At 46.7% G+C, this 57,671-nt stretch carries 44 protein-coding genes and 2 pseudogenes (1 of these 46 only partly in view); 23 read left to right on the forward strand and 23 right to left on the reverse strand.

Going from position 1 to position 57,671, the window contains the following annotated elements; genetic code table 11:
- The 16 genes from der to BFO_RS02235 form a co-directional block, all read right to left on the reverse strand.
- Positions 1-1,175 carry the 5' portion of a ribosome biogenesis GTPase Der gene (gene der / locus BFO_RS02165; RefSeq protein ID WP_014223937.1) on the reverse strand. The gene continues 139 nt to the left of window position 1, outside the view, so only the first 1,175 of its 1,314 coding nucleotides appear in the window; its start codon is at positions 1,173-1,175; its stop codon lies off the left edge, out of view.
- A gap of 77 nt (positions 1,176-1,252) precedes the next feature.
- Complete coding sequence (gene era, locus BFO_RS02170; protein WP_014223939.1) at positions 1,253-2,146, reverse strand: GTPase Era; 894 nt, start codon at positions 2,144-2,146, stop codon at positions 1,253-1,255.
- On the reverse strand, positions 2,127-3,131 hold the full coding sequence (locus BFO_RS02175) for a beta-ketoacyl-ACP synthase III (protein WP_041590587.1): 1,005 nt from the start codon (positions 3,129-3,131) through the stop codon (positions 2,127-2,129). The genes era and BFO_RS02175 overlap by 20 nt, the downstream gene beginning before the upstream one ends.
- Positions 3,132-3,218: 87 nt before the next feature.
- A complete protein-coding gene (gene rpmF / locus BFO_RS14745) occupies positions 3,219-3,404 on the reverse strand; it encodes a 50S ribosomal protein L32 (protein WP_074449431.1) in 186 nt (61 codons plus the stop codon).
- Between the two features lie 21 nt (positions 3,405-3,425).
- On the reverse strand, positions 3,426-4,010 hold the full coding sequence (locus tag BFO_RS02185; protein ID WP_014223942.1) for a YceD family protein: 585 nt from the start codon (positions 4,008-4,010) through the stop codon (positions 3,426-3,428).
- Positions 4,011-4,160: 150 nt separating this feature from the next.
- Entirely contained in the window at positions 4,161-6,503 is a 2,343-nt protein-coding gene (locus BFO_RS02190) for a GH92 family glycosyl hydrolase (protein WP_041591047.1), read from the reverse strand.
- 25 nt (positions 6,504-6,528) lie between these two features.
- Positions 6,529-8,010 (reverse strand): glycoside hydrolase family 28 protein, encoded by a 1,482-nt coding sequence (locus BFO_RS02195; RefSeq protein WP_014223945.1) that lies wholly within the window; start codon positions 8,008-8,010, stop codon positions 6,529-6,531.
- A 20-nt stretch (positions 8,011-8,030) separates the two neighbouring features.
- Positions 8,031-10,907: a glycosyl hydrolase gene (locus BFO_RS02200; protein WP_041591048.1), complete on the reverse strand. Its 2,877-nt coding sequence runs from the start codon at positions 10,905-10,907 to the stop codon at positions 8,031-8,033.
- 36 nt (positions 10,908-10,943) lie between these two features.
- The gene (locus BFO_RS02205; RefSeq protein ID WP_157755273.1) at positions 10,944-14,300 is read right to left on the reverse strand and encodes a glycosyl hydrolase; all 3,357 of its coding nucleotides are present in this window, start codon (positions 14,298-14,300) and stop codon (positions 10,944-10,946) included.
- 205 nt (positions 14,301-14,505) lie between these two features.
- Positions 14,506-16,119: a RagB/SusD family nutrient uptake outer membrane protein gene (locus BFO_RS02210; protein WP_014223948.1), complete on the reverse strand. Its 1,614-nt coding sequence runs from the start codon at positions 16,117-16,119 to the stop codon at positions 14,506-14,508.
- Between the two features lie 20 nt (positions 16,120-16,139).
- The gene (locus BFO_RS16355; protein ID WP_157755274.1) at positions 16,140-18,293 is read right to left on the reverse strand and encodes a SusC/RagA family TonB-linked outer membrane protein; all 2,154 of its coding nucleotides are present in this window, start codon (positions 18,291-18,293) and stop codon (positions 16,140-16,142) included.
- Positions 18,269-19,924, reverse strand: a complete 1,656-nt coding sequence (locus BFO_RS16360) for a SusC/RagA family TonB-linked outer membrane protein (RefSeq protein ID WP_014223949.1) — start codon at positions 19,922-19,924, stop codon at positions 18,269-18,271. The genes BFO_RS16355 and BFO_RS16360 overlap by 25 nt, the downstream gene beginning before the upstream one ends.
- A 153-nt stretch (positions 19,925-20,077) precedes the next feature.
- Complete coding sequence (locus BFO_RS02220) at positions 20,078-21,109, reverse strand: FecR family protein (RefSeq protein ID WP_014223950.1); 1,032 nt, start codon at positions 21,107-21,109, stop codon at positions 20,078-20,080.
- A gap of 161 nt (positions 21,110-21,270) precedes the next feature.
- Complete coding sequence (locus tag BFO_RS02225; protein WP_014223951.1) at positions 21,271-23,268, reverse strand: alpha/beta hydrolase family protein; 1,998 nt, start codon at positions 23,266-23,268, stop codon at positions 21,271-21,273.
- A 15-nt stretch (positions 23,269-23,283) separates the two neighbouring features.
- Positions 23,284-24,774, reverse strand: coding sequence for a RagB/SusD family nutrient uptake outer membrane protein (locus BFO_RS02230; RefSeq protein ID WP_014223952.1), 1,491 nt, complete (start codon positions 24,772-24,774; stop codon positions 23,284-23,286).
- Between the two features lie 27 nt (positions 24,775-24,801).
- Complete coding sequence (locus BFO_RS02235; RefSeq protein WP_244262938.1) at positions 24,802-28,101, reverse strand: SusC/RagA family TonB-linked outer membrane protein; 3,300 nt, start codon at positions 28,099-28,101, stop codon at positions 24,802-24,804.
- Positions 28,102-28,629: 528 nt separating this feature from the next.
- Between BFO_RS02235 and BFO_RS02240 the strand changes: the two genes are divergently transcribed.
- On the forward strand, positions 28,630-29,109 hold the full coding sequence (locus BFO_RS02240) for a hypothetical protein (protein WP_014223955.1): 480 nt from the start codon (positions 28,630-28,632) through the stop codon (positions 29,107-29,109).
- Positions 29,106-29,753 (forward strand): hypothetical protein, encoded by a 648-nt coding sequence (locus tag BFO_RS02245; RefSeq protein WP_014223956.1) that lies wholly within the window; start codon positions 29,106-29,108, stop codon positions 29,751-29,753. Before BFO_RS02240 ends, BFO_RS02245 begins: the two co-directional genes overlap by 4 nt.
- A gap of 497 nt (positions 29,754-30,250) precedes the next feature.
- Here BFO_RS02245 and BFO_RS16530 read toward each other — a convergent pair.
- Positions 30,251-30,507, reverse strand: a pseudogene (locus BFO_RS16530) (IS1380 family transposase); the annotation flags it as partial.
- On the opposite strand from BFO_RS16530, the gene BFO_RS16535 reads away from it, so the two are divergent.
- From BFO_RS16535 to BFO_RS02295, 10 genes are all read left to right on the forward strand, one after another.
- Positions 30,430-30,606 (forward strand): hypothetical protein, encoded by a 177-nt coding sequence (locus BFO_RS16535; protein WP_014223957.1) that lies wholly within the window; start codon positions 30,430-30,432, stop codon positions 30,604-30,606. The pseudogene BFO_RS16530 and the gene BFO_RS16535 overlap by 78 nt on opposite strands.
- Positions 30,607-30,771: 165 nt before the next feature.
- Positions 30,772-31,383 carry a peroxiredoxin-like family protein gene (locus tag BFO_RS02255; protein WP_014223958.1) on the forward strand — a complete coding sequence of 204 codons (612 nt, stop codon included), beginning with the start codon at positions 30,772-30,774 and terminating at the stop codon, positions 31,381-31,383.
- Between the two features lie 19 nt (positions 31,384-31,402).
- Positions 31,403-31,681: a hypothetical protein gene (locus tag BFO_RS02260; protein WP_014223959.1), complete on the forward strand. Its 279-nt coding sequence runs from the start codon at positions 31,403-31,405 to the stop codon at positions 31,679-31,681.
- A gap of 204 nt (positions 31,682-31,885) precedes the next feature.
- Positions 31,886-32,542: a fructose-6-phosphate aldolase gene (fsa, locus tag BFO_RS02265; protein ID WP_014223960.1), complete on the forward strand. Its 657-nt coding sequence runs from the start codon at positions 31,886-31,888 to the stop codon at positions 32,540-32,542.
- Positions 32,543-32,648: 106 nt separating this feature from the next.
- Positions 32,649-33,254: a ribosome biogenesis GTP-binding protein YihA/YsxC gene (gene yihA, locus BFO_RS02270; protein ID WP_041590590.1), complete on the forward strand. Its 606-nt coding sequence runs from the start codon at positions 32,649-32,651 to the stop codon at positions 33,252-33,254.
- A gap of 48 nt (positions 33,255-33,302) precedes the next feature.
- The gene (locus tag BFO_RS02275) at positions 33,303-33,977 is read left to right on the forward strand and encodes a hypothetical protein (protein WP_140230600.1); all 675 of its coding nucleotides are present in this window, start codon (positions 33,303-33,305) and stop codon (positions 33,975-33,977) included.
- Positions 33,978-34,008: 31 nt separating this feature from the next.
- Positions 34,009-34,677, forward strand: a complete 669-nt coding sequence (locus BFO_RS02280; RefSeq protein WP_041590591.1) for a hypothetical protein — start codon at positions 34,009-34,011, stop codon at positions 34,675-34,677.
- Between the two features lie 16 nt (positions 34,678-34,693).
- Positions 34,694-35,686, forward strand: coding sequence for a tryptophan--tRNA ligase (trpS, locus tag BFO_RS02285; RefSeq protein ID WP_014223965.1), 993 nt, complete (start codon positions 34,694-34,696; stop codon positions 35,684-35,686).
- 67 nt (positions 35,687-35,753) lie between these two features.
- Positions 35,754-36,191, forward strand: coding sequence for a putative quinol monooxygenase (locus BFO_RS02290; RefSeq protein ID WP_014223966.1), 438 nt, complete (start codon positions 35,754-35,756; stop codon positions 36,189-36,191).
- A gap of 143 nt (positions 36,192-36,334) precedes the next feature.
- Complete coding sequence (locus BFO_RS02295; protein WP_041590592.1) at positions 36,335-36,715, forward strand: hypothetical protein; 381 nt, start codon at positions 36,335-36,337, stop codon at positions 36,713-36,715.
- Positions 36,716-37,019: 304 nt separating this feature from the next.
- Here the strand turns inward: BFO_RS02295 and BFO_RS02300 are convergent, their stop codons facing one another.
- A complete protein-coding gene (locus BFO_RS02300; protein WP_014223968.1) occupies positions 37,020-38,018 on the reverse strand; it encodes a malate dehydrogenase in 999 nt (332 codons plus the stop codon).
- A gap of 326 nt (positions 38,019-38,344) precedes the next feature.
- Here BFO_RS02300 and dxs point away from each other — a divergent pair, with 326 nt between their 5' ends.
- The 3 genes from dxs to BFO_RS02315 are packed head-to-tail and all read left to right on the forward strand — an operon-like array spanning position 38,345 to position 43,074.
- Positions 38,345-40,273, forward strand: a complete 1,929-nt coding sequence (gene dxs / locus BFO_RS02305) for a 1-deoxy-D-xylulose-5-phosphate synthase (RefSeq protein WP_014223970.1) — start codon at positions 38,345-38,347, stop codon at positions 40,271-40,273.
- Entirely contained in the window at positions 40,270-41,610 is a 1,341-nt protein-coding gene (gene trkA / locus BFO_RS02310; RefSeq protein ID WP_014223971.1) for a Trk system potassium transporter TrkA, read from the forward strand. The genes dxs and trkA overlap by 4 nt, the downstream gene beginning before the upstream one ends.
- A 6-nt stretch (positions 41,611-41,616) precedes the next feature.
- Entirely contained in the window at positions 41,617-43,074 is a 1,458-nt protein-coding gene (locus BFO_RS02315; protein WP_014223972.1) for a TrkH family potassium uptake protein, read from the forward strand.
- A 143-nt stretch (positions 43,075-43,217) separates the two neighbouring features.
- Here BFO_RS02315 and BFO_RS02320 read toward each other — a convergent pair whose 3' ends face one another.
- From BFO_RS02320 to BFO_RS02330, 3 genes are all read right to left on the reverse strand, one after another.
- The gene (locus BFO_RS02320) at positions 43,218-43,706 is read right to left on the reverse strand and encodes a DUF4625 domain-containing protein (RefSeq protein WP_041590593.1); all 489 of its coding nucleotides are present in this window, start codon (positions 43,704-43,706) and stop codon (positions 43,218-43,220) included.
- On the reverse strand, positions 43,703-45,859 hold the full coding sequence (locus BFO_RS02325; protein WP_371706629.1) for a TonB-dependent receptor: 2,157 nt from the start codon (positions 45,857-45,859) through the stop codon (positions 43,703-43,705). Before BFO_RS02325 ends, BFO_RS02320 begins: the two co-directional genes overlap by 4 nt.
- A 779-nt stretch (positions 45,860-46,638) precedes the next feature.
- On the reverse strand, positions 46,639-46,965 hold the full coding sequence (locus BFO_RS02330) for a hypothetical protein (RefSeq protein WP_052449021.1): 327 nt from the start codon (positions 46,963-46,965) through the stop codon (positions 46,639-46,641).
- A gap of 307 nt (positions 46,966-47,272) precedes the next feature.
- On the opposite strand from BFO_RS02330, the gene BFO_RS02335 reads away from it, so the two are divergent.
- Both BFO_RS02335 and BFO_RS02340 read left to right on the forward strand, forming a co-directional pair.
- Positions 47,273-47,791 carry a L,D-transpeptidase family protein gene (locus tag BFO_RS02335; protein WP_014223976.1) on the forward strand — a complete coding sequence of 173 codons (519 nt, stop codon included), beginning with the start codon at positions 47,273-47,275 and terminating at the stop codon, positions 47,789-47,791.
- A 481-nt stretch (positions 47,792-48,272) separates the two neighbouring features.
- Positions 48,273-49,646, forward strand: a complete 1,374-nt coding sequence (locus BFO_RS02340) for an ATP-binding protein (RefSeq protein WP_014223978.1) — start codon at positions 48,273-48,275, stop codon at positions 49,644-49,646.
- 882 nt (positions 49,647-50,528) lie between these two features.
- On the opposite strand, the pseudogene BFO_RS14755 reads toward BFO_RS02340, so the two are convergent.
- Positions 50,529-50,912, reverse strand: a pseudogene (locus BFO_RS14755) (transposase); the annotation flags it as partial.
- 184 nt (positions 50,913-51,096) lie between these two features.
- On the opposite strand from BFO_RS14755, the gene BFO_RS02345 reads away from it, so the two are divergent.
- The 6 genes from BFO_RS02345 to BFO_RS02370 all read left to right on the forward strand — a co-directional run bounded on the left by BFO_RS02345 (position 51,097) and on the right by BFO_RS02370 (position 56,130).
- Positions 51,097-52,449 (forward strand): IS5 family transposase, encoded by a 1,353-nt coding sequence (locus tag BFO_RS02345; RefSeq protein ID WP_046472573.1) that lies wholly within the window; start codon positions 51,097-51,099, stop codon positions 52,447-52,449.
- Positions 52,450-52,840: 391 nt separating this feature from the next.
- Positions 52,841-53,161: a helix-turn-helix domain-containing protein gene (locus BFO_RS02350; RefSeq protein WP_041590594.1), complete on the forward strand. Its 321-nt coding sequence runs from the start codon at positions 52,841-52,843 to the stop codon at positions 53,159-53,161.
- A 3-nt stretch (positions 53,162-53,164) separates the two neighbouring features.
- Entirely contained in the window at positions 53,165-54,433 is a 1,269-nt protein-coding gene (locus BFO_RS02355) for a type II toxin-antitoxin system HipA family toxin (protein WP_014223982.1), read from the forward strand.
- Between the two features lie 215 nt (positions 54,434-54,648).
- Positions 54,649-54,873, forward strand: coding sequence for a helix-turn-helix transcriptional regulator (locus BFO_RS02360; protein WP_041591054.1), 225 nt, complete (start codon positions 54,649-54,651; stop codon positions 54,871-54,873).
- Positions 54,870-55,205 (forward strand): HipA N-terminal domain-containing protein, encoded by a 336-nt coding sequence (locus tag BFO_RS02365; RefSeq protein ID WP_014223985.1) that lies wholly within the window; start codon positions 54,870-54,872, stop codon positions 55,203-55,205. Before BFO_RS02360 ends, BFO_RS02365 begins: the two co-directional genes overlap by 4 nt.
- On the forward strand, positions 55,195-56,130 hold the full coding sequence (locus tag BFO_RS02370) for a HipA domain-containing protein (protein ID WP_014223986.1): 936 nt from the start codon (positions 55,195-55,197) through the stop codon (positions 56,128-56,130). The genes BFO_RS02365 and BFO_RS02370 overlap by 11 nt, the downstream gene beginning before the upstream one ends.
- 103 nt (positions 56,131-56,233) lie before the next feature.
- Here BFO_RS02370 and mnmE read toward each other — a convergent pair whose 3' ends face one another.
- The gene (gene mnmE, locus BFO_RS02375; protein WP_041591055.1) at positions 56,234-57,640 is read right to left on the reverse strand and encodes a tRNA uridine-5-carboxymethylaminomethyl(34) synthesis GTPase MnmE; all 1,407 of its coding nucleotides are present in this window, start codon (positions 57,638-57,640) and stop codon (positions 56,234-56,236) included.
- Positions 57,641-57,671 lie beyond the last annotated feature (31 nt).

Below are 57,671 nucleotides of genomic sequence, written 5' to 3' on the forward strand. Positions count from 1 at the left end.
CCTGCCGGCAGTTGGGTAACATATTTAATTTTGATGTATTTCCCTTTCCACGCGGGAGGAGGAGTCTTTTCAATAATCGGAAGCATCGTCTCGTTCAGCTTGCGGGTCGGTACACGCCGACGACGATTGTCATACACCGCCTTAGCTGTCTCGAGCACTTTCAAGATACGTTGTTTCGTCAGCGCAGAAATAAACAGAATGGGAAAATCGGTAAACGGCGCCATCCGCTCGCGAATCGCACGTTCATACGTCTTGATGACAGCCGTACTCTTATCCTCCACAAGATCCCACTTGTTTACACAAACAATCAACCCTTTCTTATTCTTCTGGATAATGGAGAAAATATTCAGGTCCTGACTCTCGACACCGCGTGTCGCATCAAGCATTAAAACACAGACGTCGGAATTTTCGATGGCACGGATGGAACGAATCACCGAATAATATTCAAGGTCTTCATTCACTTTTCCTCTCTTACGGATACCGGCCGTATCGACCAGATAGAAGTCGAGGCCAAACTTATTGTATCGCGTATAAATCGAATCGCGTGTCGTGCCCGCTATATCGGTGACGATATGACGCTCCTCGCCGATAAACGCATTGATCAGCGATGATTTTCCCGCATTCGGACGTCCCACGACGGCAATTCGAGGCAACGCCTCCTCGAGTATCTCCGGAGCTTCAGACGGTAGCAGCTCAATGATACGATCCAACAAATCGCCCGTGTACGAGCCGTTCATCGCCGAAATACAATACGGGTCGCCCAGTCCGAAACGGTAAAACTCGGCTGCCACCGCATGCCAGTCGTAAGTGTCGGCCTTATTGGGCACAAGCACCACCGGCTTCTTGCTGCGACGCAGGATATGAGCGACCTCATCGTCGAGATCGGTCACGCCGTTTTGCACATCGACCACGAAAAGAATCACATCCGCCTCTTCGATCGCGATCTGCACCTGCTTGTTAATCTCTCCTTCAAAGACGTCTTCGGAATTGACAACCCAGCCCCCCGTGTCGATAATCGAAAATTCGCGCCCTGTCCATTCTACTTTCCCGTACTGACGGTCACGTGTCGTTCCCGCCTCTTCATTGACGATGGCCTGACGCGACTGCGTCAAGCGGTTAAACAGGGTGGACTTGCCGACATTCGGCCGTCCGACGATTGCTACCACATTTCCCATATCCTTTTTTGATTTACATGTTTCATCTTACGAACCGGAAGAAACAAAGGAACGCATCTGCTGCGCCTCATAAAAAGTTAATCCAGCTTATAGCCAAATGATTTCAGCAAATTGTCGCGGTTGCGCCAGTCCGATACCACCTTGACAAACAACTCGAGAAAAATCTTCTTCTCGAAAAATCGCTCCATATCCTTGCGCGCCATCATACCGACCTTCTTCAACGCCTGCCCGCCATGTCCGATGATGATGCCTTTCTGCGTTTCACGCTCGACAATGATCAGCGCCTTGATATGCACGCACGTCGGCTCTTCGATAAACTGCTCTACAACGACCTCCGTAGCATACGGAATCTCTTTCTGATAGTAAAGCAAGATCTTTTCACGAATAATCTCCGTGACAAAAAAACGCGCCGGACGGTCGGTCAACGCATCTTTCTCAAAATAAGGCGGCGAGTCGGGAATCAACTCCCGGATACGCTTCTTCAATGGCTCGATATTGAATTTCGACGTAGCCGATATCGGGATAATCTCCGCCTCGGGCAATAACGCATGCCATTCCTCCACCAAGGTCTCCAGCTTCGGCTGGTCGGCCAAATCAATTTTATTAATCAGGAGCAGGACAGGACATTTCGCCTGTCGTACCCGTTGCAGGAAATCGTCGTTCTTATCTGTCTTCTCGATTACATCAGTCACATAAAGCAAAACATCCGCATCGCCCAAGGCTGATTCCGACGATTCCCGCATCGTCTCCTGCAATTTATAGTTAGGACGCAATACTCCGGGTGTATCCGAATAGACAATCTGCATATTATCGGTATTGACGATCCCCAAAATACGATGACGCGTTGTTTGCGCCTTCGATGTGATGATCGATATGCGTTCACCCACCAACTGATTCATCAGGGTGGATTTGCCAACATTCGGATTTCCGATGATATTGACAAAGCCGGACTTATGCTTCCGATCCGTCATAGGCCCACTTCACATAGTTGGCGCCCCATGTCCAACCGGCTCCAAAAGCAGCCATGACGATGTTGTCCCCCTTTTTCAGTTTCTTCTCCCATTCCCAGAGGCATAACGGGATCGTTGCCGAACTGGTATTTCCATATTTCCGAATGTTCACCATCACCTTCGAGTCGTCGACTCCCAAACGGCGAGCCGCCGCATCAATGATGCGAAGATTGGCCTGATGCGGAACAATCCAGTCGATTTCATCTTTTGTCAGTCCGTTGCGTCGCACGATCTCTTCTGCTGCATCGGCCATATCAATGACGGCTCGTTTGAATACGGCCTGTCCCTCCTGATACACAAAATGCTCACGCTTATCAATCGTCTCGTACGAAGGCATTCGAACAGCCCCGCCGGCCTTCATGATTAAATGAGATTTTCCGGTACCTTCAGCACGAAGAATCGTGTCCATAACCCCATAATCTTCACAGGTTGGCTCTAAAAGAGCAACCCCGCAGCCATCGCCGAAAAGGGGACACGTCGACCGATCCTGATAGTCGGTGATCGCCGACATTTTCTCACTCGAGACAACGAGCATCCGCTTATAACGTCCCGAACGAATAAAATTAGACGCAGTTTCCAATGCATAAATAAATCCTGCGCAGGCAGCCTGTATATCAAAGGCAAATGCGTTCTTGCAACCTGCTTCATACGCAATCATAGAGGCTGTACTCGGAAAATGATAGTCGGCCGTAGAGGTCGAACATATAATCCCGTCTATCGTTTCCGGATCGATTCCCTTCTTGCGGACGAGCCGGCCGACAGCTTGGACCCCCATATAAGCAGTGCCTAATTGAGGGTCTTTCAAGATACGTCTCTCCTTGATTCCGACCCGTGTCATAATCCATTCATCGGTTGTATCCACCATCTTTGACAAATCGGCATTTGTCAACACATCGTCCGGAACATATCCGTCGACTCCCGTAATCACTGCATTTATCTTGTCCATCATCGCGGTTCTTTAAAAAAATAGCCCTTAAAGATTCAGGGCTATCTTTTTTCGTTTTTACATCAAATTTGGTCCGAAATGTTTCTATTAAAGGGCTGCTTCCTTTTCGATGGCAAGCTTACCTCGATAATATCCGCATTCGTTACAAACGGTGTGATACACATGCCATGCACCGCAATTCGGGCAGATGGCCATTGTCGGAGTCACTGCATGATCATGTGATCTTCTCTTGGCAGTTCTCGCGCTTCCTTGTCTTCTTTTAGGATGTGCCATAATCTTATTTTTATTTTAAATTCATTCTTCATTCTTCAGTTTTTTCAGAGCATCCCAACGAGGGTCTGTCGCAGTATCCTCATACTCATCCGACAGTATGTTATCGTCGTCATCCACCTCATCCTCCGCATTATCGCTTTCATCAGAGCGATGCGCAGAGTGTTTGCGTAATCGGGCCGACATCGCCTTGTTACACTTTCCCGGCGCGTGCACATGCTTCATCGGAATGTTCAATGCGACAAACTCGTAAAGGAACCATGCCAGATTTACACGACCTTCATCTTCCGAGATGACCAATATCTCATCGCTTTCCTCGGCATATTCTTTGCCAAACTTCACCATCAAGCGATTATCCGAAGCAATCGCTTGTTCCATGTCGTCCAGACACCGGTCGCACGATACGATCACCATACCGGATAAATGAAACGTCATCTCAAATGTAGACACTTTACGCTCCACTTTCAACGAAACATTTACTTTACCGCGCTGAACTTCGGCACCGTCAATATCCGTAAAAAACTGATTATCCAAAAAGTATTCGTACCTACGAACTTCTTCCGGATTCATATTTCTCAAATCAACCCAATATGCGCCGAATTTACCCAAAGCCTATAATCTCCAAAAAAAAACGATGCAAAGGTATATGTTTTTTGTATAGAAAAAGAATGATTCCTTATATTTTTCAGTAACAATCAAATTATAACCATCTTACAAAACCATAAACTCCGAAAGAACAGACTTGTCTTATTTCATTCATTATTCTCTTTTCGTCATCGAATACGGTTTTTCGTAGGCCGCCGATTTCTTATTCGGACGAGTGCACATCTCGAATTCGATCTCCCCCCCACCGAGAATATCGGCATGGGTGATGTAGGCTTTTCGATAAGGCAGCCCGTTGAGTCGAATGGATTTGACATAGACATTTTCGGCCGAAGCATGTTTTGTCCTGACAATAAAATTCTTACCATTTTCAAGTTGCACAATCGCCTCTTTCACCAAAGGCGAGCCGATAACGTACTGGTCCGTTCCCGGGCAGACGGGATAAAATCCGAGCGCCGAAAAGATGTACCATGCCGACATCTGTCCGCAATCGTCGTTACCCGACAATCCATCGATCCGGTTGCGATACATCCTGCGCATAATCTCGTGAAGACGTGCTTCCGATTTCCAAGGTTCGTCCGTCCATTTATACAGATAAGGCACGTGATGGCTCGGCTCGTTACCGTGCACATAGTTGCCGATCAATCCTTCTTCGTTAATATCTTCCGTATTTTCGAAATATTTTGCGGGCAGACGCATCGTAAAAAGCGAGTCGAGACGACGCACGAACCGTTTCTCTCCGCCCATCAGACGCATCAATCCGTTGACATCGTGCGGTACGAAGAACGAATAGTTCCACGAATTGCCTTCGATAAAGCCCTGTCCGTGGGTATCGAGCAAGTCAAAATCTTTTTTGAACGTCCCGTCCTGATGTTTCGGGCGGGCAAAACCCAGCAACGGATCAAAAATATTGCGATAACTGCATGCACGTTTCGCATATTCTTTCTCTACATCCAGAACCTTCATCCGCTTAGCCAGCTCACTGATCGCCCAATCGTCGTAACTGTATTCGAGCGTGACCGAAGCTGCCGAACCACTGCGTTCGAGCGGTACATAACCCAGCTTCTTATATTCGGCAATACCATCGTAGTAATCCAGATTCGAACTGTTTATACAAGCATCCAGTGCAAGCTTTTTATCCACCACCAATCCTTTTGCGAGGGCATCGGCCACGACCGAAACGGAGTGATACCCGATCATACACCAGTTCTCGTTGCCCATGTGCGACCAAACCGGCAAGGCGTGATGTACACTCTGCCGGTAATGATTGAGCATGGAATGAACGAACTGCACGCTGCGCGACGGCTTAATCAGGTTCATCAGCGGATGCTGGGCTCGAAACGTATCCCAAACAGAAAAGACCGTATAGTTGGTTTGCCCTTCGGCCGCCTGATGGATATTGTGGTCAACGCCGCGATAGCGCCCGTCTACGTCCTGATATACGGAAGGATTGATCATCGTATGATACAAGGCCGTGTAGAATACGGCTTTCGTATCGTCGTCAGCTTCTATACGGATACAGCCCAACTCCTTCTCCCACTTCGCCTGCGTAGCCTTCCGAACTTCATCGAATGACTTCCCTCCCGTTTCGGCCTCCAGATTCTTCCGTGCGCCCAGACAATCGACCGGCGAGAAAGCGACCTGCACCTCGAGCGGACGGCCATCGGAGAAATCAAATTCAAAATAAGCCGTAAGGTGTTTGCCGAACATCTCCGGGAAATTCTTCGTCATGTCGAACCTGCGCCAAAATCCTTTATAAAGCACCTCTTCGTTATTGCGACAACCGTAAGTGGTAATCGGCTTCGAGAACTTCACGGCGAAATGAGTGTAATTCATCCGAGACCAGCCGCGGGTGATACGGTAGCCGGTAAGCGTACACGAATCCTCCACACGAACATTGGCCATCAACACCTTACCGTCGTAGTGGTAAATGCCGTAATTGAGGTCGAGTACGATGTGCCCTGTTTGAGTACCTTTCGGAAAGGTGTAACGATGCACACCAACCCGTTCCGTAGCAGTCATTTCGGCACGGATGCCGTAATCTTCGAGCAGCACAGAGTAATATCCGGCTTCGGCCTTTTCATGCTCATGGCTGAAGCGTGAACGATAGCCGCTTTCGGGATGTTCTGCCGTACCTTTGTCGAGTTTTACCTCACCTGTTGCAGGCATGACTAAAATATCACCCAAATCGGAATGCCCCGTGCCGTTGAAATGGGTATGACTGAACCCGACAATCGTTTTATCGTCGTACTGATAACCTGTGCAATACCGATAGGCATCGGGTTGATAGATTCCGCCGATGTTATGCGGAACCATTTCCGTATCAGGACTTAACTGCACCAGACCGAACGGAGCGCAGGCTCCGGGGAACGTATGTCCCATGCTTTTTGTTCCTACCATCGGGTTAACGTATGGCAGCAAATTGCCCGCCGATGCGTTAAATGTTGCAGTGACTGCCAGATAACCGATCACGATTCCGATTTTTATATGTATGTTCATACTGCGTATTTTTTCTTCTTCATAATCATGGTTCAACATGTATCTCCGACGAGCGGTGACGTACGATCTCGTCTTTATGTACCGACTCCGGAATGGAAATCTTCATATTTTTAAAGACGGCATTGTGTACATCGTCGAGCACGACGGCCGGGCGATAGTCCGCTTTTTGGGCGACAAACGTCACATTATTAAACCGGATGTCCTTAGCATGCCGGATATAAAAGCCCCATGCCGGGAGCTCCTTAAACATCGAAAATTCCGGATACTTATTCTCCATCTCGGGAACACTGTCCAACTCCTCCAATCCTACTTTGGCATACAGTGCATTGCCCCCTCCGGGATACCGAATTTCGATATTTTCCAACGTCACATTTTCGATGGGGATAGACGGAATACCGGCAATGATACAGGGAGAGACATTACGTGGCAAATCTTCGATCGGGCCTTCGTAACGATAACCGGCATCGGGCTTGGTGGCCGGCACTTCGGCATAGACATTCGATATCCTGATATTTCGCAGACAAGGCCTGTTACGCACCGTGCGAGTTCCTGTACGAAGAAAAATCACATTACCCGTGTTGATCGAAACAAGACTATCCACCGTCACATTGTCTATTACCGCTCCATCGACGGAGGCAAAGGTGATGGCTGAACGATATGTATTGAAGACCGTGTTTTTGACGATACGGATATTGCGAAACCCTCCTGCCGAAACAGTGCCGAATTTGATGCCGCTGGCACTTGTGCGCACCGTATTGTTGTAAATGTAAATATTGCTGCATTCGTGGTCGGCACTATGCGACTTCAGGCAGATACCGTCGTCAGCCGCATCGAAGTAAGAATTTCGGATAATCACGCTATCGCAATCCACAATATCGATTCCGTCGTTGTTCCAATACGCTTTGCTGTCGGTCGTAATTTCTTCGACAAGCATGTTTCGACACTGTTCGTACTGTTGATTCCAGCTTGCCGGATCTTTCAGCAGAATGCCTTGTATATGAATATCCCGGCATCTCTTAAAATAAATATTCTGCGGACGGCGAAATTCGCGAGGACGATCGAGCAACAACGCATCTTCAAAGATGCCGTTATTGATCAGCGAAATCAGATTGTTGGCCACCTCGTACCCCCTTCCGTCAATCACGCCTTGACCTGTAATGCCGATATGGTGCTGCTCGTGCGCTACCACAAGCGCCGTCCAGTTCCAGTTCTCACCGATGTCGTAATCGAGCGGATTGGTAGAGCCCAGCAGTACGGCCCCTTCTTTCAGGTGAAGCGTAACGTTCGATTTCAGATAAATCGTTCCCGTAAGGTAACGTCCGACAGAGAAAACAAGCCTGCCGCCTCCCTTGTCGTGGATATGGTCGATGGCCTTTTGAATGGAGCGCGTGTTGAGCGTTGCTCCGTCGGACCGGATACCGAACAGTGAAGCGTTGTAATCTTTTGCGACGAGTTGATTGCACAGCACAGCCGAGAAACAGAAAATAATTGATTTCAGAATTTTCATTGGAAGTATATTTTAAAAATTTATGAATGGATATACATGGTAACCGGCCCTACTAGTCCCATCGACCGAATCGGCTGATCTTTCGATTTAAGAACGGTAAATTTTTGCGCCGTAAGGTTTTCCTTGAGCGTTTTCATATAATTCCCCATCGTAGTAACGACATGTACTTCGAGTCGGTTGATACCTTTTTTCAGGAAGGGACCGAGGGCGTAAATCCGCCGACCGTACCACTTCACTCCGCACGATTGTCCGTTGAGAAACACTTCACAGACACCATGCACCTTACCGAGATTCAGGCACACGTCCTTTCGGCCGTCCGCCTCAAATGTCCGACGATATACAGCTGTTCCCGTGAAATTGACCCACTCGGTTTCTTTGAGGTCTTTCAGGGTCTCCATCGGGTAAGTTTTCACCCATCCTTCGCGACTGTGGCGTAGCTCGACCTCCCAGACGCCATCAAGCGTACGTTCTTCCTTTCCGCTTGTCGGAAGGGGGTGCCACGGCTTGCCGTGTTTCTCGCGGCTCCATACGATCAGGCATGTTTCCGCCGGCCCCAATTCGAGGGTAATGGTATTTCCTTCAGGATGTATGCGATAACGTTCACCCGTTTCGGTATCCCACACCCACGGGAATCGCCGGGCAGTTATTTCGGCGGCAAAAGTGATATTCGTCGTATAGGACTGATTACGGTGCGTATTCGCAAAGAAGAACAGTTCATCGTGTGCATCGCTGCGATAGCGGTTTTGCGTCACAAAACGGTCAGGATATTCAATATCAAGATAATGAGGGATTCGGTATTGTTGCATCACCTCACGATACCATTCAAGGAAACGATCGTCTTCAGGCTTGCGAAGCAGGACAAAGCGATCGGGATGTTGTTTCAGCTTCTCCACCCATTGCTTCACCAGCCGGTCTCTTTCGTGAAAATCCTGCAAGCCAAGCGATTTTTCCGGGTATTTCTCTATGCAGAAAATCCGTCCGCCATCAGCTACAAAATCATCTAATTTGGCCAATACTTCCGGATTGATTCCGCTCACCTCGACTAAGAAAAGTGTACCGTAAGCCTTGGAACCGTAGCAGAGCTTTCCGTTCCTGACCGTTGATTCGCGGAGGACAATCTCCGAGGTGTAATCCGCCCCGCCGCCGTTCTTATGAATGGCCTCCCATACAAGCGAGGTGTAGGGAACATTCAGCTTTTCAGGGAACGGATCGGTCTGCACGCCCATTTCGCTCCATAAATCGTACGTAGCCGGGAGGATGGCGATATCGGTGTACATATCGGCGTTCATGAGTACCGACGAGAGACGCGCTTTATAACGGTTCAGATACTTGACGTAAGGCCACCAGTTGTTGTTTTCGTTATGATATGTACCGTATTGCACCCAGCCGGGAAAAGGTGCGTCGGGCGGGGAATAATTAAAACCGTGCCAAACGGAATGAGTCACACCCGACATGATGCTGTGATCGGAGCCGATCTTCAACAGTTCCAATGTGGCGTTAAAAACATCGTAAGTATTTGTCATCTCTTCGCAGCTCACCACTCGCTTACCGGTGAGGTGAGCGGCCGAAGAGACGAATTTATTGATCATCGTGTAAGCTCGTCCTCGGCGATAATCTTCGTCCGGCATCTCTTCGCCCGGCCGATGTTTGAGCCAATTCGTTGTCCACGATTCACCCTCGGGAATGTCGAATTTCAGGCTGCTTTCGAGCGGAAAGAAGCCGCGTCCGTAAGCCTGCGCCCTCGATTGCACGCCCTGCTCCCTGCACCATTGCAGATATGTTTCGGTAAATCGCTCCCGCAGCAACTCAGCTTTGGTCAGTTCGAAATCGAACCGCACACGATTCAGGATGTCTGCAAACCCGGGTGTTTTCTCCGCCCCATATGTATCATCCACGACCGCCCCCAACCGTCCGACCTTGAACAGGATAAACGGAAGGTAAGGCATCAGATCGTAGCCACGACGTTGCCGAAAAGTTTCCGCCAAATCGTCAGTCCAGTTACATCCTTCCAGCTCCATCGAATCACAGAAGAACGCACGCAGATGTTTTGAGAGCGCACCGTTTTTTTTCCGTATCGTGTCGGACATGCGGTCGAGGTAACTGCGCACGGCCTCCCGATTCATATGATTGAGAATATGTCCTGCTGCACCCGGAGCGCCATTGATGACGGATGCAAAGGAATCGACCTTCACCAGTGCATAAAGCACATGTCTGCCTTCGGGGATTTCGATACGGACAACCTCGTCCCTGCACCGGTCGGAGAAGTCGACGACTTGTTCCAGCCCGCTCATCGGATCGGGAACAACCTGCAGAGAAAGGAGTTCGAACGTACGTGACGGATCAGGTACGGTCACACCGGGATCAACCGCCTTGAAAAGGTGAAAACGTGACGCTTCATACATCATCGGACCTTCGAGTTTCTCGGCATAAACGAGCACCACCTGTGCCCGCTCGGCACCCTGTAATGTCTCAGCACCAAACGGCCACCCCGACCCGACAATCAAATCGCATGTCATTCCGAGACGTTTGGCCTCATCGAAAGCGACTTGCAACATGTCAATCCATTCATCGCCCAGCCACGTAAGCGACTTCTTGCCCAAATCGTCGCCCGACGAAGGAAAAGCGATCGGGTTGATCTCTACGCCGCCTACGCCGGCATCTTTCAGCAGACGAAGCTCCCGGACAATCTCCGACGCCTCAACCTTATTGCCGTTCCACCACCAACGCACAAACGGCGCATAACGTGAAGCGGGATGTTGAAATAAAGCAAACAGTCCGGACGACGTTTGAAGACGCTCTATGGTTTTCGCCCCTGCCTTTACGGTAGAATATGCTCCTCCAGTCAATATGGAGGCAGAAAACAGTGTACTATGCTTTATAAACAGTCTTCGATTCATCATTTTTATTGTATTCGTTTCATTCTGTAATAATTTTCATCGGACTTCTACGAACTCCAACCTTACGGGACCGATCAATCCGGATTCCTGTAAATCTTCTTCTTTTTTCCACCCTTTCCATGTAGAAAAGGAGTATTGCCCAACTCCAGAATCAGGTTTATCGGCAAGCACCCAATCCGGCCAACCATTCGTCTCCGGAACAACGGTCTCATTCCTCAAGTCCCCAATCAAACGATTCACCCATAGAGTCGTTACAGCTATTTCCAACATATTATTTCCAAGGCAGACCATATCTGTAATATCTATTGAAAAAGGTTCTTTCCAAAGAAGTGCAGCTTTTTTTCCGTTCACGAAAATTTCAGCTATATTCCGAACTTTTCCCAGTTGCAATAAAATTCTTAAAGAGCGACCTTTCATTTCTTCAGTGACTACGAACGGATGTCGATAAGTTGCCGTACCGGCAAAGTATCGAATACTATCCGACGAATTTTCACTAAGAGATTCCAATTTACTCAAATGTACTGTATCCGGTGCACCGGAAGCAGGCGGGAAACTTACCTGCCAATCATCGCTTATATCCACAGGAGCATGTACATGACTGACACCTATTTTTTCATTCTTCCAATTATTATCCGTCACAACTACCGTATCCGGCCTTGTAAAAAACAAACGAACCTTATTTCCGACAATGTGCGCTGACACGCCGGACGGATTTTTCTTACGCGTTTTTTCTTCTCCTATCATGAACAAATGAGGAACAGATCCCGGATGAAAAATCACAAAACGAGATTCCTGAGGCAACATCGTTACAGGAATGGTAATATAGTCTCCTTCTCGTTTCCACAAAGCTACCGTATCTATCTTAGCTTTATCCGCATTCCAGTATTCCGGTATTTTATTTCCGCAAATCCTGAATTTTATATCTTGCGAAACCGTTCTACAGCTATCGTTATAAAGAAAAAATATGTCGATATCCCCTTGCCGCCGATGAAGCGTACTGATTCCTGCCGGAGCTTTTACATCGGGAAGAATTCCTATATGATTCATGACAGATAAATAATCAGTACTGTTAATCAATTTTCCTTTACCGATCTTACGAATTTCTCCCTGTTTCGACGCCCCCCATATTTTTTCGACTAATTCATTATATTCATCTGCTTTATCCGACAACGACGGGGAGCCCAAAGGACGACGACCCAAGATAACAGCGCCGGAGCGAAGCAAATGATATACGCTTTCCAGTGTTTTCTTCGTAAGATATTTCTCTTCTCCCAAAGATAAACAGGAATAAGTAACTCCCGAAGGAGAAGTAATGCGGTGTTTCCGAACGGTAATATAATCATACAAATCGTCCACACAACAATAATCATAACCATATCCGGCCCATGATAATTCAGGTATCCGGGTATATTTATTAGGATCTGATTCACCGGAAAGGATAAGGATATGAACGACCGGTTCTCCCGACTGCAAAAGAAATTGAGCACGATTTATATAATCGATCCACCCGTTACCGTATTTCCACCATGTATTTGTACGCGACAAATGGGCTCCATGGCGACCTAATGTAAACCCCGGACGGACATTCAGGTACGGTTGATGAACAAATGAATGTGAAATCAGTTTGGAAATACCTTGCGCCCATGCTCTGTCACCATATTCCTTCAACTGTTGAGGGTCTTGAAGCCAGCGACCTTGTTTTTCATCAGTCGTAAACGCTTCTGCCGCCACATATTTTTTCCCGTGAAAATGTCCGGCAGAACGATACAAACACGATATTGGCGTTTTAGAACCGATCCAGAACTCGCCGGAGGGAATATCTGCCTTTCGGGCGCAACGTAAATAATCGAATGATCCGAAATAAGATTCCGTGATAGAGAGCAATCCGTTTTTGTGACATAATTCCGTGAAATAATCATAATAGTTTTCGGCAAACAGTTCAGCGACCGTTCTTTGAAAATCATATAGAAAACGAGCACTTTCAGAAGGTTTCCCGACCACATAACCGACGACGGTCGGCAGATAAGGTCGCAAAGAATACCCGCGACGTTTTAGAAATTCCGTTTCGAATTCTGGCGTCCAATTCTGTCCCCCTGCTTCATAACTATCTATAATGCAATATTTCAACACATTCAGATAACCTATTCGTTCTATTATTTTCGACATCATTCCCTTCCAATGTGCATCTAATCCGTTTTTACTCAATTTATCGCATTCTAATCCGCTTAATGTTGCCGGAGCATTGCATTTTCCGGTTGTCGTATAGCCTATACGCAAAATCGTCCAGTTTCCTCCGGGAGGATTCCACCGCAGTGTCCCGTCAGGAAGCATTTTACCGGACAAATCCAGCATTTTAGTGGGATCAATACCATCGGAAATATAATCCGACACAAAGGGTTTAAAGGAATAACTGTCTTCCATGGCCGAATTTCTACTATCAACATCAGGGATCATAGATGAAGTCAAGAGCCTGATATCATTCAATCTGATGTCGACAGGAGTCATCCATACCCGGTAAGGGCGATGCATAAACGTAATTCTGAAATACCGGAAACTTTCGGTATTTTCTTTCAGACGAATACACTTCGGCGACTGCAAATCCGTACGGATTTTATAATCGAAAGCAGCAACTTCTCGGAAATGAATTCCGTCCATAGAAGCTTCTACTTTCCCTTTGACAAATAAATGAACTTCTCCGAAAGACAACTCTATAAAACGCGCCTCGAACGGCTGTTTATATTTCAACGTTATGACTGCCTCGGTATCCTTTTCTTTGATCGGTAACCGTATGAAAGTCGCTTGGTCATGATCCAGTATTTTATCCGGATCATTTATTGAAAAATCTGCTTCTAATTGTGGTTTTTCATGCGTATTTATATCAGGAAAAGCCAGCACGGCAATATCCCGATAAAAATTGTAACGCGTCTCCGGTTGAGGCAATACGATCTTCTGTAAAGTGTCAGCCGAGACATTCACTTCAGAAGAAACGATCATTTGCATTGCATCTTCCGGTTTAATCCAGGGCCCACCGGATAATGACCATCCCGGACAATTATGAATTCCCAGCTTTAACCCAAGACGTTTCGCCTCTTTCCCGGCATGTTCCAAAAGCGCTAACCATTCCTGACTTAACATTTCCGGATAATGCCCTTCGGGATAAGGACTCGAACCGGTGACAAACAGATGCGCCCCACTGTATCCGATCGCTTTCATCGATGCAAGATCGGCAGTGATACCTTTTTTCGTCACAAACGGACTTGTCCAATGCCACCAAGTTTGAGCATGCCCGTCTATCGGAGGAGAGAGGAAACCGCTATGCAATTCTTTCAAATTATCCGCATACGCATTCGTCATCCAAAAGACAGAAATAAACCAAATTATTTTTATCTTCATCTTTTTAATCAAATGTCCCATCTTTTCAACTTTTCAACTGCCAATCATTTCACACTACTGTGAAGAGACGATTTGCACTACAGGAAAAGAGGATGTGTCAAAACGCTATGTTTGGGCACACCCTCTTCAGGTGTGTAAGAATGGGTAAGCAACGAAGCCGCTCACCCATTATGATTCATCACCCTTTACGAAAGCTCACCCATCGTTAATTTTGTTCGCACAACGGATTATAGAATATCTCATCGTCCGGAATCTGAAGTGTCATATCCTTCACCGGATACGTAAGTTTATTGAGATGATTAGACGAAGAACTTCTATCAACCGGAATATTCCATCTTTTATTATTGTAAAACTCTCGACCGCCTTCGCCCCACAGTTCGATGCGCGTTTGCAACTGTACCATCTGAAGTACCGAAAGGCCTTGCATCGACGGATAATTATCGCAAGTCAAAGACGGGGTGCCTTCTTTTGTACGAGCTTTCAGCAATACATTCAATGTTTCCTTTGCTTCGGCCTCTTTATTCGATTGAGCCAAAGCCTCGGCTTTCATCAATAAAACCTCGGAAGTTCTCATATAATAATCGGTGACGGTACCGACCTTAGTTCTATCCGTAACCGGACTTCCGATGCCATGTGTCGCTGCAAATTTCATACTTGTATAAGCCGGAATATACCCTTCTACATTGTTGGGAGGATAATGATAACTTCCAAAATCGGTTTTGAGAAAAACGTCCTTACGATAATCGTTATCATCTATCTTCTCATACAACCGATTGTCAATACGTTGATATTCTCCGGCTGCTCCTCCGTAGCTCGTACCGAAAGGATTCATCCATGCATTATGCGCCGTCAAGGCTTCCCCGACCGGCCAGCCCAGTAACACTTCGGGATTAATGGTATTGTTCAGGAATCCATTCGTTTCAGGTAAAAAGACCGGATTCTTGCTGTCGCCCGTATTCTTACCGCCATACATCTTCTGATCCATCAACACAGGATACTGAGCTAAAATATCGTTACAACTCGAAATCACCGTAGCCCAATCGCCTGTCCAAAGTGCTACTCTAGCCAGAATAAAGTTTGCCACACCTAAATCAATATCGGTGGTAGATTGAGTATATTCTATCTTGGCCGCTTTAAACAAAGAGATCGCTTCAGACAAATCTTTCTTTATGAAGTCATAAGTCTCTTTCGAAGTAGAACGAGGTTTCAATTCTTGAGTAGGCGAATATTTATCGTACAGCATAATTCCCAATTTATCCTTCCCACCCTGTAGATAGGCATCCTGATAATTTTCCATCAGATAATTATATGCAAAAGCACGAACGACCAATGCTCTGGCTTTATAATCTTTCAGATTATCATTACTGTTGACCAACTGATCGTCAGTGATGTAATTCAACAGTTTATTGGCTGTAAAAATACATTTCCAGGCATAATACCAATAAGGAATATTTTTATCGACGGAACTTGCCGTAAAATTCCGAAAATTGTATTCATCGGCTCCGAATGCATTCGTCGTAGCTTTCGTACCGAAAACAATGTCATTACCGAGAAGATTCCTCATGACATCAAGTCCCTGACAGGTATAATAACGCCCATCAGCGCTTCCTTGCCCTTGTATCCCGGAGCTTTTGAACAAGAGAGGCAGTTCATTGGCCATACTTCCCAGCACAATTTTAATCGATTCGCTGTTTCCCGATTCCAGCAATTGCATGATCTGTTCGTCGGTAATCTTGTTTGGAGGCGTTATTTCCAGCTGATCCGCACATCCAAACAGCACAAACGAACATACTAAAATCGTTAATATATTTTTTTTCATCGTTATACGTTTTTTAATGATTAAAAATTCAAATCAATTCCCAACGAGAGAGTTCTCATATATGGAAAAGCATAAGCACCGACTTCCATTCCGCTAACCAACGACATACGCGGGTCAAATCCGGCATGCTTCTTAAACATAAACACATTGTCGGCTGTGGCAAATATCCGAAGTCCGGATATATTTACCTTTTTCGAAAGATGTTCGGGCAATGTATAACCGAATGTTATGTTTTTCACATTCAAATAAGAGGCATCAAACAATGCCATATCACTATACATCCAGCTGCCGATGTTCGCCCCGTTACCATACGTATTGCCATACATGACCATGGGGAAATATGCATCTGTTCTTTCGGGCGTCCAGGTATTACCGAGCAATTCGGCCGATAATGCCGACCCTATATTCTCACTCGAATAAAGGTTCCATCCATATTCAACGCTAAAGAATTTTCCTCCGATCTGATAAGCCAAACTCGACGAAAAATCAAAATTCTTATAATTCAAGGTTGTCGAAAAGCCTCCAATCCATTTTGGGATAGCGCTTCCCATCTCATATCGGTCAGCCAAAGAATAATTTGTTGTCGTGACATCTTCACCCACTTTATAATCTTTAAAGAAACCTTTTTTGTGATCTTGTTCGGTTACCCTGGCATAAAACAACGGTAATCCCGTATTCTGATCCACACCTCCGTATTTAAAAAAATAGAGATTATAATAATCTTTTCCGACTCCTCTCAGGTAAGATATCTGGTTGGTAGCGGCACCACCAATAGCCCCCCAGCCATCGATACCCGCCGTCCAGTTTCCGTTGAGCTCGGCCGTGCCTACACCTTGCGGCACACTTGTCAGAATCGTTCTGTAATGCATTCCGTTCAATGAAATGCTCCAATAGAGTTCTTTCTTTTTAAGAATATCCACACTCACATCCACTTCAACGCCTCTATTTTTCAATTTTGCCGTATTTTTCTCAAGAGACGACTGCCCCAAAGAATAGGGAATAGGTTGATTCCAAAAAGCATTGACCGTGTTTTTAACAAAATAATCGACAGAAAGGTGTACACGATTCCATAAAGAAAGGTCTGCACCGGCATCCAACGTATGTACATTCTCCCACGTAAGAGCGTCATTTACAAAGTTTCCTTTAGACAAGCGATAATCGGCCGGCGTCCCTGTTCCTCCGGTGGTAGAAGTATAATTCGCACCATAAGACCAAGTTTGATAGCCCGAATAATTGGCAATACCACTCTGATTCCCAATAACGCCATAACTGGCTCTAATCTTCAGGTTATTTAACCAGTCTTTCGTGGATTCCATAAACCGTTCGCCGGTCATTCTCCATCCTCCTCCGACAGACCAGAACGTCCCCCATCGGTTTTTGCTGTATTTGAATTTGGAAGAACCATCCGTTCTTAATGATAATTCAGCGTAGTACTTGTCGTTATACGAATAGTTCAATCTTCCGAAATAACTTTCCATAGCCGTCTTATCCAATGAGCCACCGGGATTTAAGAAGGTACCTCCCACATACCGGCCTGTAAAGTTGGTATAACTGATAAAATCAGGAATCAGCGAATAAGCAGAGCGATAGTATAATCCGTCTGAATTGAACTTATTGAATTCATGCCCGGCCAAGAAATCAATCTGATGCTTATCCAACGTTTTATTGTAATTAAGCAGTTGCTGCGTATTCAGTACGGCAAAATTCTGATATATTTTGCCCAACGCACCCGAAGTACTCTTGGCTTGTCCTGTTTCTTTATTCCAATACCGCGTTCTGATATGTGAAAAACGGTCGTACGAAAGATTCAGGGTCAGCGTAAAATCCTTCAAGAATTTAAGCTCCGCATATCCACGCATGTTAAGGTCATTAGATACAGTCTCATCCTTATCTTTATTGAGAATATCGATCAGATTGGCATTCGTCAATGGACCGTTGGTAGGTCCCAGAGGAGAATACGTTTTATCCGGACCGTCATTCACCTTTTTAGAACCGTCTTCGTTGTAGATAAAATCACCGTTTTTGTCATGCGCAAAGAGGGGCGTCAATTGATTTTGTCCGTTTGCCCATCGGAAAACATTGGCGACTGCAGAGCCGGGATTTCGCCCATAGCGAGTGGCCGGAGACTGTGTTCTCCGGTTCGCATACGCTACATTGGTCCCACTTTCAACCAATCGAGCAACCGGGCATTCATGTTGGCACGTGCATTGTATCGTTCAAATTCGGAACCACGTATGTATGACGGATCTTCCAGATAACCCAAAGAATAGAAATAATCCACTTTATCTCCTCCGCCGCTTGCGCTTATGTTGTATTCTTGACGCAACTTATTTTCAAAAAAGAAATTATCGTAATTATCCTCATACAACAATTCCGCATTCGGATTCAACCTTCCGTCAGGATTGACCAGATACGCACCGCTCATAGTAGAACTTGCATCAGCTCCTTCACCCGTAGGGGTATAGACTGCTCCGGGAACATTATATAACATATAATTACCTAAAGCATTCTTTTTAAAATCAGTGGTTGACCCCACATAGTCGAACAAGTGCCGACTGGCAAACAAGGCCGCTTCGTCATGAGACATATTGGGATTCGCCACATGAGTCGTATATTTCTGATCACTTTTATACCTCACGGCATTGTAGATTGCAGACCATGCATATTCGTAAATATCTTTTGGTTTTGATATTTTTTGATATTCGAACGGTCCCATTTGGTTTACTCCAAAACGTCCTTCAAAAGATATTCGTGCTTTTCCCTTCGCCCCTTTCTTGGTCGTGACCAGCACCACACCATTCGCACCTCTCGAACCATATAAAGCAGTAGAAGCGGCGTCTTTAAGAATAGTGATATTCTCAATATCTTTGGGATTAATGGAAGACAAGGTATTGTCCGTTTGTGAGGGTACACCATCGATGACAACAAGAGCACTGGAATTATTTTGGCTCGTTGAACCGACTCCTCGAATACGGATTCCCATGTCCAGACCGGGTTGCCCGTCGATAGAAGCAACCTGTATACCCGGAGCCGCCCCTTCCAAAGCTCGTGAGACGGAGGAATTAGACTGTTTAGCAACCAAGGTACGGTCAATAGAAGTAATCGATCCCGTCAAGTCCTTCTTCTTTACCGTGCCATAGGCGACCACCACCACCTCATCCAAAGCTTGCGTATCTTCCCGTAAGGTGATATTCACGGAGGTTCTTCCGGAAACCTGAACCTCTTCGTCTAAATACCCGATATACGACACATGCAATACGCCGTCCGGTGCCACAGACAATGAGAAACGTCCGTCAGCATCCGTTACCGTACCGTTTGTCGTTCCTTTTTCAACGACATTGGCGCCGATCACCGGCTCGCCCTGCTCATCGACGATCCGGCCGCTGACGGTTTTCTGTTGCTGAGTCTCTTTCACTCCCGGCCTTACTGAAGCACGCATACTCTTGGGCGAGAGCACGATTTGTGTACCCTTAACTTGATAATCCACGTCTCCCGAAGTGAATAAATCGTCCAGAATCGCAGCTACCGGCTTGTTTTTCGCCTGCACGTTCACCCGGCGCTCCACATTGATCAGCCGACTGTTATACAAAAAATAATAATCCGACTTCTCCTCGATAGACTGCAAAACTTCTTCGACCGTGGCATCGCTCATGTCTACCGATATCTTCTGTTTCTGAGGATCAGCCTGCGCTTTCAACAATGAAAGAGACAGCAGACATACCACAAGCAGCATGTCCCTGAGCAGACGGGGAAGTTTACGCAATACGGCACGTTCCCCAAGTGCCTTTTTCAATAAATCATCCATATTTTACACGCTTATTAGATTGTATGTAAGTACTTTTTGCCGCCTTTCCCGATCTATTTTTCACGCCGGCAGCCCTGCACGAAAAATCCTCCTTCTACTTGTTCCTGTTTCCCTTTCCTCCTATCGTTACATTGATTGTTTATGACGGTTGGTTTAATGCATTGTCTTTATGGTAACCGTACGTCGAGTGTACGTATGATTACCGAGTTGTCGCTGTCCGGATATCGTATAGGTCAGAGGCGTCGAGCGTTTGAGCAGATCGAGGATGTCTTCGAGCGATTCGTCCGTAAACGTAGCCGTGTACACATAGTCTTTCAACTTGTCGTCTTCGAGCCGGATCGTCACCCCAAACTTGCGCGAGAGTTTCTCGGCAATATGATCGAGATGCCGACGGCGGAATACCATCTTCCCGTCTTTCCATGCCGTATCGGCATACGTATCGGCCGGCTGTTTCGACATCGTCCCGCTTTCAGGGTGGAACAATGCTTTCTGTCCCGCATCCAGCGTCAGCATGCCCGGCGTTTCAACAGACGATACGTCTACATTCCCGCGTGCCAAAGTCACTTCATAACACGAATCCCCAGGATGAGCACAAACATTAAACTCCGTCCCGTATGCACTCACCTTCATCTGTCCGGGAATAAGCACATCAAAGTGATTCTTCCGGTCTGATGTTACCTTGAAATATGCCTCTCCGGTCAACCTGACTTTCCGCCCCCCCCGACGGGTAAAACGGCTCGGGTATGAAAGTGAGCTGCCGGCATTGAGCCACACCTGACTACCGTCGGGGAGGGTCGTCTGTACCACCATGCCGGGCGACGCCGTGACGGTCAATGTTGCTTCGGGCTGCGAACGCTCCTGCCACGGAATCCACACGTATTGATAAATCAACCACAAAGGCAGTAAAACAGCGGCAGCCGTGCGAGTGACGTTCCACGCCTTGCCAAGAAACAAAGAACGAGTGACCTTGCGCGACACGATTCGCCACGCCGCAGGCGTATCGATATTCCGCTGTTCACTCCGCAGACCGGACAAGCGCCACAGCCGACTCAGGTCAGCAACCGTTTGTCGCAAATCCGCTGAGAGGTTCATCTGCTGCTCGAACATCTGCCGCTCCTCGTCCGGCAATTTTCCTTTGAGATACATCAATATATACAATTCGTCTATGTTGACCGATTCTTTCATTTTCTACTTTTTACCTACTTGACGCTTGATCCGGCAAACACCCTATGATAAATTTGTTTTTTTAAACATCTCCTTAGAAATCGTTTACATTTCAGCATTTCCGAATTGCCTTCGCCTTCTTACCGTTAAGTCTGATAAAAAGCAAATACGGAATCAAGCATTTATCGAACGGTGTCCCATCGGTATAAAGAAGTGTCCCGTCCGATCACATCATCGAGAAAACGAAAACACTCACGATAAAACCGGCGGTTATTATCTATCCCTTTAATGCCGTGCCCCAGCCCTTCAAATTCGACATAACGGTGTGGCCGTTTCAGATGTGTAAGCATACGATGCATCAAGCGTGAACCTTCCACATGGACTCGGTTATCATGATTGCCATGCAGCAGCAATAGAGGTCCCGTGAGGTTCGCAGCATGATACAGAGGAGAGCGCTCGATGAGCCGTGCAGCCTCCTTCTGCGGGTCGCCGGCCTCAAGCCTGGTCCAGTCCGGAATATTAGAATGTGTATGCTGATAGATAATGTCACAGAACCCGGCCGTTTCGATCCCGAAACCAAAACGAAAAGCCCCCTTATGTCCGTTTACTTCACCGGGGAATGTCAACAGGCGCATCGTCGCATAACCTCCATGACTCATCCCAAAGACCCCGATACGTTCAGACGGAATATTCCTTTTTTCGGATATATACGACGCACAATAAATAATGTCAAGAATCTCATTGCCTCCGAGATCTTTGTCATTCATTGCTGCAAAATCGCGTCCAAAGCCTGTGCTTCCTCTCGGCGAAGGACTGAGCACGGTAATACCTGCCGCATTGAAAATTTGATACTCTGCATTGTATCGATTGTCACCACCATAAAAGGATTCGATCATCAGCAACTCCTTTCCCTCAGGAAGCGGGTGCTTCGGTTTATAAAGATAAGCATGCAGCGTGCGTGTTTTGCCCGTGCTCGGATCAACATCAAATGTCGGAATGGAAAGTCGCTCCACATCCGAATGAATTAGTTTGGCATTCAGTTCGTCTGAAAGCTCGAGCACTTCAGAAAGCACCATTTCCTTTTGACCGACCCGAGCATCAATAATCCGAAAGACCACAGATGCCGCATTCGCAAGCAAACGTACGCGGTCACCCTGTACGGCACCGATGGATAATGACAAATCCGAGGAATGTTTATACAGGATTTTTCCGGTTGCGATATCCATCAGCATCAATGACGTTTCTACGGGATTGCTTTGCAGAAGAAACAGATATTTCTTCTTACCCACCGTCACGAAACGTGCATCGTCTATATCCGATGTGAAACGTGTTACCTGTTCCGTTTTCATCGTCCGACGGTCGAAACGATAGAGGTTCTTATACCCGTCCTGATCGGAGAAAAAGAAACATACGTCATCCGAAAACCATCGCTCCATGACCGAAGTTCCGGCATAACTACCCGGTTTGGAGGGATCAGTAAGCACCGTAGTCTGCTTCGTTTCAGTATCAACATAGATAATGTTTGCATACGTACGGTCGGCATCTTTCAGCGCCAACAACATTAACCCTTTACCTTGAGGTTGCCAAGTGATATCGCCCCAAGTGTAACGGAAATCCGGTTTATCCTGACAGACCAGCGTGTCTCTTCCGGTTCGCAGATCAAGCATCCGCAACTCATCCAACCGTTTTTCGTTTTGAGCCAATCGAGCTACATAAGCAATGCGTGTTCTGTCGGGACTGAAATCCCAAGCATAAATATAAGGCACATCGGTAAGTTTTTCGACTCCAGGTGCGAGAAGATTGCAACGGTAAATGTTGATAATCTCCTCGTTCCTTTCGTCTCCGATCCAATACACGTAACCATCTTTCTCATTGTACATGGGTTGCCAGCAATTACGTTTCGAAAAGTCGAGATCAACCGCATCGGTAGCCTTCAAGAAATCTTTTTCTTTCGTAAGATCAAGCCATTGCAATTTATTCTGTTCGGAAGTCTTAAAGAAGAATAACTTCTCCCCGTCCTCACTGAGAGAGAATTGCGAATAAGGGAAATCCTCGAAGAACGGAGCTATATCGACCTGGCGTTCCTGAAATTTCAGGAGCAGATCAGACCTTTTGTGTTGAGCTGACGAGGCCACGCAGACCATCGTCAGCATCATGATAATCCATCGTTTTGTTTTCATCTTTTCGTTTCTTTGCTAATTTCTCCAGTATTCATTCTGATCTTCAGCGGTCAACTGTTTATTATAAAGCATCTCAGTCTCCGGTATCGGCAGCATGAACCGCGGACTGTTTGCCGGCAATTCTTTCACCCCTGCCCATTGATCTTTACCGGTTCGTTTCAGTGACATGCTCAAACGTTTGATATCATTTAGGGCAAACCCTTCGCCATAAAGTTCCTTCCGTCTCTCTTTCCAAATCAACTCCACGGTTGCTTCCGTAGGAGTTGCTCCACGGGCTTTCTGCAATATATTCAACACTTTCTTCGCTTCGGCGGCGTTACCCAACCCAAGCTCAGCCTCCGCCTTGATCAGATAACCTTCGGCTATACGGCAGAATGGCGATTCGGCATCGCCGATGTTTTTACGATGTCCGAATTTGCTGATGAAGAAACCGTCTTCTTCATAGGCATAACCGGGGAAGAGTTTACGGCAATCCGAATCTTCAAACATGTCACGGAACGAAGCACTGGCACGCACCGTACTGTATCCTTTAAGAATATTCTTAGCCTTACCCTCGATATCTTGTGAGGCTATTTTCGCTCCATACGGATAGCCTTCGAATGAAGAGCAATACCAATAGAATGAAGGAATCGAAGCATACAGATTACATGTGTTGGGAGTAAAGTTAAAGAACCAGAGCCATTCTTTGTTTCGGTCTTTGAAACCGGCACGGTATTCGTCCTTTGTCATGAGATTGCTTCCATCATACAAGCCGACAGCATCCGTCGCATATTTAACGGCATTGGCATAATCTCCCATATTCAAATAAGTACGCGCAAGCAACAACGCGGCTCCCCGCCGGTTCACAAACTGTGCATCTTCTCCCGAACAATGCTCGTAAGCATACATCAGATCGGAGAGGATTTGTTTGTAAGCTTCGCGTACGGATGTTCGGGGCACATTACGAGATTCGTCGTTCGAACCCGGTTCGAGGCGCAACAAGATACCTTTCGAATCCGGCTGATCGGTATAAGCCCTCGCAAAGAGCTGCGTTAAAAGCAAAAAGTTATAGGCTCGCAGTCCATAAGCCTGTGCAATCAAATCTTCCTTTTCAGCGCCTTCGGGCTTTAGCGCCTTGGCATTGACGATAATCGTATTAGCCTGGTCAATGGACTTATACGCATAACGCCAGATATAATTGGCATACCCCGTCCACCACGGACTTATCACAGGTGTTTGGGCATACTGATACGAAAAGACGAGCCAGTTATACGTGGAAAAACCATAGGCTCCACTGGTCATGGTCAAATCTTGCCCCATCACATCGGAAGTAATCGTTGCCAATGTATGATAACGAAAATCTCCTAATTGGGCATACGCTCCCATAAGAGCTGTCCTTGCAGCAACCACCTCCGTCATGATTTGTTCGTCGGAGACGGAGGTCGACGGTTTCTGATTCAACAGATCGTCCGAACAGGAAAAGCATATCGGGAGAGCCAGGAAAAGTAACAGATATTTTATTTTCATCTCGTTTGAATTTAAATGTTTATATGATCAAAAAGTCAGATTAAAACCCATCGTCAATGTCGTGGGCACAGGGATTGCCGTTAAAGTATTGTATCCTCCGATCCCGAAAATATCGATATCGGAATACCCTTTCCAGTCGTCCTTAAACCAAGTAAACAGATTGTCGGCACTGACAAATATTCTCGCTCCTTTCAACACATCCGATACCGGTTTCAGGCCGGATGGAAGCGTATAAGACAAGGTGACGTTCTTGAGCTTGATATTGGTCGCATCGTAAAGAAAACGAGTGGAGATACCATCCGAAGCATTCGTGTTGTTATTGACATATTTCGGTACATTCGTATTCGTGTTCGACGATGTCCAAGCCATCAGTTCATCTTTATGCATCTGTGCACCGGCCTGATTACCGTCATGCATAATCTGCGCGTATAACGCATCATAGACCAGGCCTCCCCAGCTGTAAGCAAACAATACGGACAAGTCAAATCCCCGGTAAGAGAGATTCGTACTCAAGCCCCCATAGAAATCCGGGGTAGCACGTCCCTGTTTCTCATAAGTGGCCTGACTGTAAACATTTGTCGTACCACGATTCCCTGAAGCATCGATTTTTACCCACTGCGGGTCTCCGTTAACCGGATTGACCCCGGCCCAAGTCGGCATGTAGAATTCATACTGACTATATCCTTTCGACCATATCTTCTTTGTGTTCGAAATGATTTGATCGTCTCCCACAAGGTCTTTAATCTCATCACGTATAGCCGACAAATTAAAATCGATATTCCACTTAAGGGGGGAGTCACGCAAAACATGGGCTCCTAAGGTCAATTCCACACCGTAATTGGCGACCTTCGCCATATTCATCATGATCGATTCAAAACCATTCGATGCAGCAAGCGGATATTTATAAAGCAAATCTTTCGAGCTTTTATAGAAATATTCGGCCGATCCGTAGAAACGATTCAGGAAACGAAAGTCGACACCGACGTTAAACATAGCCTGCTTTTCCCATTTCAAATGCGGATTCGCCAGTTGCGTATGTCCCGTACCGGACGACGTCCCGTAGATGTAGTCGGAGCTGCTATCCCACAAACCTAAAGATTGATAACGATCCAGCCCCTGATTATTTCCGGAGGTACCGTAACTTAAGCGTAGCTTGAGCTGATCGAGCCATTCAAAAGACTTCATCAGGTCTTCCTGTTCGATTCTCCAGGATGCTCCCGCGCTCCAGAACGTTCCCCATTTGTTATCAACACCAAAAATCGATGAACCGTCGCTACGCAGACTGACCGAGAAATTATAACGGTCGCTATACGTATATTCAACACGTCCGAAATAAGAGATCAGGGTCTCTTTCGTCGATTTGGACTGAGGACTCAGTGCTGAAGCCCCGGAGCTTAACTCATACATATTATTCAGAGGGAACGTGGTTGCCCCTGCCTCTACTCTCTCATAATCACTCTGCCAATACTCGAAACCCGCCATTGCATTAAGAAGATGCCGTTCCGCGAAACGATTCGTATAGTTCAGCGTATTGGTAAACGTGTACACCAGATCGGTCGTATGATAACGGTCTGCACGTCCGTTATAAGCAGGCCCGTTACCATGTTCTTTATTCCAATATCTCGACTCCGAGTAATGAATATAGTCGGGAGCAAACACAGTCTTGAAGTTTAAGCCCTCATACAGTTTGAAATCAAGAAACGCAGAGGCCAGAAAACGATAGTTTTTACTGCGATTCAAATCCATCTGGGGTATAGCTATCGGATTGAAATCCAACGAGGTCGGATTCGTGAAATTATATTGTTTGTTCCCGGATGAATCGAGGATCGGATTTCCGTCTCTGTCTGTCAGATAGACCGGCACTCCGTTGGGGAACAGTAAAGCGTTGTACAGCGGACTCGCACCGGCACCTCCTCCTACTTCGGAATGCTGTATTGAATGAGAAAACGTGATGTTCATTCCGGCTTTCAACCACGAGGCAACATCCGTCGATATCGTTCCTTTTCCGGAATATCGTTTGTACAAGGCCGAAGGCGTCACTCCCTCCTGGTCGTAATAACCGGCCGAGAAAAAATAATTCGTCTTCTCATTCCCTCCATGAACATTTACATTGTAATCTTGCGTCAACGCCGTTTTAAAGATCTCATCCTGCCAGTCTGTATCGACAATGATCCGCGCGCCGTTTACCAAATTCCCGTTGGCATCGATCGGCTGATCCACATTATACGGATTAAACGTGATGGCCCCTTGAGCAAACGCATTGGCAGAAACGGCTGCTTTTTCAGGACTCTCACCGGCTTCACGTTTCTGTTCATAATGCGAAAGCCATTTCATCCGATAGAATTCGGCCGAACTCATCATATCGTAAGCTTTGGGAACAGACGCCAATCCGAATTGGGTATGAAACGAAACGGAAGCCTTGCCCAGCTTTCCGTTTTTCGTGGTTATCAATACCACGCCATTGGCCGCACGCGAACCGTATAAAGAGGCGGCCGAAGCATCCTTCAAGACCGTAACAGACTCGATATCTTGCGGGTTCAACGTAGCCAGAATACTGGATGAGTTGCTGTTATCCTCGGCTAATTTACTGTATTTTGTGTTGGCCGAGATCGGTACTCCGTCCACAACATACAACGGTTCATTCGAAGCATTCAACGAGCCCGAGCCACGAATACGAAACGACGAGGTAGAACCCGGCTGTCCGGAAGCAGACATCACCTGCAATCCGGCTACCTGTCCTTGTAACGATTTATCGAACGAAGCATTGAGATTCTGCAGTTTGGTATGGTCTACACTCGCCGCTGAACCGGTGAATACCGACCTCTTACTCGTACCATACGCAACCACTACCACCTCTTCCAGCGATTTCGTGTCTTCCCGCAAGGTGATATTCACGGAAGTTCTTCCGGAGATCTGAACCTCTTCGTCTAAATACCCGATATACGACACATGCAATACACAGTTCGACGCCACAGACAGTGAAAAACGACCGTCGGCATCCGTCACCGTACCGTTTGTCGTTCCCTTTTCAACGACATTGGCGCCGATCACCGGATCACCCTGCTCGTCGACAATCCGGCCGCTGACGGTTTTCTGTTGCTGAATCTCTTTCGCTACCGACCTTGCCGTTCCATGCATATTCATGGACGAAAGCACGCTTTTTTCTCCGAGGGCCGTGTTCTCCGTCTCCATCAATCTCTTCTGTTTCCAGGGATCGGCCTGCACCTCCGGCAACGAAATGGCCAACAGACATAACAAGAGCGACATGCCCCTGATCAAACGGGGGATTTTACGGAATACGACACATTCCCCAAGTGCCTTTTTCATTGAATCATCCATATTTTCAACTGTTTATCTAATTGTATATAAGCACCTTTTACCGCCTTTTCCTGTCTGTTTTTCTTTCCTTCTATCGTTACATTGTATTTATGACAGTTTATTTAATGCATTGCCTTTATGGTGACCGTACATCGGACGCACGCATCGCCCTCAAACTTCCGCTATCCGAAAATAAGACAGAAAAAACGCATCGAACATTTTTTCACTTTTATCTACTTGACGTACATTTCCCCAAACACCCTGCCCGAAAGTTTATTTTTTTTATCAAAACAGCCTCAAAAATTTAAAATTTAAATATTTCTACCACTTTTACTATCATACAAGCAGAAAACAAAGCTTTATACGTACAACTCGAATCAGAGAAGAACCTCATCCCCAAAAACTTTTTTTTATTTTTCCTTGGACACATTTGAAAAATAATCTATAACTTTGAAGCCAATCGGTCGATAAGCAATAACAAATAAAAAAATTGACAACCAAAATCAATTTTGAGCAATAAAACATCTATTCTACGTCATGAAAAAAAAATTAATTACAACAACCGCCCTGCTATGGATAATGACCGGGATGCTTTCGGCGCAGACCATCACGGGTCCCAAGCACCCGCTGAACATGAAAACCAAGAGGAGTATAGCAGACTCAACAACATGTGAGACCTATCTCAGTGGAGGTGGTACGAACATCATGTATCCGTTTTGTTCTTTCATCCACCGATACGGCAAAGACTGGCTAACGGATACAACGACTCATCAATGCGGGCTTCTTAGTCAAACCATCCAAAAGTATTCCCCCGACGGGCACCTGCTCTACCGATCGACATACGTCCCGAAAAGAGTCGATACGGATGGCAACGTTTCTCCCGAAAAGGAGTTTCACGTTGTGAAATATACCTATGGAAAAGACGGCAGGCTCCTCAAAGAGGAACATTACGACAGGCTAACAAACCCACCGACGAAAGGCAAACTGTATGAATCGTCGATTATCAATATACGATGACTGACAGCGGGTACGTACTCAACGTCACCGAGAGGCTGAATATCGACACCGAAAAGGATTCTATCGCAAAACACAAAGTAGAAATCCTGCTTGATAAGAAAGGACGCGTTACGGTCTGGAAAATAAAAGATCAACATACCGAAGAGACATACGTTACCGGCGATGACGGTAAACGCTATCGCATCGGCGATACATATTATTCGTATACCGACAGCAGCTATACTTCCCTCTCGTTCAAACGTGGGGGAAAAGAACTGATACGCGACCAAATCACCCCCGACCGATGGTATAAACACGACTATCTCTTTAATAAAAAAGGCCTTCAAACCAAAAAAAGATTCAGTATCCGCCCGAAGGACTCCAAAGAGTGGAAGATGTGGGACATAGAAGGGTATTTCTACTTCTACAAAGACGGCAATCCTCACAGCAATATCCGGATCGGGAAGGCTTCGGGACGAGTCTACGGCACCGTAGGCGGCGCTGTGGTGGAAACGGAACAGACCGTAGAAGCAGCTGTTTATACATTCGGCGGACAACCGGTTAAACGCCAACGTATCGGCGCCGGAACGACCCGCATCCCCTTGCCCGTAGGCTTCTACCTTATCACGCTCAACGGCACGGGACATAAAGTTATCGTGAAATAATCGATTTATATTCCATTGCCTCTCTCCTCCCCCTTCAAGAAAAAATGAAACGAAAGCTTGAAAGGGGAGGAAGAGCGGCCGAGACATAACAGCCGTTTTTTGAAATCCACCTTAAACCCGCAACACAGAATAAAACCTTAGTTTGTTTAACCCAAATTACGCGATACACTGTTTGGCGTTTACCATTAATAATGGATGTACGAATATATGACAAGGGTTACGTCAGGCTTACAGCCCTCCGCCGAGATGCGATGTCTTTTTCCCCAACGCTTCGCATTGGGCTGAATGATCTCGCCCCCTATTTATTAATGGTTAATTGTCATGCCGGGTACATGATTCGGCGTGTAACACGCATAACCATTACCCGAAAGGGCTGAAAGCCCGAATTATTTCAGCCCCATCCCATAAGGGTGGGGGATCGACATCCGGACCTTGTTCGGAGGGCTGAAGGCCTGAATTAAATTCATGCTTATTTGTTTTATTGCGGAATCCAGGATAATCCATTTTGCAGGAACGGCGATGAGTCTGAAGACGAAAGCCTTGACCCTGCTTGTAGGCTTCTGCCCAAAGACCTTTATTCCTCCATCCTGCATCAGCAGTTTATAGAAGTTTCTTATGAGGGCTGTGAGGATCAGGAACACGGTATGCTCTGCCATAAAGGATTTAATTTAGGCAGATGTTTCCATCCAAGCCCGTTGTTGAGGTCATCGAAGATGCATTCCTTGCTCCCTCGCTGATTGTAGAATTCAATCATGTACTGACAATTTCTCTTGAGCAGGAGCCACAGTCCGTTCTTGCCCTTTTGATATGGACATGGCGTTCTTCAAGCAAGACGGGAGAAGATACGTTCTAATGTGTCTTACTGGTTAAAAAGCACATTGGCATTACCATTCGGCATCAATGAGCAATAAAAAGTTGTTTAGAACATTATAAAAATAATTAAATCAGAGTTTTGCGAAATGTAGGTATAAGATTTTTTCTTACCTTTGGTTCCCCTAACAAACAAATTTATTAAACGATGAAGATATTGAAATTAGTATTGGCAGCATCTTTTTTATCTGCGGCTACCCTTTATGCACAAGATGCTTCGAAGGCACTGAAAGTAGGCGACAAAGCCAAAGATTTTACTCTGAAAAACGCACAGGGCAAACCTGTAAGATTGTACTCTCTGTTAGAGAAGAGCAATGTAGTACTCACTTGGTACAGAGGTGGTTGGTGCCCTTATTGCAACTTGGCTCTAAAACAGCTGCAAGATGCCTTGCCCGAGATAAAAGCACAGGGAGCACTCTTGGTAGCCCTTACACCCGAATTGCCCGACAGCAGCCTGTCTACTAAGGAAAAGCATCAATTGCAGTTCGAAGTTCTCTCCGACCTCAACAACGAGGTGGCACGTACATACGGCTTGGTATTCAAACTGGACGAAACCACGGCAACACGTTACGAACAAGGATTTCAACTCTCGGCATACAATGGCAATCATTCTGCCGAGCTGCCTATGCCCGCTACTTATATAATCGACCAAAAAGGTATTATCCGTTATGCTTTTGTAGAAGCCGACTATAAGCAGCGTGCCAACCCCAAAGTAATTGTCGGAGAATTGAAGAAAATCGGAGCAAAAGCCAAAAACTGATCACAATGTCAATAAAAACATGCCTCAAAAAGGACTCCTTATCTTGAAATACACGTATGGAGAAGACGGCAATCCGTACAGTAATATCAAGGTCGGGAAGGCTTCGGGACGAGTCTACGGCACCGAAGACGCCGCTGTGGTGGAAACGGAACAGATCGTAGATGTAGCTGTTTATACGTTCGGTGGACAGCAGATCGAACGTCGACGCATCGGTGCAGGAACGACCCGCATCCCACTGCCCGCAGGCTTCTACATCATCACACTCGGTGGCACGGGACATAAGGTTATCGTGAAGTAACAAATTTTATTTCCCATCGCCTCTCTCCTCCCCCTTCAAAAGAAAAAAACGAAACGCAGGTTTGAAGGAGGAGGAAGGGAGGCCGAGACATAAAAACCGTCTCATAAGCAATCGACTAAAAAAACGCTGGGCTGCTCACGTTTTTTGTTGTAACTTTGAAGACGCATAACGGAGACAAGTATCATTAAATAAAACAAATATTGTATGAAATTTTTTATCGACACGGCCAATCTGGACCAAATCCGTGAGGCTAACGACATGGGAGTATTGGACGGCGTGACCACGAACCCTTCGCTGATGGCCAAAGAAGGCATCAAGGGAGAGGAAGCGATTCACCGTCATTATGTAGAAATCTGCCGGATCGTGGAGGGCGACGTGAGCGCCGAGGTGATTGCCACCGATTACAAAGGGATGATTGCCGAGGGTGAGGTGCTGGCCGCGCTGCATCCCAACATCGTTGTGAAAGTACCCTGTACGGCCGACGGCATTAAGGCCATCAAACACTTCGGCACGAAAGGTATCCGCACCAACTGCACGCTCGTGTTCTCGCCCGGGCAGGCATTGCTGGCGGCCAAGGCGGGAGCCACGTACGTCTCTCCGTTCGTGGGACGTCTCGACGATATTTCGAGCGACGGTATCGAGCTCGTATCGAAAATCGTAGACATGTACGCGTACTACGAGTTCGAGACACAAGTGCTGGCTGCCTCCATCCGACACACACAACACATCATACAATGTATCGAGGCCGGTGCCGATGTGGCCACCTGTCCCCTAAGCGCCATCAAAGGACTCCTGAAACACCCGTTGACAGATAGCGGACTGGCCACCTTCCTTGCCGACTACAAAAAAGTAAACGGCTGAAAAAAAGAACACATCCAATTCATGGAGAAGATAAGCAAACAGATTTGTTTTTCGACCCAAAAGTCGAGGAATTAAACCCATTTATAAATAAACAAAGAAAGTCATGATGGAAATCAAAAGTGCGGAATTTGTCATCAGCAATACCGACGTGCAGCAATGCCCTGACGGCACACGTCCCGAATATGCCTTTATCGGACGGTCGAACGTCGGCAAGTCGTCGTTGATCAATATGCTCACCGCACGCAAACGATTGGCCATGACCTCACAGAAGCCAGGCAAGACGCAACTGATCAATCACTTCATCATCAACGGCGACTGGTACATAGTCGATCTGCCCGGCTACGGCTATGCACAGCACGGCAAAGCAAACCGCGAAAATCTGCGACGCATCATCGAATCGTATATCCTGCGCCGCCCCCAACTGACCTGCCTCTTCGTGTTGCTCGACTGCCGGCACGCACCGCAGAAAATCGACCTCGAATTTATGGAATGGCTCGGCGAAAACGAAGTACCCTTTGCCATCATCTTCACCAAAACCGACAAAATCAGCAAAGGACGGCTGCAGGAAAACCTTGACGCCTATCGTCAAAAAATGCTCGAGACCTGGGAAGAACTGCCGAATATCCTTACCTCCTCATCCGAAAACAGGGACGGACGCGAAGAAATCCTCCATTATATCGACGAAATTAATCGGCAGATAAGAACCTCCTGATTTAACTTTTTTATGTATCTTTGCGCGCATAAACAGAACAAAGAAAAAATGAAAAAGATCATCGGAGCGCTTTCATTGGTACTGCTTATCGGCTGCTCCTTGTCGGGGAACAGAAAAAACGATGCCTGTAACCATTCGGAATGGTACGGATACGTAAACATCTGCCTCCCCACCATCGACGGGATGAAAGAATGTCGCCTTCACCCTCGTGTACAGGCCTTCACGCAGAAATATCGCGAAAGCGGCCCTCTGCTCGGATACTATCTGAACGACAAAACATATCAACGAATCGACAGTCTGGGAACGTTTTCGTTCGATAATTATTTCATGCTCTACGGCGACTACAATCGCGAAAACTACGAAGCCACGGCCACCGACCTGCCCCTCATGCAACAACAGCTCGAACAAAGCCTCGTAGGCACCAACTGGCAGGAACTGGGCCGGCAAGTCGAAGACGTATATAACACCTTGATGATCGGACAGCCTGCCATCATCGAGAAATACAGCCCTTGCTCCGACGTACTGACGATGATCGTCCTGATGAAATACCGGCAGGAAAACGGTCAGGAATCGACCGTTATCAGCGCAGCCAACTGCATCCTGGTAAAAAAACGCCTGCTCAATATGGCTTATTACATGGCTTACGACGGAGGCAAAACCATCGACCTGCTCAAAGAGCGTAACGACGGCGCCGTACAAAAGCTGATGCAACTCAACCAATAACCCGATTTCTCAAAAAACAATCCGTACTGCAATGGAAAGTAGAAAGGCATGCGTTTTTGCCAAACAACGAGACGGTCAGGAAGTTCCTCTCTTCGAAGGAGGGAATCCCTTGCCTTTCTTTTGGCTCATGCTTGTAGGCGATGACGATATACGACACTACAGCGAAAAAATCAAACAGGCCTCCCATACGATGCCCGACGATACAAGCATGGCGCTCGATAAACTGAAAGCCCTTGCAAAAGCTACGGGACGGCGAAACTACATCGAAAAATATTACACCTCGTGCCTGCCCTTGTTCGACGACTGGATTTACTTCCTGCAAATCTCCGACTTCACCGACATGAAAATCTACGTCGATTTGTACGAAGTAAGTACTTGCTACACGGACCTTGACGATTTCGAAAAAAGCTTGCAACGAGCTATCGCCGGCTTTGACAAAGATGAACAGGCCTGGTACGAGAATACCATTGCCGGCACTTGCGGCTATGAAGCACGCAACAAAAACAAAAGACGATTTGTCGACTTCTCCGGAAGCTACCGGGATAAAAATAAAAAAGATATCTACAGCCATTTCGATCAGCGCATACATTTGGGCAAAACCATGTCTCCCCATAAACGCATGCTGCTCACCGTGCTTGTGCTCACGGCCATCAGCCTTCTGATCATCGGTATCGTAGCCTTATTATATTGGGTGAAATAAAAAAATGAAACAACATATGGAAACAGTAGTAAGCGGCATCCGACCCACAGGCAACTTACACTTGGGCAATTACTTCGGGGCGGTCAAAAGTTTTCTGCGCATGCAGGATGAGTACCGGTGTTTTTTCTTTATTGCCGACTGGCACTCACTCACCACCCATCCGCGCCCCGAACATATCCGCCAAAGCGTGAAAACCATCCTCGCCGAATATCTGGCTTGTGGACTCGACCCGCAAAAGGCCACGATCTATGTGCAAAGCGATGTGCATGAAGTACTCGAATTATATCTCTACCTCAATATGAATGCCTATCTGGGCGAATTGGAGCGCGTGACAACCTTCAAGGAGAAGGTACGCACCCAACCCAACAACGTGAATGCCGGCCTCCTGACCTACCCTACGCTCATGGCTTCCGATATCCTGATTCATCGTGCAGTCAAAGTACCCGTAGGGAAAGACCAGGAACAAAACATGGAAATGGCACGCAAATGCGCCCGACGATTCAATATGATTTACGAAGTCGACTTCTTCCCCGAACCGGCATCGTTTCACCTCTCAGACAAGGCCGTAAAAGTTCCCGGACTTGACGGATCGGGCAAGATGGGGAAAAGCGAAGGTAATGCGATCTATCTGACGGACGACGAAAAAACGATCCATAAGAAAGTGATGAAAGCTGTCACGGACTCCGGCCCTGCAACGCCTAACAGCGAGAAGCCGGAAGTGATTCAGAACCTCTTTACCATGATGGAGATCGTATCTGCTCAGGAGACGTATGACTATTTCAACGAGAAATATAACAACTGCGAAATCCGCTATGGAGACATGAAAAAGCAATTGGCCGACGATATCAACATGTTTTGTGCACCGATTCGCGAACGCATCAAGAACATCGTCACCCATGATACTTATCTCGATACCATTGCTGCCGAAGGCGCCGAGAAAGCGTCGGCCAGCGCAGCGGTTACTCTTGATGAAGTACGTCGCATCATCGGATTCAAATCCTACCGATAAACGTTGATGAAGAAAGAAAGAATTTTTATTCTTACGACGGTTATTCATTTTAAAACATAAATAAAAGATGAAAAAGATTGGATTATTATTGATGGTTATTGCACTGATTGGAACGATGTCGTGCAATGGAGGAAAAAGTGTGGACACCGATACGTTGTGTGCAGAAAAAGTAGCGGCTGCCGTACAGGCTGCCTGTGACTCGATCCGTGCGGCTCAGCCCGTGAGAGAAACGAAAATCATCGTGGCTCGGGCTACCGTAAAAAGCGGAAAAGAAAAAGCATTTCTCGAGATCGCAAAGAAACTGGTCGAAGCCACTCGCGCCGAAGAGGGGAATGTCAGCTATACCCTTTATCAGTCGCCCGAACAGCCTACCACTTTTATCTTTTACGAAGCATATAAAGATGCGGCGGCATTCGAGACCCATGCTTCGTCCGAACATTTCAAAGCTTTTGCCGATGCCATTACCGATTTGCTCGACGGCGATTTGCTCGTTGAAAAATTTTAGTAAGAAAAAAGAGACGGACAAATATCCTTTTTTTTTAGGTAGAAAAAGAAAAAATATTTTTTTTATGCTGTAAAACATTTTTTTCTTTTTACCTTTGTCGCGCAAATAAAAAACATCAATCAGGATTTTAAATTTTTAAAGAGATGAAAAAGATTTCAATGTTTATGATGGCTTTGGCCATGGTTATGATGGTTGCTTGCGGTGGTAAGAAAGCTGAAACAACCGAAGGTGAAATGACAGAACCCGTAGCAACGGAAACTCCTGCTACCGAAGTTGCTCCTGCCGAAGGAAGTGCTTTGGATCAATACCTGAGCCTTGTCGACGAAATGGTACCTCTGTACGAAAAAGTAGCTGCCGGCGATGCTGAAGCAACACAGAAAATGGCTGAGCTCGGGCAGAAAGTGCAGGACTTGGCTGCTGACCTGCAGAAAGAAATGGCTAACCTGACTCCGGAACAGTCTCAGAAATTCCAAGATGCTGCTAAGAAACTGACAGAAGCAGCTCAGAAAGCTGTAGCGAAATAAATGTCTATTTTTTGACTATCGAAAAAAAGGCAGCCTTTCTCAAAAAAAGGTGGCCTTTTTTCGTTATGGCCAGTCTACACGAAAAAGAACCGGCTCCTCTCATATTCCGAAAAAAACACCCTCTCTTGCTCGGTTACGAACCGGCAGGACAGAACAAATCCCTATCTCACAGGTTTCCCATAGAGACAGGGATTTTCATTAGCCTACAAAAACACTCAACGGCCGAGATCAACTGCCCCCCCCCTTGTAGTTCTGCCTTCTCCCGAAAGCCGATAAACATCTCTTTCCGGGAACAATCAATCTTTTATAAATGAGCATTCACTTTATTCCATTCTGCAACCGGAGGTAAGACGCCAAGTCCGATCACTTCGTCACGCATTGCGCAAAGATGTTCGTAGCTCTTTTTCAGATCAGCCATCTCGGAAGACGTACCTTGTACATCTTTGTACGTACATCCGTCTTTCGTGATTTCAACAGGCATCGCCATCATAATATGGTCGAATCCGCCTGACGACACGTAAGTGCCGGCCGGCCACCGGAACGCCTCTCCCCCCATGGCAGCACGTATCATCTCGACCGATACGTAAGCAGGACTTTGGAACGAAGAACGTCCACGCAAGTTGATAATATTCGCACCGCCCTTGGTCACACGCTGTTGCAATGCAGCCCATGCTTCGGCCGGTAATTTGTCTGTTCCGATCAGGTCGACCAGCGGCGTGCCGTTGATTTTTGCCGTCGAAGCAAAAACAGCCATCTGTTCGCCGTGTCCGCCAAACGTACAGCATCCCGTCACAGTACTCTGCGGCAGCTTGAAGTACTTCGCCAACTCGCTTTGCAGACGTGTCGAATCAAGCCCAGCAAGCGTTGTCACCTGCGAAGGTTTCAAGCCTGAGTATATGAGCGTGATCAGCCCCGTAATATCTGCCGGATTAAAGATCACGACCACATGCTTGCAATCCGGACAGTATTCTTTAATGTCCTTACCCAATTGTTCGGCCACCTCGGCGTTGCCTTTAAGCAAATCTTCACGTGTCATGCCGGCTTTACGTGCAGCACCACCCGACGAAATGACATATTTCGCACCCTTCAACGCCTCGGCCGGAGACGTCGTATACGTGAAATTCATCCCCTCCAATCCGCAGTGACGCATCTCTTCATAGACTCCCTCCAGAGCCGGCTCATACACATCCTGCAAACAAATGTTCGGAGTCAGTTTCATCATCGCAGCCGTCTGTGCCATATTGGAACCGATCATCCCGCCGGCACCGACAATCGTCAATTTTTCGTTCGTTAAGAATCCCATAGTCTTGTTTATTTTTATGTTAGTAAAATGTTCAGAACGCTACAAAAGTACGGTTTGATTTTTGAATAAAGAAATTTTTCCGTATTGAATTTGCTCCGAAAAGATAAAAAGAAAGAAAATATCTCTGCAAAATACCGAAAGAATTTGAAAAGACCAAGTGAAGAAGGTCGTGATATAAGTCCGATCAAGCTCATTTACAAAACATAACAGATTGATCTTAAGGCATAATCTGCCTTTTTCGATCTCTCTTCATACGATTTTCAAAACGATTTGTCATCTTTATCTACGCTAAATTCCGTAAATTTGCAAAAAAAAAGAAAGAAAGGATGACTACAAACAAGCAAGAAAGCTTATTGGAACAGATTCACTTTCCCTCCGACCTGCGTAATCTCTCGGCTGACCGATTGGAAGACGTATGTGCAGAGCTGCGACGGTATATCATCGACGTGTTATCCAAAACTCCCGGACATTTAGGAGCGAACCTGGGTACTGTCGAACTGGCCGTAGCATTGCATTACGTATTCGACACCCCTCATGATCGGATCGTGTGGGACGTAGGACACCAGGCTTACGGACATAAGATATTGACCGGACGACGCGATGCATTCCGAACCTTGCGCCAGTATAAAGGAATCAGTGGCTTCCCCAATCCGAAGGAAAGCGAGTACGACGCCTTTATCGCAGGACATGCCTCCAATTCCATCTCGGCGGCGCTCGGTATGGCAACCGCTTTTGAGATAAACAACGAACCCGGCCGTCACGTCGTAGCAGTCATCGGGGATGGCGCCATGACAGGAGGATTGGCCTTCGAAGGATTGAACAACGCATCGGCCAATCCCAACAATCTGCTGATCATTCTGAACGATAACGACATGTCCATCGATAACAGCGTCGGCGGACTGAGCCGCTATCTCGTCGACATCACGACAAGCCAAACATACAACAAGATTCGCTACGATGTATACCGTAAACTCCGAAAGCTTAATTTAGTCTCCGAAGACCGGCGGGAAAATATCCTGCGTTTCAACAACAGTCTGAAAGCATTGATCAATCGGCAGCATAACCTGTTCGAAGGATTCAGTATCCGCTATTTCGGCCCGGTCGACGGACATGACGTAAACAATCTGGTGCAAAAACTCAAAGACATCAAAGATATGCAGGGGCCAAAGCTATTGCATCTCAAGACCAGGAAAGGGAAAGGCTTTGAGCCGGCCGAACAGTCTGCAATCGAGTGGCACGCACCCGGTTGTTTCGACAAGGAAACGGGAAAACGCATCATTCCCGCACGGCTGAACCAACCGCAACTCTATCAGGATGTGTTCGGACATACGTTAGTAGAACTGGCTGAAAAAGACAAACGCATCGTAGGAATCACTCCTGCCATGCCAACAGGTTGCTCAATGGGCTTCATGATGAAAGCTTTCCCCGACCGCGCCTTTGACGTCGGCATCGCCGAAGGACATGCTGTGACATTCTCCGCAGGATTAGCCAAGGAAGGAATGATTCCCTTCTGCAATATCTATTCTTCGTTTATGCAACGCGGATACGATGAAGTGATTCACGACGTAGCCATCCTGAAATTGCATGTCATCTTTTGCCTCGATCGGGCGGGATTAGTGGGCGAAGACGGCATGACACATCACGGCGCCTTCGATCTGGCTTATCTGCGTCCGATACCCAACCTTGTCATCGCTTCGCCACTGAACGAAATCGACTTGCGCAACTTGATGTACACGGCGTATCAAACCTCGGACAGGCCTTTCGTTATCCGCTATCCGCGCGGCAAAGGCGAACTGGAGAACTGGCAAAATACGATGGAATTACTTCCCGTCGGAAAAGGCAGACAACTGCACGAAGGAAGCGATATAGCCGTGCTTTCGATCGGTTCAATCGGCAACGAAGTGATCAAAGCGGTCAAGACGGCCGAGAAAGAAGGCATATCGGTCGCTCATTATGATATGATTTTTCTCAAACCACTTGACGAAACGCTCCTGCACAACATCGGAAAACGATTTGCGCACATCATCACCGTCGAGAATGGGACCGTTATCGGTGGATTGGGTACAGCCGTTGCCGAATTTATGTGTGAACACGGCTATACGCCGCGCATCAAACGCATCGGCATTCCAGACGCATTCATCGAACATGGAAGTATTCCGGAACTGTTTCAGCAATGTGGTATGGATGCCGAGAGCATTCTCAAGGCAATCCGTCAGAGTCGGAAACGAAACGAACCAATTACGGAAGAACCATGAGAGTCCTTATTGCAGGTGCAGGAGAGGTCGGCACTCATCTGGCCAAGATGTTGTCGAGAGAAAGGCATGACATCACCCTCATGGATACGGACGAACAAAAACTGGCTTTTGCTCGCTCAGGAATGGAAATCCTGCCGTTTACAGGAAACCCGACATCTCTTCACGACCTCGAAGAAGCCGGTGTAGACAAGGCCAACTTGTTTGTCAGCGTGACACCGGAGGAAACCGCAAACATCACAGCCTGTATGTTAGGGCACAACTTGGGCGCCGAAAGGACATTTGCCCGAATCAACAACTATGAATATCTCTTGCCCAAGAACAAAGAACTGTTTCAGAAAATCGGCGTCGATTCCATGATTTACCCGGAGATGCTGGCAGCCAAAGAGATTGTGGAGGCCATCAAACGCCCGTGGACACGTCAGTATTGGGAGTTGTTCGGAGGGAATCTGATCCTGCTCGGCATCAAGGTACGTGACGACGCACCGATCATCAACCAAACCCTCATACAACTGCTATCGAACAACCGGAAGCTTTATCATATCGTCGCGATTCAGCGAGGACACGAGATGATCATTCCCGGCGGAGGAGACCATATCGAATCGGGCGATCTTATTTTTGTCACGACAACACGTGAATGGATCGAAGAAGTACGGATAAAGACCGGCAAACAAAATCCGGAAGTAAAGAATATCATCATCATGGGAGGAGGACGCATTGCCATCCGGGCCAGCCAATATATGCCGGATAACATCCACATCAAGATCATCGAAACCGACCGGGAAAAGTGTGTGCAGATATCGGAAAAAGTACCTAAGAACGTGCTGATTATCCATGGCGACGGTCGCGATACCGACCTACTGCGACAAGAGGGCATCCTCAATACACAGGCGTTTATCGCCCTGACGGAAAATTCGAGCACGAATATTCTGGCTTGTCTGGCAGCCAAACGATTTGGGGTTTATAAAACCATCGCACAAGTCGAGAACCTCGATTATGTTCCGTTGGCTTCGAAGATGGATATCGGTTCAGTCATCAACAAAAAACTGATCGCAGCCAGCCATATCTATCAGTTTCTTCTCGACGCCGACGTCTCGAATGTCAAATGTCTCGCTTTCGCAAATACCGATGTGGCGGAGTTGGTAGCCAAGCCCGGCTCGCGTATCACAAGAAAGCCGGTGAAAAACCTGCATCTGCCCAAAGACATGACGCTCGGAGGATTGATCCGCAGCGGCGTCCCGATGATGGTGGAAGGCAGTACACAGATTCAGGCCAACGACCGTGTGATGGTCTTCTGTTTCGAATCGGCCATGCGTAAACTCAAAGACTATTTCAACTGAGAAACGATGTTTAAACTGAATGTCCGGTATATTGTCAAGCTACTGGGGATGACTCATCTCCTTGAAAGTTTTTTTATGCTGGCCGCAACCGGAGTCGCCTTCGGATATGGCGGATGCGATTTCTACCCGTTACTCATCTCGACGGGGATCATGTCCGGCACCGGGCTCCTCTTGTATCTGATCGGGCGGAAAGGAAATGATTATCGTTCCGGACGCCGGGAAGGGATGCTCAGCGTGTCATTTATGTGGACGATGTTTTCCTTTCTCGGCATGCTGCCTTACCTGATAAGCGGCTATATTGACAACGTCACGGATGCCTTCTTCGAAACGATGTCCGGCTTCACTACTACCGGAGCAACCATCCTGACCGACATCGAGGCCCTGCCGAAAGGACTGCTGTTCTGGCGCAGCCTGACCCAATGGCAAGGTGGTATCGGGATCATCGTGTTTACCGTTGCCCTGATGCCGATTTTTGGCGGTACCGCCTCGCAGCTGTTCGATGCTGAGACCCCGAGCATCACACACGAGCGCTTCCTGCCACGCATCACGCAGGTAGCCAAACGCCTTTTCGGAATTTATCTGTTGATCACAGGCGTTGTCTTCGGGTTGCTCTGGATCGGCCCGATGAATGCCTACGATGCGATCAATCACGCACTGACCACCGTTTCGACAGGAGGATATTCAACTAAAAATGAAGGTGTTGCGTATTGGCAATCGGCGTATACCGAGTACATCATCTGTTTCGGGATGTGCCTCGGCGCAACAAACATCACGCTGCTTTATTTCTCGTTACGCAGACACTGGCATAAGCTCGTGCGCGATGAAGAACTCCACTGGTTTTATGGTGTGATCGCTACGGCCACTGTCATTGTAACGATTTGGTTGTTGGTTCACCAGCACGAAACGAGTATCGAAAAAGCATTTCGTCAATCACTCTTTCAAGTAGCCTCGCTGATCTCGACAACCGGCTATCTGACGGCCGACTATTCAACCTGGGGCGCTTTCTTTACCTTCATCATGCTCTTTATTTCGGTCGTGGCCGGATGCGCCGGATCAACCAGCGGCGGACTGAAGATGGGACGTTTTGTCATCCTGATCAAGAACATGCTCAACGAGTTTAAGAAGCAAACGCATCCGAATGCCGTGCTTCCGATCCGAATGAGTGGTCAAATCATCCCATCCCATATCGTACAGCGGGTTTCAACCTTTGCATTCGTCTATATGGGCTTGATTCTGCTCGGAGGAGTCGTATTGGTCCTCGACGGGCTGAACTTTGAAGAGGCACTCGGCATATCCGTCAGTGCAGTGGGCAATGTAGGGCCTGCCCTCGGGCAATATACCGATGGCAATTTCTCCGCCCTGTCGGCTTTCCCCAAATGGATCCTCTCGTTCCTGATGATGATCGGACGTCTGGAAATTTTTACCGTCTTGACGATTCTCCTACCCGGCTTCTGGAAGCGATAAACCCAAAGTGGCAATGTGTAAAAAAGGGGGCCAAACATTTTGTTTTGATCCCCCTCCTCTTTTTGAAGTTGTCACAGAATCTTCCGAAGGCGGAAGCCCCCATAACAGCTACTATCGCTACGTTTATTGACTGTTACGCCCGATTAATGTTCATGATGATGACCGTCATGATCGGGCGCGTCTTTGCTCAGTACAATATTACGTTCGGGAATCCGCTGTTCGTTTCCGGCAGCATCGGTACAATACACCATCAGGTGATATTTCCCCGGTGTGGCGTTCTCCGGAATTTGGATATCGTGATGATGGATATGTGCGTTTTTCTTCCCCGACACATCATAGCTTTTCTTAAAGGAAAACGCCACCGTGCCATCACCCGATTTAGTATGGGTATGATTGTCGAAATTACTATGTATTTCGATCAGATACGACTTCAGCATCACATCGTCCGACAAATCCATGTCGAAATGCACACCGTGCTTATCGCCGATTTTTAACACCGCACCCTCTTTGGGAGCATTCAACTTGATCTCCGGTTTCGTTACATCCGCTTTCTCGTCTTTGTCGCAAGACACGAGCATGAATGAACTGGCTGCCAATAGACAGACTGCTGAAAAATAAAACTTTTTTCTCATTTTAATAGTTGGTTAAATGGTACTTTAATATATAATTGGAAGTTTCGTCCCGGTTCGGGGATTTCAACCTTCCGATAAAAACTTAAATGATTAAAATATTTCGCATCGAATAGATTGCGAATGCTTAGCGACAGCTCAACCATCATGCCTGCTACAGCAAAGTCCATGCTCGCTCCGGCATGGAGCAGCTGAGCGCCCGGTGTCGCGTCTTCATTGCGGGCGATGCGGTGCTGAGCAACAATGTTCTGCCACTCGACATACGAGCGGAAGCGTTTGAAGCCCCAACTCAGTGTTTGACGTATGGAGAGCGGCGGCGAAAAGTTGAGTGCCGTATGCGTATCACGATTGCGGGTATAAACATACTCACCGGCGAAACGGTAGTGTAACCCGCGCGACAGATCGAGATCGAACGCAATTTCTCCACCCGCAAACAATGCCCGCGCGGGGGTATAACGGTAAACCTGCCCGGCATGAGGTAGCGCTGACCACTCGCCCGTGGGCTGAAGATAGATGTAACAGTCGAAGAGGCTGACGAAGGGCGACACGGTCAGTTCAAGCCCTGGCCGAGTAAGGCTGTAGGAGGCATCGAATTGCCAGCCGCGCTCGGAGCGGAGGGTCACATCGCCCTGCTCGTGACGGAAGGTACCGTGATGGACACCGTTCGAGGCCAGTTCGTTGGCGCCGGGCAGGCGAAAGCTGCGCCCGATGTTCGCCTTGAACAGATGAAGCGGCGACGGATTCCACACGATGCCGGCCGAGAAAGAATAATCACCGAAAATACGGTTTACATCATAACTTCTTTGTTTATATCGTTTTACCTGTTCATTAATATACCCTTGGCGACGCAGATATTCGCCCAGAAAAGGATCGTCGGAGGGAGCGATATCTATCTTCCCGAAGTCATAACGCGCACCGCCGTTGAGCGCAAATTCATGGGTGGGACGGTAAGTCGACAGCCAGTATCCGCCCGCGGCAAAACGCGTATACTCGGGCAACAGAAAGGCGTATCCGGCGATATCGTTCTTTTGCGCCTGCACATCGAGCCCGGCCGTATGCTCCCACGACAGATGATGCAACAGACGCGCTTTGAGTGCACCACTGAATGTATGCAGACGAAATTCCAGCTCCTTATCGGGGTCTTGCGCAGGCGGAAGTTGCGCATCGTAATGGGTGTGAAAGGCACTCCATTCTTCGCGATGATTATACTGATAGCCAAAGTCGGCCGAGAGGATGAGATCGTCGGGCGTGTATTGTTGATGTGTCATCACTTTGAAGTGATTGACGAGGCTGTAGGGCAACGCAATGTCACGGCTGTTGCCGTCGTCCTGCAAACGTGAGAGGTCCGGGGCACCGTGTGCACCAGGAAAAAAGCCCATCTTCTGAAAAGCGTTGCTGACCGTCACATTCATCCGATAACGGTTTCTTCGGTATCCCCCGAAGAAAGAAGCGTTACGTTCCATGCCGGCCGTATTCTTGAGCCTTCGACCATAGACGGGGATTTTGCGTGTGAGGTAGACAATTGTGTCGGCAGGTATACGATAGTCGCCGTAGCGCTGTTCGGAGAAGCGTGCCCTAACGAGCCACGCGCCTTTGCGCAGGCCAAGCATCAGCGATCCTCCCAGCGTGCCGTTGAGCGATTTGCTGAGTATCACGGCCTCACCGAAAAGCTGATCCACTGCCGGCCACGTGGCCGGCAGAATTTCGATGACGCCTCCCATGGCATCACTGCCGAAGATGAGCGACGACGGACCTTTGCGCACCCTGATTTCTTCGACATTAAAAGCATCGATCTCTAATCCGTGGTCGCTGCCCCATTGCTGCCCTTCCTGCTTGATCCCGTTCTCGGACACGACAATACGATTGAAGCCGAGGCCACGAATGGCGGGCTTGGAGAAGCCTGCACCGATATCCATCGAACGGACGCCGGGAATCTTCTCCATCGTTTGCACGAGGTTTCCCGTGAAATGACGGTTAAGAAAGTCTTTCCGCACCACGTCGATCGTGAGAGCGGTCATCTTCTGCTGTTGCCGATGATACGATTCCGAGACTACAACTTCGGACAAGGACACGTGCTTCATGCTGTCGGGCGCTTCGCTCTGGGCGTCGACCGAGCATACCGCAAAAAGAATCAGCAGCAGCAAACTATATCTGATATTCATACAAAATTATTACGTTAGCGATCGGATAAACCGTAAGTTTCACTCATTTAATGGTTAATGGTTATTCTTTACTACCTTGACGACCTTGTTACTTTTTTTCATTTTACCACAAGTTTTCATTCAGCGGTCAGCATTCGTCATTCTTCGTTTTTCTGTTTTTAGTCTATCAGCCAAACAAATCAACATCCAAAACAATCATTACATCGGCTTACAACCCTGCGCCGAGATGTGTACCCTTTTTCTCCCAACGCTTCGCATTGAGCTGAATTAACACACCTCTATTTATTAATTGTTAATTGTCATGCAGGGTACATGATTGGGGCTGTACCACGCATAACCATTGACGATTAAACATTAACAGTTAACCATCGAAATTATTTCCACCTGCGAAGATTAAACGCCCCAGGGGCATACATGGGCTGAAAGTCCGTTCTATTTCAGCCCCATCCCATAAAGGGTAGGGTATCGATTCCCCTGTCTTGTTTTTGAGGGCTGTAAGCCTGATGCAATTTATCAGTTAGCATTCAGCTTTCAGTCAACAATCGAAACATTTCAACAATTAAACAACTCAACATTCAAATGCCCAAAGGGCAGGCATCTAATACTCAAAAGGCTGAAAGCCCGATTTAGTTTAATGGTTAATTGTTAACGGTCAAGAGTTATCTTCCGGGTACATGACTTGGCATGCATTATGCATAGCCAACTAACAATCATCTATTTACAATTATTATATCGTGTATCACGCATAACAATTGACAACTGACCATTAATAATTAAATGTACGGTGGGGCACGCAGAGCGTAAGCGTAAAGAAGCGGACGGATGGTTTCACAAACAGCTGCCACCGGTTTACGCTCAGCGGTGAGAAGGGTAAAGAGACGAATCCGGAATATTTCACTTTGTGTGAAAGGCAGGAGATTGAAGAGGCAGATGAAGCAATCGTCATCCGACGAGGTGGTTTGCGGATTCTCTCCGTGCGTGCAACACATATCATACCCACACGCCTCGTGACGGTGAAATGCTTTCACCACAAAGACGGGTAGCAACGCAGCCAGCAGCAACGTCGCGATGACATATCTTCCTTTTGCACCTGTTATCACAATCTTCCTGCAAAGTTGAAAGCGCAAAGTAAAATAATATTTTTCAATGATGCAAATCTATCCAACCGTCAGTTGGAAACAAAAGGCGAGACCTCTGCAAAATACCTCTTTTATTTGCCCAATTCAACTATTTTTAATATAAGAGCTACGCAAAAACCATTCTCTCGGCACCGATAAAGACTGAAAGCAACGTGTCTGAAGCAACGATTCGTTTTCATTGCATATCTTTGCAGAGATTAATTGCCAATACCCGGTGCAGATATAGGCTGGGTAGGGTGTTTTCTGTCGGTTCTATAAGACATTGAATATGAAGTGCGGATGGATAATAGGAGTAACGATCGTCGCAGGGATGGCGGGGCTGTGGCTCTTGGGAATGCATGATAAACCGCTCGCCCCATCGCTCACGGTCAATAAGATTGTCGTCGAGAAAAGCAAACGGCGACTGAGTCTCTACTCCGGTGAGACTTTGTTGAAGACGTATCCGATCTCACTCGGAAAGTATCCTCTCGGACATAAAGCATTTGAAGGAGATCAGCGTACGCCCGAAGGAAAGTATGTGATTCATGATAAAAACCCTCACAGCGGCTATTACAAGAATCTGGGAATCTCCTACCCCAACAAACGGGACATCGCACATGCGAAAGAAATCGGGAAAGCTCCCGGCGGACATATCAAAATACACGGACTGAAGAACGGCTGGGGCTGGATCGGAAAAATACACCTGCTCAAAGACTGGACAGCCGGCTGCATCGCCTTGACAAACGAAGAGGTGGAAGAGCTCTATCAAGCCGTACCGATAGGAACCCCGATCGAGATTAAACCGTAAATATATTCTCACCGAAACCTTTGCAGTGTTTTTTCGTCGATGAGATATGCTAATCGTTGGTAATCCCCATTTACTTGCCGATACGGCATATTAGACCAATTGACTACAATGGTTTGAAAATCAAATGATAGAAATGTCTGATTTTGCTTTTTTTTCTGCGCTGAACTTTTGCAAAGATCATGCGTTTTTCCGGTACAAGAAAACAAATGAAAAGACTTTGATAAAAAAGGCGATGTATCGGATTTTTTTGCAGTCAGCCGGATGATGATATTCTATTTACGTTTCTTTTCAGATGCTTATTTTTAAGAAACAATATGCGTTTTCGTGGCAGAAATCTGTGGACATATGCAAAAATATTCTGTAAACTATGCTTTTTGAGAGAAAATAGTATTTACAACAAGTTATTAGAAAAATACTTGGCTTGAAATTTTATATTATGCTATAAAAACATTATGTTTGCAATACATAATAGATATAGAATATGAAATTCGTTGATAGAATAGAAGAAACGGCACGACTGAAGGACACTCTTTCAAGAGAGAAGTCTTCGTTGGTCGTAATGTACGGTCGCAGACGGTTAGGTAAGTCAACGCTTATCAAAAGGGTGTTGTCGGACAGTGATGTATATTTCCTTGCCGACCGTTCAGAAGGGCAACATCAGAGGACTTTGTTTGCAAAGGTGGTAGCACAAGTATTTCCTGATTTCGATAAGTTAACTTATCCAGATTGGGAGTCTATATTTCGTGCCGTTAATTATCGAACAGACAATCGTTTCGCTCTGTTCTTGGATGAATTCCCGTATCTGGTGGAACAATCCCCGGAACTGCCGTCAGTGTTACAGAAATTGGTTGATGAAAAGCAGTTGAAGTATAATCTCGTACTTTGTGGTTCATCCCAAAATATGATGTATGGACTCTTTCTTGATTCTACAGCACCTTTATATGGCCGTGCTGATGAGATAATGAGACTTACGCCGATACGCTTACCGTATATTCAGGAGGCTTTGCACCTTGACGCGGTGAGTGCCATTGAAGAGTATGCTGTATGGGGTGGTGTACCTCGTTATTGGGAACTAAGAGAAAACAGAAACTCACTTGACGATGCGTTGTGGCACAATATCCTCTCTGTAAATGGCACTTTTTACGAAGAGCCAGTAAAACTGTTTCAGGATGATGTAAAGGATATTGTCAAGACTTCTACAGTCATGTCTTATATCGGCTCCGGCGCAAATCGTCTTTCTGAGATTGCTGCCAGATGTAATGAGCCGGCAACTAATCTGTCACGTCCATTGAAGAAGCTGATTGACCTCGGATTTTTGGAGAAAGATGTTCCGTTCGGAATTGACGAAAAGAATGCAAAAAAGAGCCTATATAAAATAGCCGACCCATTTATGGCATTCTACTATCAGTTTGTTGTACCTAACCGTTCGTTCATCGAGATTGGTCGTCGTTTGCCATTAGAACGAGCTTTGGCAGCCCATTTCTCGGAGTATGTGAGTATGCATTGGGAAAAACTATGCAGGGATGCTGTAACGGGAAATCAGGTTAACGGAGTTGTTTACGGCAAAGCAAAACGCTGGTGGGGACCGGTTCTCAACGAGGATAAAAAGCCAGAACAAATAGAGATTGATGTAATGGCAGAATCACTTGATAAAAAGTATCTCTTAGTAGGTGAGTGCAAATGGACAAATCCAGAGAATGGTAGACAACTTACAGCCGAACTTCTCCGTAAAACCAATCTGCTGCCATTTGCCAAGAATTACACGATTTTCCCGGTCCTATTTCTTAAAAATGCACCGAAAGATGATGTCGGGAATGCGATGTTGCCGGAAAATGTTGTTGAGTTGATGAGGTAAATTCGTATAACGCCTATCCATGATGGCGCGGAATCTTTTCTTCTGTCAGATAAACCCAAATTACGCGATACACTGTTCGGCGTTTACCATTAATAATGGACGTGCGAATGTACGACAAAGGTTGCGTCAGGCTTACAGCCCTCCGCCGAGACGCGATACCTTTTTCCCCAACGCTTCGCATTGGGCTGAATTAACACGCCCTTTCAGGGCTCTTACAGCAGTCAGCCGTCAGTTCCGCATTCCTCCTTGGAAGGGGGGAAGGGGGATGTTCATATCGGCGTTATGACGGGTGAACACAGAGGTTCGCCCCTACATGAACTGCCCTTTCCTCTACCCTGTCATTCAGAGCGAAGCGATGAATCTCCTTCCTTCTCCAAGTGAGATTCCTCACGGTGTTCGGAATGACAAGGAGGGGCGTTCAGAGCACTTCCCTTGTCATCCAGAACGTCAGCGATGAATCTCTTTTCCTCTTCCTCGCGGGATTCCTCACTGCGCTCGGAATGACAGGGGTACATGTTGTAGAGACACAAATCATTGCGTCTCTACGGTGCGTACTGCGTTCATTTGCGTCCATTTGTGAAATTTGTGTTCGGACACCGTGTACCTTGTACATAACCATTACCCGATAGGGCTGAAAGCCTGCTTTATTTCAGCCCTATCCCGCAAGGGTGGGGTATCCATGCCAATACCTTGGTTAGAGGGCTGTAAGCCTGACATAATCGTTAGCGGTCAGTATTCAGCAATCAGTCAACAAATCAACATGTCAACAATAATGCAATGAAGGAGGCTTATCGGCAAATTCGTATAGCAGAAATATATGCAACTCGCGTAGATTGGATGACGAGTGGCAATGATAGCGAAGAGAGTTTTCATGAACGTATAAAAACAGAACTCGTCCAGATAGTTTTGTAAAAACTCCAGCTTAATGTCATGAAATGTATTTAGTAATTGTCGCTTGGCATTGCTGATGGCGATATGAACCCAAGGGAGTCATTCTCCCACTTTTTCTTTTGGGATAACCTGAGAGTGGTGTCGTGGTACAAAGTTTTCTAACTCCACGTAAGAAGTAGAATCATCCGTGTCGATTTGATTAGCTCCGGAGGCTAACTGCTGAACCGCCGCTGCATTAATGGTCTCTTTTTCCCAATAATGATCCGTGCCGCCGCATTTGGAACAAACAACACCTACTTAGCCGCGATACTCCTTGAATTTTTGCTTACAGCTTTCTTCATCAGGAAATTGGGATATAAAATCGATGAACGTCATATAACTTGATTTTTTTACAAAGACAATCATTCTTGGGTAATTATACGGATATTCATATTGTTTTTATATAAATAGTCGCTCCTTAATATTTGCTTAATATTTTGTGATTCAACAAAATAATATTGAAAACAGTTGCATATATTTGCAGGAATTTGTATCTTTACAGAATAAAACCCTGCGAATTATGTTAGGAAAATTACCGGAAAAAGGGCAGCGGGATTTGTTCCGCCCCATGCTGAAAGATTTTATTGACATGAAGCACGAACTTGCCGTTCTTGCAGACAAAATAGACTGGTCCTATTTTGAAAAGGAGTTTGCTCCACTTTATTCCGAGAGAGGAGCTCCGAGCGTACCCATCCGCCTGATGGTTGGTTGCTTAATGTTAAAACATCTATACAATCTTGGAGATGAGCGTCTACCGGAATTTTGGGTTCGAGATGTTTACTTTCAGTATTTCTGCGGAGGTGAATTTTTTGAGCATGAGTTTCCTTTCGATCCGAGTGATTTCGTTCATTTCCGTACCCGTGTGGGTGAAGAAGGGATAGGAAAGATTTTTGCTTACAGTGTCCGTCTGCACGGCAAAGAAGTGCCTAAAGAATCCAAGTTTGTCCTATCGGACACCACCGTGCAGGAAAACAACATTACTTTTCCTACGGATGCCAAGCTGTGCAAGAAAGTAATTGATAAATGCAATAAGATTGCTAAGAAAGAAGGAATCATCCAGCGTCAGCGGTACACCCGGGAAAGCAAACAATTGCTTCGCGACGCTTACAACGGAAAACATCCCAAGCGTGTCAAAAAAGCCAATAAAGCCAAAAGGCGGTTGAAAACAATTGCCAATGCCTTGTTGCGTGAGCTTGACCGCAAAATGAACGAAGAACAGAAGAGACTGTACGAAAACGAGTTCTCGCTTCTTAAACAAGCTGTAAATCAAAAACGAAATGACAAGGATAAAATTTACAGTCTGCACAAACCCTTTACCCGCTGCATAGCTAAAGGTAAGGCACACAAACAGTATGAGTTTGGGAACAAAGTCGGACTCATTACTACAGGCAAGAAAGGCAGAAAAATCATTACAGCCGTACAGACATTCTTAGACAACCCTTATGATGGAGACACCATAGAACCGCTTCTTAGACAGATGGAAGACAATGATTTGAAATTACCTCAAGAACTTGCGTACGACAGGGGAGGGAGAGGTCGCAGAGAAATAAAAGGAGTAAAAATCATTACTCCCAACAAACCTAAAAAATCTGACAGTGAATATCAGAAAATGCAGAAACGCAAGAAATTTAGAACCAGAGCAGGTATTGAACCTATCTTCGGACATCTGAAAAAAGACTTCCGTATGGAACAGAACTATCTGTGGGGCGAAAAAGGGATACATATTAATGCCTACATGGCAGCAACAGCTTGGAATCTAAAGAAAATGCTGGAAAAGATTAAGGAAAATCTTTTGCGTTCTATTTTTTACGGGTTTCTGCCAAAGGAAAAAATATACTTTTATTCCTTTTTATTCAAGAAAATCAATTGTTAAGGAGCGACTAAATAACTAAATCTACTTGCCAATACAGCATCATTACCCCTCTATCACTTAGGCGATTAGCCATTTAATCGGTACAAGGCACCCTAAAACAAATAAAAAAACAGTTTTATCTAACTGTTTTATAGGTGGTTACACACTTGTACCGCATGGCTTAGTTCTCAGTCTTTCAATCTTCTTTTTAGTGGTATTATCTATTAATCATCTAATTACAATACCTCCCATTTGTTTTTAGCACGCTTGCTCACTACAAAAGTACCCATTTCGGAGCATATCAAAGCAAAATGATGCAAGGAAAATACTCGACATACTTATTTTATCCTCCAACAATTATAATAGTGAGATTAAAAGCGTATATTTGCGCACTATATGATATATTGAAGATATGGCAAAGAATACAATGGGGACTAAGTTGCCCCGAAAGTTAGAGCAGAAGATGCAGATTGTGGGAGAGCAAATCAAGTTGGCTCGACTACGTCGTAATCTTAGTGTGGCACAGATTGCAGAGCGTGCCACTTGTTCCCCTTTGACCGTCTCTCGTATTGAGAAAGGATCTCCTACTGTGTCTATCGGGATCTACTTGCGAGTACTCTATGCCCTGCAACTCGAAGACGACATCCTTCTCATCGCCAAAGACGATGAACTGGGGCGTCGCCTCCAAGACCTCTCTCTCATCAATCGCCGTCGTGCCTCCAAGAAAGAATAAACTATGCGGAAACTACTTGTATATGCTGATTTTGATTGGCTGAAAGAGCCGATGCTTGTTGGAGAGTTGAGCTACGAGTCTTTGCGAGGCACTGACAGCTATGGCTTCCGATTCGATGAAGAATGGCTACGGACACAGGGTAGTCTGTTTCTAAGTGCAGACCTTAATAATTACTCGGGCGTACAATATACAACAGGTGGAAGTGATATTTTTGGATGCTTTTCAGATGCGTTGCCCGACAGATGGGGGCGAACATTGCTCAATCGAAGGGAGCAGATTTTAGCACAAGAGGAGAAACGCCCTCTTCGTCGTCTTACTTCCTTTGATTACCTCTTAGGAATTGATGATTATTCCCGAATGGGAGGCTTTCGCTTCAAAGAAAGTGCAGATACAGAATTCATCAATAGTACACCATCGCTAAGGATTCCACCCCTGACGGATATTCGGGAATTGGAAGCTGCGAGCAAGGAGATAGAACAAAGTGAGGAACGGAATGAACTCCCTGACAAAAGATGGATTGCACAGCTGATTCAACCTGGCACTTCTCTTGGTGGAGCGCGCCCCAAAGCAAGTGTGGCAGACACTGATGGTTCTCTATGTATTGCTAAGTTCCCTTCTCGTAAGGATGATTATGATGCAGAGTTGTGGGAACATTTCTGTCATTTGCTGGCAAAGAGGGCTGGGATTACTGTTGCCGACACAAGGGTACTACAAACTTCAGAGACCTATCATACGCTAATCTCCCGACGTTTTGATAGAACAGAGCAGGGAAGACGTATTCACTTTGCCTCGGCTATGACGCTCCTTGGATTGCATGATGGTGATAATGCCATGAATGGTTATGGTTACTTGGATATTGTTGATTTTATCGTTCGTCATTGTGCGGATGTAGAACATAACCTCAGAGAACTATATCGTCGTGTTGCTTTCAACATCTGCATTGGCAATAGTGACGATCATTTCCGAAACCATGGATTCCTGCTTACTCCCAAAGGTTGGACACTTTCTCCTGCTTATGATATAAACCCGACACTAAGTAAATATCAAAGTTTGTTGCTTACGGCTACTTCTAATGTGGCGGATCTCTCGCTTCTCAGAGATGCTGCTGAGGATTATATGCTGAGCAAAGAAGCTGCTAGTAATATCATCTCAGAGGTATGCGATGCCCTGAAAGATTGGCACCCTTTGGCTGCTCAACTGGGAGTATCCAAGAGAGAAATAGCCGTCTTCACTGATCGCTGGAAACTTTCAGCAAGTCATTGTGCAAAATAAATACCCCCGAAAAGGGGTATAATTGATTCCTATTCCTTATATTTGCCACTGATAAGGTATATAATGACTTTGGCGGAGTGAGTCGTGCATAGTGATATACCTTGAATATGTACCCAAAAGAGACAAAATGGGTACATATCCTTGAGACGTGTACCCGAAAACGGCATTTTGGGTACATATTCGGAATGTGGTACTTCAAGTAATTGATATAAATGATGGTAGCGAGGACAATCATAGCGCAGTACGTAAAAGAGATGCGTAAGAAATATAAACTGACACAAGTAGACCTCTCCGAGAAAGCAGGAGTGGGGCTACGTTTCGTGCGTGAACTGGAGCAAGGCAAGACCACGCTTCGCCTTGACAAGGTCAATAAGGTGTTCGAACTCTTCGGTTCGGAGTGTGGTCCCGTGCCGATCAAACGAGAAGGAGATAACGCATGAAACAAGCCGTTGTTTATTGGAAGACATTTAAGGCTGGGATTCTCACAGAAAGCGATGAGGGCTATTCCTTTGCTTACGACAAGGACTATTTGACTATGCCCGAAGCTCAAGGCATAAGCCTGACAATGCCTTTGCAAGAAGAACCTTTCCAAAGTAATACGCTTCATCCATTCTTTGATGGACTTATCCCTGAGGGATGGTTGTTAGCTATTGCTCAGAAGAATTGGAAGATAGACGCAAGGGATCGAATGGCTTTGCTGTTGGCTTGTTGCCGTGACTGCATTGGAGCGGTAAGTATCGAACCTCTAAATGCGACTGAAGATGAAGAATAGATGCCTATACTGCTACGAACCTTTGGTTGATGGAGAGGTGGATTACCATGCCAAGTGTTGTCGCAAATTGTTTGGAACGAGCCAAGCACCAATATTGCCTTATACGAGTAGTGAAGTACGAGTGTTGGCTGACGAGGTTGTTCGTTCGCAAACCACAGTGACAGGAGTACAACCCAAGCTGTCTCTCGACTTTGATCAGATGAGCAATTTGCCCAAGCGATTTACCATAGTGGGCTTGTGGGGACGGTTTATTCTTAAACCTCAAACAGAGCGTTATCCACATCTCCCCGAGTTAGAGGATGTGTCGATGCACCTTGCAGAGATTGCCAAGATTGAAACAGTTCCTCATGGACTGATGCGATTCAGCGATGGCGAACTATGCTATATCACTCGTCGCATAGACCGAACAGAGCAGGGGGAGAAGCTTCCAATGGAAGATATGTGTCAACTTTCAGAGCGTCTGACCGAGTATAAATACAAAGGTTCGCATGAGCAGATAGCCAAGCTGATCTCCAAGTATAGCTCTGTGCCTAAACTTGATCTTGTCAAGTACTGGGAGCAAGTACTCTTTTCGTGGCTGATAGGTAATGCCGATATGCATCTCAAGAATTACTCGCTCTATGCGCCAGAGGGGAACGAATATCAACTCACTCCAGCCTATGATCTGCTTTCTACGGCACTCGTTATTCCAGAGGACACGGAAGAACTTGCATTGACCCTCTGTGGCAAAAAGCGCAAACTCACCCGACAACACTTCCTCGAAGCGATGACAGCCTCAGGACTATATGAGAAGGTGTGTGACAATATTTTCGCTCGCTTCCAACACATCCTCCCCGAATGGGAAGCCTGCATCCGCCAGAGCTTCCTACCGAAGGAGATGCAAGAACAATACATCGAGTTGATTAGATCAATATCTCTCAGATAGATAAGCACAGTTAAACACAGATTGGGACAAGAAGAAGAGAGTTTTGGGAGATGTCCTGTCCTGAATTTAGCCTACGCATTTTAGTTGAATGATGAATGTTATTTTACTTTCCGATGCAGAAGTGGGCGAAGATGTAGTGGAGGGTGTCGTCGCTGGTGATTTCGCGGCCGGTGATTTCGCCGATGGAGCTGATGGCGTGCCGGAGGTCGAGCGTTAGCAAGTCCGTCGAGAGTCCCATATCGAAGCCTGAACGCATCCGCTGAAGCGCGTCGTAAGCCTCACGCAGGAGCTGATGATGGCGGGCATTGCTCACAATGAGATCGGCTTCGTTCGCCTGAGCACAGTCCATGATCTTGACCAATTCTTCCTTAAGCTGATCCATTCCTTCGCCTGAGCGAGCCGAGATAAACAGCGGTTTTTCGGAGCAACCAAGGGAATCGCACAGCACCTTATCGAGATGGTTCCGTTCGGCCTCGGTGAGGCTTTCGCTTTTATTGACCAGCAGAATGACCGTTCGCTCCTCCCTTTCATCCCAAATGCTTTTGATATAGTCCAGCTGATTGGCCTCGCTGGTGCGCGTGCCGTCCACCACGGCAAGGATAATATCCGCCTCTTTGATTTTGCTTCGGCTACGCTCAATGCCAAGACTCTCGATGGTGTCTTCGGTCTCTCGCAGTCCTGCCGTATCGACGAAGCGGAAAAGGTAGCCTCCGATGTGCATCGTGTCCTCGATGGTGTCGCGCGTGGTGCCGTGAATATCGCTCACGATGGCACGCTCCTCGCCCAGCAAGGTATTGAGCAGGGTACTCTTGCCCACGTTAGTCGTGCCGACAATCGCCACAGGAATTCCACGCTTGACAGCATTGCCGAGGCGATAGCTGTCGATGAGCTTCTTGAGCTTTAGCTCGATTTGGTCGCAGAGGGCGAGTAGCTCCGTACGATCGGCGAACTCCACATCTTCTTCGGGGAAATCCAATTCCAACTCCATCAACCCCGTTAGGCGAAGCAATTCCTCACGCAGAGCATTCAGTTCCTCGCTATACCCTCCTTTGAGTTGCTTCATCGCCATTTGGTGCTGTGCCTTGCTTTCGCTGGCGATGATGTCCGCCACCGCCTCGGCACTACTCAGGTCCATACGCCCATTGAGGTAGGCACGGCGAGTAAATTCGCCCGGTTGTGCCATCTGACAGCCTTCTCCTACGAGGCTCTCTAACAGTCTGCGCCTGATATAGACAGAACCATGGCAGGAGATTTCTACCGTATCTTCGCCTGTAAACGAATGCGGAGCCCGGAAATAAGTCAGGACGACTTCATCGATTAATTCATCTCCAGCTATCACTTCGCCATAATACGCATATCGAGGTTTGACAGACTCGGCGACAGGTGTTTCCCCTCCGTATCGAAAGAGCCGAAGCGCGACAGGCAACGCTTCGGGACCCGATACGCGTATCACCGCAATACCGCCCACACCGGGGGCAGTCGATACGGCACAGATGGTTGATTTGTCCAGCATGACACGTATAATGATAATTTACGAGCAA

Origin of the sequence: Tannerella forsythia 92A2, assembly GCF_000238215.1 — a bacterium.
In the GTDB taxonomy this organism is placed as follows: Bacteria; Bacteroidota; Bacteroidia; order Bacteroidales; family Tannerellaceae; genus Tannerella; species Tannerella forsythia.

Coding starts and splice junctions, on each gene's coding strand:
- era (WP_014223939.1), bottom strand. CDS start 2,146: ATGACGGATCGGAAGCATAAGTCCGGCTTTGTCAATATCATCGGAAAT.
- BFO_RS02175 (WP_041590587.1), bottom strand. CDS start 3,131: ATGGACAAGATAAATGCAGTGATTACGGGAGTCGACGGATATGTTCCG.
- rpmF (WP_074449431.1), bottom strand. CDS start 3,404: ATGGCACATCCTAAAAGAAGACAAGGAAGCGCGAGAACTGCCAAGAGA.
- BFO_RS02190 (WP_041591047.1), bottom strand. CDS start 6,503: ATGAACATACATATAAAAATCGGAATCGTGATCGGTTATCTGGCAGTC.
- BFO_RS02195 (WP_014223945.1), bottom strand. CDS start 8,010: ATGAAAATTCTGAAATCAATTATTTTCTGTTTCTCGGCTGTGCTGTGC.
- BFO_RS02200 (WP_041591048.1), bottom strand. CDS start 10,907: ATGAATCGAAGACTGTTTATAAAGCATAGTACACTGTTTTCTGCCTCC.
- BFO_RS02205 (WP_157755273.1), bottom strand. CDS start 14,300: ATGAAGATAAAAATAATTTGGTTTATTTCTGTCTTTTGGATGACGAAT.
- BFO_RS02210 (WP_014223948.1), bottom strand. CDS start 16,119: ATGAAAAAAAATATATTAACGATTTTAGTATGTTCGTTTGTGCTGTTT.
- BFO_RS16360 (WP_014223949.1), bottom strand. CDS start 19,924: ATGGATGATTTATTGAAAAAGGCACTTGGGGAACGTGCCGTATTGCGT.
- BFO_RS02220 (WP_014223950.1), bottom strand. CDS start 21,109: ATGAAAGAATCGGTCAACATAGACGAATTGTATATATTGATGTATCTC.
- BFO_RS02225 (WP_014223951.1), bottom strand. CDS start 23,268: ATGAAAACAAAACGATGGATTATCATGATGCTGACGATGGTCTGCGTG.
- BFO_RS02230 (WP_014223952.1), bottom strand. CDS start 24,774: ATGAAAATAAAATATCTGTTACTTTTCCTGGCTCTCCCGATATGCTTT.
- BFO_RS02235 (WP_244262938.1), bottom strand. CDS start 28,101: ATGAAAAAGGCACTTGGGGAATGTGTCGTATTCCGTAAAATCCCCCGT.
- BFO_RS02240 (WP_014223955.1), top strand. CDS start 28,630: ATGAAAAAAAAATTAATTACAACAACCGCCCTGCTATGGATAATGACC.
- BFO_RS02245 (WP_014223956.1), top strand. CDS start 29,106: ATGACTGACAGCGGGTACGTACTCAACGTCACCGAGAGGCTGAATATC.
- BFO_RS16535 (WP_014223957.1), top strand. CDS start 30,430: ATGTTTCCATCCAAGCCCGTTGTTGAGGTCATCGAAGATGCATTCCTT.
- BFO_RS02255 (WP_014223958.1), top strand. CDS start 30,772: ATGAAGATATTGAAATTAGTATTGGCAGCATCTTTTTTATCTGCGGCT.
- BFO_RS02260 (WP_014223959.1), top strand. CDS start 31,403: ATGCCTCAAAAAGGACTCCTTATCTTGAAATACACGTATGGAGAAGAC.
- fsa (WP_014223960.1), top strand. CDS start 31,886: ATGAAATTTTTTATCGACACGGCCAATCTGGACCAAATCCGTGAGGCT.
- yihA (WP_041590590.1), top strand. CDS start 32,649: ATGGAAATCAAAAGTGCGGAATTTGTCATCAGCAATACCGACGTGCAG.
- BFO_RS02275 (WP_140230600.1), top strand. CDS start 33,303: ATGAAAAAGATCATCGGAGCGCTTTCATTGGTACTGCTTATCGGCTGC.
- BFO_RS02280 (WP_041590591.1), top strand. CDS start 34,009: ATGGAAAGTAGAAAGGCATGCGTTTTTGCCAAACAACGAGACGGTCAG.
- trpS (WP_014223965.1), top strand. CDS start 34,694: ATGGAAACAGTAGTAAGCGGCATCCGACCCACAGGCAACTTACACTTG.
- BFO_RS02290 (WP_014223966.1), top strand. CDS start 35,754: ATGAAAAAGATTGGATTATTATTGATGGTTATTGCACTGATTGGAACG.
- BFO_RS02295 (WP_041590592.1), top strand. CDS start 36,335: ATGAAAAAGATTTCAATGTTTATGATGGCTTTGGCCATGGTTATGATG.
- BFO_RS02300 (WP_014223968.1), bottom strand. CDS start 38,018: ATGGGATTCTTAACGAACGAAAAATTGACGATTGTCGGTGCCGGCGGG.
- dxs (WP_014223970.1), top strand. CDS start 38,345: ATGACTACAAACAAGCAAGAAAGCTTATTGGAACAGATTCACTTTCCC.
- trkA (WP_014223971.1), top strand. CDS start 40,270: ATGAGAGTCCTTATTGCAGGTGCAGGAGAGGTCGGCACTCATCTGGCC.
- BFO_RS02315 (WP_014223972.1), top strand. CDS start 41,617: ATGTTTAAACTGAATGTCCGGTATATTGTCAAGCTACTGGGGATGACT.
- BFO_RS02320 (WP_041590593.1), bottom strand. CDS start 43,706: ATGAGAAAAAAGTTTTATTTTTCAGCAGTCTGTCTATTGGCAGCCAGT.
- BFO_RS02335 (WP_014223976.1), top strand. CDS start 47,273: ATGAAGTGCGGATGGATAATAGGAGTAACGATCGTCGCAGGGATGGCG.
- BFO_RS02340 (WP_014223978.1), top strand. CDS start 48,273: ATGAAATTCGTTGATAGAATAGAAGAAACGGCACGACTGAAGGACACT.
- BFO_RS02345 (WP_046472573.1), top strand. CDS start 51,097: ATGTTAGGAAAATTACCGGAAAAAGGGCAGCGGGATTTGTTCCGCCCC.
- BFO_RS02350 (WP_041590594.1), top strand. CDS start 52,841: ATGGCAAAGAATACAATGGGGACTAAGTTGCCCCGAAAGTTAGAGCAG.
- BFO_RS02355 (WP_014223982.1), top strand. CDS start 53,165: ATGCGGAAACTACTTGTATATGCTGATTTTGATTGGCTGAAAGAGCCG.
- BFO_RS02360 (WP_041591054.1), top strand. CDS start 54,649: ATGGTAGCGAGGACAATCATAGCGCAGTACGTAAAAGAGATGCGTAAG.
- BFO_RS02365 (WP_014223985.1), top strand. CDS start 54,870: ATGAAACAAGCCGTTGTTTATTGGAAGACATTTAAGGCTGGGATTCTC.
- BFO_RS02370 (WP_014223986.1), top strand. CDS start 55,195: ATGAAGAATAGATGCCTATACTGCTACGAACCTTTGGTTGATGGAGAG.